This is a genomic window from Streptomyces sp. SAS_270 (assembly GCF_052543295.1).
This window is the reverse complement of record NZ_JBMNDS010000062.1, coordinates 1-57671: the sequence shown is the minus strand read 5'-3', so window position 1 is coordinate 57671 and position 57671 is coordinate 1. Positions and strand designations below refer to the sequence as shown.

Genomic DNA, 57671 nt, shown 5'->3' with positions numbered 1-57671 from the left:
GGCACTTTTGCGGGCAGAGCCGACCAATCAAGATCACTTGCGGGTGGGCGGCGGGCGTGTTGTCAGTGGCAGGTGCGAGGATGCCTTCAGTACTGGCCGACGTGCCCGTGCGCGGTGGGGGAAGTCTGCGGTGGGGGACCGCGCCGAGCTTCGTCCTCGCTTGCGGGTGCCCGTGCGGAAGGGACCGCTGACGGCGATGCAGATCCGGCTGACCGTCGTAGACCCGCTGGGCCCGCTGGGGACTCGCTTCGAGCCACGGGGGCGCGCCGCGGCCTGCGATGTGCTGGTCACCGCGCCCGCCGGGACGGCGCTGGCCGCGGTGGCGTCGGGCCTGGCAGCGGCGGTCGGCGGCGAGGGCGGTGCCGCCCTGCCCGAGCGTGGCCGCGAGCTCGGCGGCGGCCCGGTCGTGCTGTACGCGGGCGCCGAGCGGCTCGACGCGCAGCGCTGCACCCTGGGCGAGCCGCCCCTGACGGACGGTGCCGTGCTGTCGCTGGGCTCCCCGGCGGAGCCGGGACCCGACGTGGACGGCGTGGCGGCACAGCTCCATGTCGTCGCCGGCCCCGACGCGGGCGGGGTCCATCTGCTGCACGACGGCCGGCTCCACATCGGCCGCTCCGCCGACGCGGACGTCCCGCTGGACGACCCCGATGTCTCCCGTCTGCACTGCGAGGTCACCGTCACCCCCGACGGCCGCGTCGCGGTCGCGGACGTGGGCTCCACGAACGGCACGACGCTGGACGGCTCCCGCGTCGACTCCCGCCCGGTCCGCTTCGCGGCGGGTGCGCTCCTGCGCGTCGGCGAGTCCGCCCTGCGACTGGCTCCGCCCGGCACCCCGGAGCCCGTGGGGACGACCCCCGACGGCGAGGGCCACGTCCGGGTGGCCATCGGGACCGAAAACCCGGCGGCCACCTCCGCCACCGCACACAGGAACAGCGACGGAAACGGCCCCCACGCGCGCGTGGGTGCCGCGCCAGGCCCGCACACCCCCTCCGGGGAGACCCACCACGCCTACGGTTCGGCCCCCTGGGCCGCCCCGGCACCGCACACCTCCACGGAACCCGTCGTACCGGGCCAGGGCCGCGCACCAAGGATCGAGAGCAGGGCGACGGCGCCGTCCGACGGCGCCACGCACGGCGGGGCGCGCGGACTGGTCGTACCCGACGGATTCGCCCTCCCGAACCCACGCGGCAGCGAAAGCGAAAGCGACACCGGCACCGGCACCGGCAGGACTGCCGAAGAGGACGCACCGCCGACAGCCACCCCCACCCCCACCCCCGCTCCCGCGACCGCCACGAGGAAGGGCACGCCGCTGCGGGGCACGGAGGCGCCACAGGACGGGTCGCCAGGTGACGGCGGGCGCAAGCGCGGTGGTTTCAGTGCGTGGGCGCGGCGGCTGACCGGAGGACGGGGCGAGCCGGAGGAACCGGGCCCGGAGGCGTACGACGAGGAGGAGCCGGCGGCGGCCGAGCCCGCGGGCGCGGTGGCGCAGGCGCCGGAGAGCTGGCCGGACCCGGCGACGCTGCTGCTCACCGCGCTGGGCCCGGGCCCGCGGCTGTGGGAGCGCGGCTCGGGACACCCGGAGATCCTGACCGTCAGGCTCGGTACGGCCGACCGGGCGGCGCCGGACGGTTCGGGGCTGCTGCCCGCCGTGCCGGTGACCGCCGGTCTGCGGGAGGTCGGCGCCCTGGGCCTGGCGGGGCCTCGCGCACGGCTCGCCGGTCTGGCGCGCTCGGTGGTGGCCCAGCTCGCCGCGCTGCACTCCCCCGACTCCCTCGAAATCGTCCTGATCAGCACGGACCGCTCCCGTACGCCGCAGGAGCGCACCGCCGAGTGGTCCTGGCTCGGCTGGCTCCCCCACCTGCGCCCCACACACGGCCAGGACTGCCGCCTCCTTCTGGCATACGACCGAGAACAGGCGACCGCCCGCACGGACGAACTCCTCCGCCGCCTGGAGGACCACGACCACCTGACGGAGCCGGGCCGGGGCCCCCGCGACCCGGCTGAAGCGCGCCCCGCGCCCGGGGCCGACCACGTCGACGAAGCGGTGCGCGGCGGCGCACGGCGCCCCTCCTGGGCGCGCGACGACGACCCGCAGGAGACCGGAGAGTTCCCGGGGCCGTTCACCGTGGTCGTCGTGGACGGGGACCCGGGAGGCGCCGATGTGCGCGAAGCCGTGGTGCGGCTGGCGCACGAGGGAGCGCGGGCCGGGATCCATGTCGTATGCCTCGCGGAGACGGCGGCGGCGTCGCCCGCTTCGCCGGTGACGGAGACGTACGAGGCGGCGTGCGAGGCGTCGCCGGCGTTCCGGGAGTGCGGGGCCGTGGCGCTGCTCAGCGGGGACGTGGCCACAGCGCTGAGGCTGATGCGGGTCGCCCCCGGCGGCCCGGTGGGCCACGGCACGGTGGCGGCGGTGGACGCGGTGTCGGCGGCGTGGGCCGAGCGGTTCGCGCGGGCGCTCGCCCCGCTGCGTACGGACGGCGCCGGCGGCGACCGGCACACGCGCGTGTCCGCTCCGCTGCCGCAATCGGCGCGGCTGCTGGACGAGTTGGGGCTCGCGCGGGCCACCCCGGCGTCGCTGCTGGCGCGTTGGGCGGACGCGACCGACGACACGGAGGCGCTCGGCGGGCGCGCCTGGGCCGTTCTGGGCGCGGGGCCGCGTGGACCGGTCTGCGTGGACCTCCAGACCGAGGGCCCGCATCTGCTGATCGAGGGCCCGACGGGCAGCGGCCGTACGGAACTGCTGCGGGCCGTCGCCGCGTCGCTCGCGGCGGCGGAGCGGCCCGACCGGCTCGGAATCGTCCTGATAGACGGGCAGGACGGCTCGGGCGGCAAGGACGCGGGGCGGGTCGAGGGGCTCCGGGTGTGCATGGACCTTCCCCATGTCACCACCCATCTCACGGCCAACGACCCGGTGCGCATGAGGGAGTTCGCCCAGTCGCTGAGCGCCGAGCTGAAGCGGCGGAGCGAGCTGCTCGGGCGGCTCGGGTTCGCGGAGTGGCACACGCGGCGGGAGGTGTCGGGGCGGATCGTCGCGCAGCGGTCGTCGGGTACCGGGGCCGGCGCGGCGTCAGGGGCCGGGTCCGGAGCCGCTGATCTGGACCCGCCGTCCAGCTCGACGCTGCGGCTGCGGCCCGGGGCGGCGCGGCAGCGGGAGGAGGCGGGGCCGCCACTCGCGCGGCTGGCGGTGGTCGTGGACGACCTGGACGCGTTGCTGTCGCCCGCGTTGGGGTCGCCGGGGCGGCCGGCCGCGGGGTCCGTCGTACGGGCGCTGGAGGCCGTGGTGCGTGAGGGGGAGCGGCTCGGGGTGCATCTTGTGGCGGCGGCCGGGGTCGGGGGGCGGGCCGCGGAGTCCGACTTCGGCCGGGCCGCGACGCTTCGCATCCTCCTCGACGCTCCCTCGGCGGGGCCGGACGAACCTGCCCCCGGGCGGGGGCGGCTGACCGGTGCGGACGGGCGGCTCACGCCGTTCCAGGCCGGGCGGGTCACGGGGCGCATCCCCCGTACGGCCACCCTCCGTCCCACGGTTGTGCCTCTCGAATGGCACCGTATGGGCGATCCGCCTGCCCGGCGTCCCGTCCGCGAGCTCGGCAACGGTCCGACCGACCTCGCCCTCCTCGCCAGCGCCCTCGACCGAGCCGCCCGCTCAGTCTCCGCCCCCGAGGTCCCCTCCCTCCTGTAACCCCGACGCACCCGGGGTGGGTGGGGAATCCCCGGGTGCCCCTTGCTTCCTTCGCGCCCGGCGTGGCTGCTGGTCGGGGGTGGGTCACGCAACTCGGCGCTTACGAGGCGCCGCTGCGCCCACCCGTGCCGCCCCTAGCGGCACGATTGCCCGCAGTAACGCGGCTTCGCCGGCCCCCCGGCGCCACGCGCGCCCCCGCGCACCCGCGCACCGCAGCCGCGTACGCACGGAAGGGTCCGTGCCGGTACGTCTCTGCCCGTCGCGTAGCCGGCCCCCAGCCAAGTCACGCCGTGCTCGACCCCCGGGCAGTACGCCCACGCGGCGACGGGCAAGACGTACCGGCACGGACCCGACCCACCCACCGACCCCCACGCGAACGGCGCCCACGCCAGCAGACGGCACGGACCCGACCCACAACACACCGCACCGCGCCCCGTAAAAGGCAACCCGCCATCACAACGCGGTCACGATCGCTCACTTGACATCGCAGGCGCTCTTGCCGCCCTCAAGCCCCCGGGCGTAGACCAGATCGAACGGGACAGCCGCTCGGTCGTTCGACGAGGAACGAAGAACGGGGCACTGATGCGCAGCACTCTTCGTACACGCACGCCGTCCAGGAACGAATCCAGGAACCAATCCAAGAACGCAGCCAGGAAAGCCAACAGAGCCACCAAAAGCGCCAAACCCGCCACAACCATCGCGGCAGCCGTCGTAGCCGGCTCCCTCCTCCTCGCCGCATGCGGCGGAAGCGACGACAACAAGAAGGACGGCAACACGGGCGGCAGCGGCAAGGAGAGCGGCGCCACCGTCACCCTCCCCAAGCTGAACGGCGCCACCCTTGAGGTCGCCGCCGTGTGGACCGGCGCCGAGCAGGCCAACTTCAAGAAGGTGCTGGCCGAGTTCGAGAAGCGGACGGGCGCGAAGGTCACGTTCGTCCCCGCGCAGGACCCGATCATCAACTTCCTCGGTTCGAAGATCGCGGGCGGTTCACCGCCGGACATCGCGATGCTTCCGCAGCCCGGCGCCATCAAGCAGGCCGTCGACAAGAAGTGGGCGAAGCCCCTCGGCACCGACGCGGTGAAGGAGCTGCAGAAGAACTACTCGCAGGGCTGGCAGGACATCGGCAAGGTCGGCGGCAAGCAGTACGGCGTCTACTACAAGGCGGCCAACAAGTCCCTGATCTGGTACAACGCCAAGGTCTTCGAGAACGCGGGGGCGAAGGAGCCCAAGACCTGGAGCGAGCTCATGACAACCGCTCAGGCTGTCTACGACTCCGGTGTCACCCCGTTCTCCGTCCCCGGCGCGGACGGCTGGCCGCTGACCGACTGGTTCGAGAACATCTACCTCTCCCAGGCGGGCCCGGAGAAGTACGACCAGCTCGCCCAGCACAAGATCAAGTGGACGGACCCGTCCGTGAAGGCCGCGCTCACCACGCTCGCGCAGGTCTGGGGCAAGAAGGACTTCGTCGCGGGCGGCGCGAAGGGCGCGCTGCAGACGGAGTTCCCCGCTTCGGTGACGCAGACCTTCACCGGCGGCGACCAGCCGAAGGCGGCCATGGTCTTCGAGGGCGACTTCGTGCAGGTCAACATCACGCAGACGAAGGCCAAGGTGGGCACGGACGCGAAGGTGTTCCCGTTCCCGGCGGTCGGTGACCAGGCTCCGGTGGTCAGCGGCGGCGACGCGGCCGTGATCCTCAAGGACTCCAAGGCCGCGCAGGCCCTGGCGACCTTCCTGGCCTCACCGGACGCGGCGACGATCCAGGCGAAGCTCGGCGGCTACCTCTCGCCGAACAAGAACGTGGACAACTCCGCATATCCGAACCCGGTGCAGCAGAAGATCGCCAAGGCGCTGATCGCCGCCGGCGACGACTTCCGCTTCGACATGTCCGACCAGGCCCCGCAGGCCTTCGGCGGTACGCCGGGCAAGGGTGAGTGGAAGGATCTGCAGGACTTCCTGAAGAACCCGAAGGACATCGCGGGGACGCAGGCGAAACTGGAGTCGGACGCGGCCGCGGCGTACGGGAGCTGATCCGGCCATGACATCGGCCACGGCGGGAGGACCCCCCGGGACCCCGGGGGCCCCCGCGGCTCCACCGGCGCCCGAAAGCCGCAACCGCAAGCACAAGAGCGTCACCGGCACCCGCAGAACCGTGGCGGTGCTGTTCCTGCTGCCCGCGCTGGTGCTGCTCGGCGCGCTCGTGATGTACCCGATCGGGTACTCGCTGATCCGCAGCTTCATCAACCAGTCCGGCGACGGTTTCGCCGGAGTGGACAACTACAAGGCCCTGTTCACGGATGACGGCATCCGCACCGCGCTGAAGAACAACATCATCTGGGTGGTGTTCGCGCCGACGGTCTCGACCGCGCTCGGTCTGATCTTCGCGGTGCTGACCGAACGGGTGCGCTGGGGAACGGCGTTCAAGCTGGTCGTCTTCATGCCGATGGCGATCTCCATGCTCGCGGCGGGGATCATCTTCCGTCTGGTGTACGACCAGGACCCGGACAAGGGAATCGCCAACGCGGTGTGGGTGGGCGTGCACGACACGTTCACCGACTCGTCGGCGTTCCCGAAGGCGCACCCGGGCCGCCAGTCGCCACTTCAGGCGTCGGACGGCGGTTTCCTCACCAAGTCCCCGGTCCACACGGGCGAGTCCGTGGCGCTCCCGCTGGTCGGGGTCGCCCCGGACCAGATGCCCGACAGTGCGAAGAAGGCCGTACAGGCGCCGTCGGACCCCGGCAAGGTCACCGGCACGGCGTGGCAGGACTTCACCCGCGGCAAGGGTGTCGGCACGCTCGGCAAGGTGGACGCGAGCGAGCTCGGCTACGCGGGCATGAAGGTCGAGGCGGTCAAGGACGGCAAGGTCGTGGACTCGGCGAAGGTGAGCGGCGACGGCACGTTCACGCTCTCCGCGAAGGCGGACGGCGCTCAACTCCGGTTGCCGGCAAGCAACTTCCGGGAGCCGTACAACGGCGTCGACTGGCTCGGCCCGTCGTTGGTCACCCCGGCCGTGATCGGTGCGTACGTGTGGATGTGGGCGGGCTTCGCGATGGTGCTCATCGCGGCGGGGCTCGCCGGCATGCCGCGCGAACTCCTGGAGGCGGCGCGGGTGGACGGCGCCAGCGAGTGGCAGGTGTTCCGCAGGATCACGGTGCCGCTGCTCGCGCCGGTCCTCGCGGTCGTCGTCGTCACACTGATGATCAACGTACTGAAGGTCTTCGACCTGGTCTTCATCATCCCGCCGGGCTCGTCCCAGGACGACGCGAACGTCCTGGCGCTGGAGCTGTACCGCAAGGGATTCAGCGAGGACAAGCCGGGCGTGGCAAGCGCAATCGCCGTCTTCCTGCTCCTCCTGGTGATCCCGGTGATCTGGTTCAACGTGCGGCGACTGCGGCAGGAGGTACGGCGATGACGACGCGCCCGTCTTTCTGCCGGGGGTCCGGGGGTCGCCCCCCGGGGAAATGCAGCAACGTGCGGCGACTGCGGCAGGAGGTACGGCGATGACAACGCACGCCGGCAGTCCTACGCCGACGACGAGCACGAAGAGTGCACCCGTCGAGTCGGTGAAGGCCAGGCAGTCCCTGGGCTCACGCATCACGGGCCGGGTCGGTGGAGGCGTCCTGCGCGTCTTCCTGCTCCTGGTGGGGCTGTTCTGGCTGGTGCCGACCATCGGCCTGCTGCTCTCCTCGCTGCGCAAGCCGGAGGACATGGGCGCGAGCGGCTGGTGGAAGGTCCTCAGCGAGCCTTCGCAGCTCACCGTGGACAGCTACCAGAAGCTGCTGGAGAACAGTGACATCACCGGCTCCCTGGTGAACACGGTGCTGATCACGGTCCCGGCGACCCTCCTGGTGGTGGTGATCGGCTCCCTGGCGGGCTACGCCTTCGCGTGGATGGAGTTCCCGGGCCGCGACTGGTGGTTCCTGGCCGTGGTCGGCCTGCTGGTCGTCCCCGTACAGGTCGCGCTGATCCCGATCGCCGAGCTCTTCGGAAAGCTCGGCATCTTCGGGACGATCTTCGGAGTGGTCCTCTTCCACACCGGCTTCGGCCTGCCCTTCGCGATCTTCCTGCTGCGCAACTTCTTCGCGGAGATCCCGAGGGAGCTGCTGGAGGCGGCCCGGCTGGACGGCGCGGGTGAACTGCGCCTGTTCGCACGGGTCGTGATGCCGCTCGGCGGGCCCGCGATCGCGAGCCTCGGCATCTTCCAGTTCCTGTGGGTGTGGAACGACATGCTGGTCGCCCTGGTGTTCTCCAACGCGGACAGCCAGCCGATCACCGTCGCGCTGCAGACGCAGGTACGCCAGTTCGGCAACAACATCGACGTGCTGGCGCCGGGCGCCTTCATCTCGATGGTGATCCCGCTGGCCGTCTTCTTCGCGTTCCAGCGGCAGTTCGTGTCCGGCGTGATGGCGGGCGCGGTGAAGTAACCCGTACGACGACCGCATTGAGGGGCGGGCCAAAACCGGCCCGCCCCTCCCCGTGCGCCCCCGTTCACCCGGCATTCCCCCGGATGCCACAACTGGCGTAACCGGATCACCCCTTCGGCCGTTCCCGGGCAGGTATGCCCGCGCCGACCCATGGATGTCCCTTGCCCAGGTTCAGTGTCATCGTCCCCGCGTTCAAGGTTCAGGCGTACCTGCACGCGTGCCTGGAATCGGTTCTCGGGCAGTCGTACCCGGATCTCGAACTGATCGCGGTGGATGACTGCTCGCCCGACGCGTGCGGCGCGATCATCGACGAGTTCGCGGCCCGCGACGCCCGCGTGCGGCCGGTGCACCTGCCGGAGAACGTCGGTCTGGGCCGCGCCCGCAACGCGGGTCTGGAGCATGCGAGCGGCAACTACCTGGTCTTCCTGGACGGCGACGACACCCTCACCCCTGACGCGCTGCGCGCGATCGCCGACCGGCTGAAGGAGACCTCCGAACCGGACGTCCTGGTCTACGACTACGCGCGCACCTACTGGTCGGGCGAGACCCGCCGCAACCAGCTCGCCGGCCAACTGACCGAGCAGGGCCCGGCGCCGTTCCGGCTGGACGACCGCCCGGGGCTGCTCACCGTCCTGATGGTGGTCTGGAACAAGGCGTACCGGCGGGAGTTCGTCGAGCGCGAGGGCTTCGCCTTCCCGCCCGGATATTACGAGGACACGCCGTGGACGTACCCGGTGCTGCTGACCGCGGAGACGGTCGCGACCCTCGACCGGGTGTGCGTGCACTACCGGCAGCGGCGCACGGGCAGCATCCTCGGTACCACCAGCCGCGGGCACTTCGACGTCTTCGACCAGTACGACCGGGTCTTCGCGTTCCTCGACGCGCACCCGGAGCTGGCGCACTGGCGTCCGGTGCTGTTCCGCCGCATGGTCGACCATCTGGCGACGGTGTTCGTCCGGCGCGACCGGCTGCCGCGCGGCTCCCGCACCGAGTTCCTGCGCAAGGCCCGTACGTACTACGCCCGTTACCGCACGCCCGGCACCGGCGCCCGCCCGCGTATTCGGCTGCGGCACACCCTGGTCCGGCTCGGCAGCCACCGCACCTATCGACTGCTGTCGCTCGGCTCCCGTCTGCGCGGACGGACCCGGAAGGTCGGCTCGTCGGTACTGCGCCGGGCGCGCGGCGCGGCCCTCCACCTGCACTACCGCATGCAGCTCCGCCTCCCGTTGCGTGCCGACCGTGCCGTCTTCTCCAGTCACCGGGGCCGCGGCTACGGCTGCAACCCGGGCGCGCTGGAGTCCGCGTTCCGCACGTTCGCGCCGCAGATCCGCACGGCGTGGATCGCGCGCCCCGAGCACCACCACACGCTTCCGGCATCGACGCGCAGGCTACGGCCCGACTCGGCCGCGTACTGGACGGCGCTGGCCCGCTCCAAGTACCTGGTGACCAATGACGGGTTCGACCGCGGGCTGGTCAAGCGGCCGGGTCAGACGGTGATCCAGACACAGCACGGGACGCCGCTCAAGCGCATGGGACTCGATCTGCAGGACCGCCCGGCGGCCGCGCGTGACACGGACTTCGCGGAGCTGCTGCGCGGCGCCGACACCTGGGACTACTGCCTGTCCGGGAACCGCCACTCCACTCTGGTGTGGGAGCGCGTCTTCCCGTCCGGATTCACCACGCTGGAGTACGGACTCCCCCGCAACGACGTGTTCCAGCAGGCGACTTCGGCGGACGTGGCGCGGCTGCGGGAGTCGCTGGGCATCCCCGAGGACGCGGTGGCGATCCTGTACGCGCCGACGTACCGCGACTACCGCCGCTCGCAGCGGCTCACCCTGGACCTGGAACGGGTACTGCGCCAACTCGGCCCGCGCTTCGTCGTGTTGACCCGCGCACACCACTCCTACGATGCGCCTCTGACACGGTCCGCCGGGGGCCGGCTCATCGACGTGTCCGGCCACCCGAGCATCGAATCGCTCTGTCTTGCCTCGGACGCACTCGTCACCGACTACTCGTCGCTGATGTTCGACTACGCCAACCTGGACCGGCCGATCGTGGTCCACGCGGACGACTGGGAGGCGTACGAGGCGGCCCGCGGCACCTACTTCGACGTGCGGGCCTTCCCGCCGGGCGCGGTCGCGCGCAGCGAGGACGAGCTGATCGACATCTTCGCGACCGGCCACTGGCGCGGCTCGCGCTCCGTTCAGTTGCGGACCGCGTTCCGCGAGCGCTTCTGCGCATACGACGACGGGCGCGCCGCCGAGCGGGTCGTACGCCGGGTGGTGCTGGGCGAGACGACGGGGCTTCCGCAGGTCACGCCCCTGGCCGAGCGACACCCCGTGCCGTCGGCCGCCGCGGCCCGGCCGGTGCCGCCCCTCGCCAGCGTGCCGCCGCCCGGCGCCGCCGTCCCCGTCACCGAGAGCCTCTGACCCGGAGTCCGCATGCCCTCCAGTCCCTCGCGGCCCACCCCCAGCCGGCCGGCCACATGGCGTCCGGCCGGGCGCCCCGGCCGCCGGCATCTCGGCTGATCCCGGCTCGGTCCGGCCCTTCCCGACCCACCCAGAGAAAGAGCAGAATGCCCCGCTTCAGCATCATCGTTCCCACTCACGGCGTCGCGGGGCGGCTGTCCCGGGCGCTGGACTCGGTGCTCGCGCAGTCCTTCGGCGACTTCGAGCTGATCCCGGTCTGCGACGCGCCGGACGCCCCGGCGTGGGCCGTCGCCGCCGAGTACGCGGCGCGGGACACCCGGGTCGCCCCGGTCCACTCGCCACCGGCGGACGGGCTGGGTGCGGCGCGCAACGCCGGGCTGGGGGCGGCGAGCGGTACGTTCGTGCTCTTCCTCGACGGCGACGACGAGCTGGTGCCGGGCGCGCTGGGTGCCCTGGAGACGCGGCTGCGGGACGAGGCGCGGCAGGACGTGGACGACGTGGACGTCCTCTACTTCGGGCACGAGCGGGTGCACTGGTGGGAGGGTGAGCCGAGCGAGCCGACGGCGGTGCTCTTCGAGAAGGCGCCCGCCGGATCCTTCACCCCCGACCAGGCCCCGCAGCTGACGGGCGTACGCCTTCCCGCATGGAGCGCCGCCTACCGTCGCGCGTTTCTCGTCGAGCACCACCTCACCTTCCCTGCCGGTCACTTCACCGACCTGGGCTGGGGTGGTCTGGTGACGTTGGCGGCCGGTCGCAAGGCAGTGCTGCGGCAGGTCGTCGTACGGCATCTGCTGCGGCGGCAGGGCAGCAGGCTCAACTCTCCCGGTGCGCACCAGCTCGAACTCCTCGACCAAGTCGACCTGGTGCTCACTCGGGCCGTCGAACAGGGCCTGCCCGCACAGCGGTTGCAGCCGCTGTTCGGGCACCTCTTCACGCTCGTCCTCAAGACGGCGGCCACTCCGCAGCGCCTTCCCGCGGGCAGCCGCCGGGCCTTCTTCCGGCGCGCGGGACGGCTCCACCGGCGCCATCGCCCGGCCGAGTTCCGGCCCCCGGCGGGCAGTCTCGGGGTGCAGCACAGGCTGCTGGCGACCGGTGCGTACAGCGCGTTCCGGGCGCTGCGCGGCGCCAACAAGGCGGCGGCGGGCGCTGCTTCGGTGGTGCCGCGGCCTCGGATGCTGCGGACGCGGGGCATCTACGCGGCCCATCTGCGCCGCGCGCTCGACGAGAACCTCGCCGTGTACTGCGCGTACTGGGGCCGCGGCTACGCCTGCAACCCGGCCGCGATCCACGCCAAGGCCCGCGAACTCGCCCCGCACATCCGCTCGGTGTTCCTCGTCGAACCGGAGGCGGTGGACTCCCTGCCCGAGGGAATCGACCACGCGGTGATCGGCAGCCGCCGCGCATGGGAGGTGCTGGCCCGCGCCAAGTACCTGATCAACAACGCCAACTTCGCGGACACGGTCGTCAAGCGCCCCGGCAGCGTGCACGTGCAGACGCAGCACGGCACCCCGCTGAAGAAGATGGGCGTCGACCAGTCGACGTACCCGGTGGTGGCGGCCGCGACCGGCAGCTTCACCAAGCTGCTGACCCGCGTGGACCGCTGGGACTACAACCTCTCCTCCAACCGGCACTCCACGGAGATGTGGGAGCGCGCCTTCCCGGGCTCGTACGAGGCCCTGGAGTACGGCTATCCGCGCAACGACGTGTACTACACGGCGACCGCCGACGAGGTGGCCCGGGTGCGGCGCTCCCTCGGGGTTCCCGAGGGCAAGCGGGCCCTTCTCTACGCGCCCACGCACCGCGACTACACCACCGGCTTCGACGCCCGGCTCGACCTGGAGGAGTTCTGCGAGGCGGTGGGCGAGGACTTCGTGGTCCTGCTGCGCGCCCACTACTTCTACGACCGGGGCACCCGCAGGAGCAGCGGCCGGATCATCGACGTGACCCGGCACCGCTCCTCGGAGGATGTGTGCCTGGCCGCCGACGCGCTGATCACCGACTACTCCTCCATCATGTTCGACTACGCCAACCTCGACCGCCCGATCGTCGTGTACGCCGACGACTGGGAGGTCTACCGGGAGACGCGGGGCGTCTACTTCGACCTGATGCAGGCGCCGCCGGGCCCGGTCGCGCGCACCCCCGACGAGCTGGCCCGTGTCTTCCGCGACGGCTCCTACGCGGACGCGGAGGCGAGGTCGCTGCGGGCCCGGTTCCGTGAGCGGTTCTGCCAGTTCGACGACGGAAGGGCCGCCGAACGGGTCGTACGGCGGGTGCTGCTGGGCGAGCCACCCGAGGCGATTTCGCCGGTGACGCCCCTGGCCGAGCGGACCCCCGCCCCCGCCGCGACGACCCTCGTAAGGAGCTGACGTGCCCCGCTTCAGCATCATCGTCCCCGTCTTCAAGGTGCAGGGCTTTCTGCGCGAGTGCCTCGACTCGGTCCTGGAGCAGTCGTTCACGGACATCGAGGTGATCGCCGTGAACGACTGCTCGCCGGACGGCTGCGGCGCGATCCTCGACGCGTACGCGGCCCGCGACCCGCGCGTGCGAGTGCTGCACCTGCCGGAGAACGTGGGACTCGGCCGGGCCCGCAACGCCGGAATGCCGTACGCCACCGGGGACTTCCTCTTCTTCCTCGACAGCGACGACACGCTCACGCCCGGCGCCCTGCGCGCGATGGCCGACCGGCTCGCGGAGACCTCCGACCCGGATGTGCTCGTCTTCGACTACGCGCGCACCTACTGGTGGGGCGGCACCCGCAGGAACGTGCTCGCGCGGGTGCTCGCGGAGGCCATCGACGGCACCTTCACCGTGGCCGAACACCCGGAGATCCTTGAGCTGTTGATGGTCGTGTGGAACAAGGTGTACCGCCGCGACTTCGTCCAGCGGCACGGCTTCGCGTTCCCGCCGGGCTACTACGAGGACACGCCCTGGACGTTCCCCGTGATGCTCAGCGCGCAGCGGATCGCCACGCTCGACCGGATCTGCCTGAACTACCGGCAGCGCCGCCAGGGCAACATTCTGTCCACCACCAGCCGTAAGCACTTCGACGTCCACGAGCAGTACGAGCGGGTCTTCGCGTTCGTCGACTCCCGTCCGGAGCTGGCGAGTTGGCGCCCGTACCTGCACCGCAAGATGGGCGAGCACTGCCTCGACATCCTCTCCAAGCCGGACCGGCTGCCCGTCGGCGACAAGGCCGAGTTCTTCCGCCGCACCGCCGAGCTCTTCCGGAAGCACCGGCCGGAGGGTCCCGTGCCCGCCGAACTGCGGGTCCTGACAGGCAGTTACGCCGGATACCGCGCCCTGCGGCAGACGGCCCGGGTCGGCAAGGGGCTCGGGGAGCGGCAGGAGCAGGCGCGCAGGGCGGTCGCCGGGCGGATCAAGCGGGGCTGGTCGAAGCTCGACGAACGCCGGGCGCTGGACCCGGACTTGGCGATGTACTCGGCGTTCTCGCACCGCGGCGTGCTCGGTGATCCCGCGGCCGTGTACGCCAAGGCGCGTGAACTCGCCCCGCACATCCGCGGAGTGTGGGTGGTGCGCGAGGAGCAGGTGCCGCTGCTGCCGCCCGGCGTCGAGCACGTCACCCCGGACTCGCCGCGCTACCGCCAGGTCACCGCCCGGGCCACGTACTTCGTCAACAACGTCAACTGGCCCGGCTCCCTGGTCAAGCGCCCCGGCAGCGTGCACATCCACACCCACCAGGGCACCCCGCTGAAGTACATGGGCGCCGACCTGCTGGACAAGCCGGGCGCACGGCAGGGCTTCGACGTGCCGCAGATGCTGCGCCGCGCCGACCGCTGGGACCACAGCCTGGTCGCCAACCGCCACTCGGAACTGGTCTGGGACCGCGCCTACCCCTGCCACTTCACCTCGCTGCGCACCGGCAGTCCGCGCAACGACGTCCTGGTGCGCGCCACTTCGGACGACGGGCTCGCGGTCCGCGCCCGGCTGGGCATCCCGGCCGGTCACCGGGTGGTGCTGTACGCGCCGACGCGCCGTGACTACATCCGCGGCGGCCACATCGACCGCGTCGACCTCGCCCGGTTCGCCGAGGACCTGGGCGAGGGCACCATCCTCGTCGTACGGCTGCATCCCTCGCTCGCGGACGGGCCGGCGCGCGGTCTCGGCCTGGCCGATCTGCACCGGCGGGGGGTCGTGGTGGACGCGACGGACGAGCCGCGCGTCGAGGATCTGATGCTCGCCTCCGACGTCCTGGTCACGGACTACTCGGCCCTCATGTTCGACTACGCCAACCTGGACCGGCCGATCGTGATCCACGCCGACGACTGGGGTGCGTACGCGGCGAGCCGTGGTGCCTACTTCGACATCACCGCCGACGCGCCCGGTCATGTGTCCCACTCCTACCGGGAGTTGGCGTGGCTGTTCGCGTCCGGGGCCTGGCAGGACGCGGAGTCGGCGCGGTCGCGGGCCGGATTCCGCGAGCGGTTCTGCGCGTTCGACGACGGGCGGGCCGCCGAGCGGGTGGTGCGCACGCTGATGCTCGGCGAGCGCGTCGAGGAGCCGGTCTCCGTCCCGGCGCCCACCCGGCCCGCCGCTCACGACCTCCTCGCCTCCTCGTGAAGCCATTCCGCATGAACCCGCTCCGCATGAACCCGCTCCTCGTGAAATCGCTCCTCGCGAAGCCGACCCTCGTGAAGCCCCGTTCCTGGGTCCTCCTCCTGGCCGCCGTCTTCGCCGTCCTCCAACTCGCCAACGTCACCGGCCGGGACACCCCCGACACCAAGAACTACCTCTCGTACGCGCTGAGTCTGCGCGGCGACAGCAAGCAGGACGCCGCCACCGCCACCATCGACTACGCCTGCGCCGGGAAGGCGTCCATCGCACGCCGCAACCAGAGCGTCGACGTGGTGCGCTTCCACGCGCCGAGCCCGACCCGGCGGGTCTTCGTGGAGTGCCGGGGCTACGAGCACTGGGTGGTCGCGAAACGGCTGCGCGCCGGGCAGACGGGCGGGCACACCGTGCCGTTCATGCCGCCCCGCTTCATGCGGATCTTCGAGGTGCGGCCCGGCTATCCGGTGTTCCTGGTGCCGTTCATCACGGTGCTGGGGGTGACGTGGGGGCTGTGGGCCGCGGGCGTGGCCGTCACGGTCGTGGGCGGCGTCCTCGCGTTCCTGGTCCTGCGCACCCTGCGGGCGTCCCTGCCGCCGGCCCTGACCGGCCAGGCGCTCTTCTACGTCCTGCCGTGCGGGACGACCGCCATGCGGCCGATGACCGAGGGCCTGCTGCTGACGCTGACCCTGGCGGCGTTGTGGGGCTGCGCGCTGGCGCTGGAGGGCCGCACGCGGGCCGGAACGGCGCTGGTCGGCGGGTCGCTGCTCGCGCTCTTCACCGTCAAGCACTCACAGTCGCTGTTCCTCGGGGTGTGCCTGGCGGGGGCGTGCGCCGCGATCGGTGTCCGGCGTGGGGTGCGCGCCGGACTCGTACGACACGAGGGCCCCCTGAAGACGGCCGGGCAGCTGTGGCAGGCGCTCGGGCGGCCGCTGCGGTCCCTCGCGGTGGCGGCGTCCTGCGCGGCCGTGGGCACGGTTCTCGTGGCCGAGGTGCTGCACTACCCGTCCGAGTCGGAGAGCCTCCAGGACCTGCTCACCAACCACTTCGCCCGCCCCGACCGCACCCGCCTGTGGCCGGAGTTCCTCCACCTGGAGTTCGACTTCTGGGTGGAGTGGCTGCGCCGCCGGCTCTGGGACCCGCTGTTCCTGACGGCCGTACTGGCGTCCGCCTGGGGGGCGATCCGGCACCGCCCGGCCTTCGGCGTCCTCCTGCTGGGGGCCGCGTTCACCGGGGTCCTCAACCAGGCCGGGCACCCCGACATCAACATCTACGGGGACCGGCTGATCGTGCTGGTGTGGCTGCTGCCGGTGGTCGGGCTGCCGCTGCTGCTGGGGCATGCCGTACACCCGTGGTCCCGGACGTCGGGCACGGTGCCGGCCCCGCTGCGCAGGGACACCACGGTCGCCCGATGAGGTGACACCCGGCCATGTCGTCGCCGTCGGCGGGAATATACGACGAATGCCTCGAACCGCCGCGTCCCGTCGCCCCGCCCCCTCCCTCCGGTGAGCGTCGGCCTCGTCGTGCGGCGGGCCGTGCGCGGCGCGACTGCGCTGCGCGGTGGCCGGACCTGGCACCCGACGCCGTACCAGGTCTTCGGCTTTCTGTTCTTCCTGGTGATGACGCTGGCGTACTGGCGCGTGCCGCTGTGCTGCGACGCCGGGCAGCACGCCGCGGTCGTCGAACGGCTCAGGGCGAACCTGCTCCATCCGGCCCATCCGACGGCGGACCTGCCGGGTGCGGGCAGCGCGTACTACTCGCCGTACGCCGTCGCGGAGGGCGCCTTCGCCCGGCTGACGGGGCTGACGGGCTGGGCGTTGGTGCGGCTCGCCGGGCCGCTGAACCTGCTGGTGCTGCTGACCGGCCTGGGCTGCCTCGTGCGCGTGCTGACGCCCCGCCCGTGGGCGCCGGTCCTCGCGCTGTTCGCGGTGACGCTCCTGTCGGGCGCCGAGCGGGCCGGGTGGAGCGGCTCCCTCGGGCTGATGGCCCTGACCGGCAACCTCGGCTATCCGTCGACGTGCGCAATCGGTCTGACCTTCTGGGCCTGGGCGCTGACGGGATCGCGGGCGCGCGGCGCGGGGCTGGTGCGGTACGTCGGGCCGAGCGGGCTGCGCAGTGTGGCCGGGTACGCGGGGCTCGGGGCGCTGTACGGGCTGATCCTGCTGATCGACCCGGTCACGGCCGTCGCGGCGGTGCTCGGCGCGGTGGCGTTCGTCGCGGGGTGGCAGCGGGAGTGGCGGGCGGCCGTGACGGGCCGGTGGGCGCTGGCCGGTGCCGTGGCGCTGCTCGTCGCCGCCTGCTGGCCGTACTTCGACGCGTTCGCACCGCCGGCGGGCGACGGCGGGCGGCCCTACGCCTACCAGGGGATGCCCGGGCACGTCTGGCCCGCGCTGGTCGGGCTGCCGGCGCTGTGGGCGCGGGCCCGTCGTGCACGGCGCGATCCGCTGGTGCTGCTGTGCGCGCTGCAGTGCCTGGCGCCGGCGTACGGCTGGGCCTGCGGGCAGGGAGCGTACGGCGGCATCCTGGGGCTGACTCTGGTGGCACCGCAGCTCGCGCTCGCCGTGGAGTTTGCTGCGCCCCGGCCGTGGAGTGCGCCGCGACGGGCGCTGGGCTGGGTGACCGCGGCCGTCGTGTGCGCCGGATTCCTCACGGTGCACGCGGGGGCGGTCGTGCCGCGCGCGCTCGATCCGGTCGGCTTCGGGCAGCCGCCGCGCCGGCCGACGTACGACTGGGCCGCGCGGTACATCAGGCCGGGCGAGGCGGTCGTCGCCGACGGGTACGACGCCGTGCGCCTGATCCCGGGTTACGGCGCGGACCTCGCGGCGCCCGTCCTGCCCGACCGCGCCCTGGACGAGGGCGAGCGGCTGCGACGGCTCGCGGCGGTCCGTGCCTACCTCGACCCGGCGTCCACCCGCGCCCTGCGCACCACCGTCGCCCGCCGGTACCACGTCCGCTGGCTGCTGTTGACGCGCCGGCGGCGGGTGCCCGAGGAGGCGACGGTGGTGGCGTGGAGTCGCGAGACCGGCGAGGTGCTGGCGCGGGTCGGCGACAGCGGGCGCACTACTCGATGACGAGCTCGACCGGGATGTTGCCGCGGGTCGCGTTGGAGTAGGGGCAGACCTGGTGGGCCTGGTCGACGAGCTTGCGGCCCGTCTCGGCGTCGACGGACTCGGGCAGCTCCACACGCAGCGTGACGGCCAGGGCGAAGCCCACGCCCTCCTTGTGGAGGCTGACCTCACCGGTGACCGCGGCGTCGCTGACGTCGACCTTCGCGGCGCGGCCGACGACACCCAGGGCGCTGGCGAAACAGGCGGCGTAACCGGCGGCGAACAGCTGCTCCGGGTTGGTGCCCTGACCGCTGCCGCCGAGCTCCGCCGGCGGTGCCAGCTCGACGTCGAGCTTGCTGTCGGAGCTGTACGCACGGCCGTCACGGCCGTGGGTGGCGGTGGCGACGGCGGTGTAGAGCGCGCTCATGGAAACCATCCCTCTCAAGTCAAGATCCTGTCGGGGCGGCCTGTCCGGACCGCCTCACGAACACAATTAGAGCACGCAATTCAGTTGTGCACAACTAAATGGCGTACCAGGTCTATCCTGGAGGCATGACCGCCACACCCCTCCCGCCCACCGAGGCACCGTCGGCCGAGGACTACCTGCGCCTCGACCAGCAGATCTGCTTCTCCCTGAACGCCGCGTCGCGCGCCTTCAACGGCGTCTACCGCGTCGTCCTCAAGGACCTCGGGCTCACCTATCCCCAGTACCTGGTGATGCTGGTGCTGTGGGAGCACGGCGAGCTGCCCGTCAAGAAGCTGGGCGAGCACCTGCGGCTCGACTCCGGAACGCTGTCACCGCTGCTCAAGCGGCTGGAGACGGCCGGTCTGGTCCGCCGCGAGCGCAGCGCCCACGACGAGCGCTCCGTGCACGTCCACCTCACCGACGAGGGCACGGCGCTGCGTGAACGCGCCCTGCTCGTCCCGCGCCGGATCGCCGCCGCGACAAGCCTGAAGCTCACCGAGATCGAGGAACTGCGGACCCGCCTCGACCGGCTGACCTCGGCGCTGGACTCGGCGGAGCTGGACCCCTCCGCGCCGGAGGACGCGCCGGGCTGCGGTTAGGGCAGCTCCGGGCCGAGGGAGTCGGTGGGTGGGCGGCGTACGAACAGACGCAGCGTCGCGCCCCTGCGGGCGATCTCCTCGCGGGGCACGAACTCCTCGTCGACCACGGCGAGTTTGACCCGCTCGGCGGGGTCCCGGGGATACCAGGCCGGCCGCAGCGCGAACCGCTCGGTGACCACCCACACATGGTCGAGCCGTGCGAGCCGCCGCCGCAGCTCCCGCGGCCCCGCCTCGACGCCGTAGAGCGTCCCGGACTGCGCCGCCGGCACCGCGAGCGCGACGTCCCGCACCCCGCGGAACGCCTCGGGGTACGCCAACGCCGAGCGTCGCCCGATCGACGGCAGGAACAGGACGGGCTCCCCGGGCCGCAGCGTGCGCGCGGCGACGGCGGGGAGCGCCGCGAGGTTGTCGGGGCGGCCCTCGGGGGCGCGGTCCTCGCGCAGGAGGGGGAGCTGCCAGGCGAGGACGAGGGCGACGGCCAGGACGCCGACGGCAGGGGCGAGGGGGGCGGCGAGCCGTCCGGGCGACCGCTCCGCGTCCCGCGGCCCGCACGCCTTCCACAGCCGGGCGGCGGCGCCCGCCAGCCGGTCGGCGCCCGCGGCAGCGAGCAGCGGCGCCCCCGCCAGGGCGTACAGCACGTACCGCTCGTCGTACAGCGGCACGACACGGGACACGGCGAAGAGCGCCGCGGGCGGGAGCATCATCAGCGGCAGGGCGACCGCCGCGAGGGACGGTGTTCCCGGCCGCCGTTCGCGGGACGGGCGCAGCGCCACGGCGATGAGCACCAGGTACGGCACGACGACGGGCTCGGCGGGTCCCGTGAACTCCCGCAGCAGATGCTCCGCGCTGCCCGCCCCCGGCACCGCCAGCCACGCGACCTGCGCCGACTGCGCGTGCGAGACGAGGGCCAGCGGCAGCAGGGCCAGGAGCGCGGCGCCGGCGGCGCAGGCCCATCCGCGCCACACCCGCCAAGGCACCCGCGCCGTCGCCAGGGTCGCCGCGTGCGCGAGGAGCAGCACCACCGCGAGTTCGTGCAGCAGACATGTGACGGCGACGGCTCCGGCGTACGCCCCCCAGCGCGCGGGGCGCGGCGACCGGAGGGTCTCCACCAGGAGCAGCGTCGCCCCTACCGCACCGGCCGCGACCAGCGCGTACGACCGTCCTTCCTGCGCGTAGTACCCGCCGAGCGGCGTCACGGCGTACAGCAGGCCCGCCCACAGCCCGACCCGCGGGCGGCCCAGGCGTACGCCGAGGGCGGCCACGAAACCCGCGGTCGCGGCGGCCCCGCAGACCGAGGGGAGGCGGAGGGCGATCTCGCTCGGGTGCGGGGCGAGTGCGGCGTGCATGAGCAGGTAGTAGAGGCCGTGGACGGCGTCCACGTTGTGCAGCAGGTGCCAGATCTGCGGCACGGAGCGCCGTGCGACCTGGAAGGTGACCGCCTCGTCGCGCCACATGCCGCCGCGGTCGAGGCCCCAGAGGCCGACGCCGAGCATGACGAGCACGGGCACGCAGACGGCGACGAGCGAGGGCAGACGCGCGGCCGCGGAGGCAGCTGCGGGTGCGGCCGTGGCCTCCGGGAGCGTGACATCCGACCGCCGGGCCCGCGTGATCCCCATGAGACTCATCACGGGCCCGATTTTGTGCGATGAGAAAACCTTTGAAGGGTATTGACAGCGTATCGTCCGTTATTCCCCATCCGTGCGGCTTACGATGCGGCGTTGATGAGAGCTTCGACGATCACTTCCGCGCCGCCCGCACTCCCCGCCCCTTCCTCCACCGCCGCTGCACGCAGCCCGCTGCTCCCCCTCACCAGCCTGGCCGTCGGCTGGCTCGCCACCCGCGGCGCGATGCTGTGGCTGCTCGCCCACGACAGCCTCGCCCGGCTCGGCGGCGGCGGGGTGTCGCACGAGGTGAACCGGCTGTACTTCCGCTGGTACGGCGTCCTGTCGCACGGCTCCTATCCGGTGGACGACCGGATGTGGCAGTACCCGCCGGGCGCCGGACCGGTGCTGCTCTCGCCCGCGCTGCTGCCGGGGCTGACGTACTTCCAGGCGTTCGTGGCGCTCACGCTCGTGGCGGACGGTGCGATCGCGATCGCGCTGGCGCGCGCGGGCACCCGCCCCCGGGACGGGAGGCACCCCCAGGCGCGCACGCTCCACGGCGCGCTCCTGTGGGTCGCCGCGCTCCCCCTGCTCCTGCACATCCCGCTGGCCCGCTACGACGTCCAGGTCACCGCCTTCGCCGTCATCTCCCTGTTGATGTCGGCGCGCTCCACGCGCGCGTGCGGCGCGTTCGCGGCGCTGGGCGCCCTGGTGAAGGTCTGGCCGGCACTCGCACTGCTGGGCACGCCGAGAGGGCGTACGACACGGGAGGCGTGGACGTCGGCGGCGGTCACGGCGGCCGCGCTGCTCGTCGCGCTGGCCACGCTGTTCAGCAACCCGTTCGACTTCCTGCGCCAACAGGGCGGCCGGGGCGTGCAGATCGAGTCGCTCGGCGGCACGGCACTGGCCTTCGCCCGGCACGCCGGCTGGCAGGGCACCGTGCGCTACCGGTACGGCGCCATGGAGTTCGTCGGCCCGTACGTCTCGACGGTCGCGGCCGTCTCCCTCACCCTCACCCTCGCCGCCTTCGCGCTCCTGCTGCTGTGGCGGATGCGCGCACGGCGCTGGACGCCCGCGACCCCGTACGACGCCGCACTCGCCGCCGTGCTCCTGTTCACCGTGACGAGCCGGGTGATCAGCCCCCAGTACATGGTGTGGCTGCTCGGTCTGTCCGCCGTGTGCCTGACCTCGCGGCACACCACACAGCGCCCGGTGGCGGCGCTGGTGGTGGCGGCGACGGCGGTCAGCTCCGTGGCGTATCCCGTGCTGTACGGGGAGGTCATGGCCTGCACCTGGACGGGCTGCCTGCTGATGTTCGTCCGCAACGGCCTGCTGGCGTCGGCGGCGGTCCTGGCCTTCGCCCGCCTCTGGCGTTCGGGCCGCGCACCTGCCGCGGGACGCCCGGATGGTGAGGAATGACCGACAGCGCGCGTCGCGCCCCCGCCCGCCTGCTTCACTGATACGCGACCGCCGCAGGCGCGCACGCAGAGACACCGAGAGGGGATCGCCCGACATGACCACCTGGCTGATCACAGGGGGCGCCGGATACATCGGCGCACACGTCGTCCGGGCGATGCGCGAGGCGGGCGAACAGGCCGTGGTCTACGACGACTTGTCCACGGGCATCGCCGAACGGGTCCCCGACGGCGTCCCGCTGGTCGTCGGTTCCACCCTCGACGGCGAGCTGCTGGCCCGGGCCCTGAAGGAGCACGCGGTCACCGGCGTCGTACACCTGGCGGCGAAGAAGCAGGTCGGCGAGTCCGTGGACCTTCCCCTGCACTACTACCGCGAGAACGTGGAGGGCCTGCGGGTGCTGCTGTCCGCCGTGACGGACGCCGGGGTTCCCTCCTTCGTGTTCTCCTCCTCAGCGGCGGTGTACGGGATGCCGGACGTGGATCCGGTGACGGAGGAGACGCCGTGCGCGCCGATGAGCCCGTACGGCGAGACAAAGCTCGTGGGTGAGTGGCTGGTGCGTGCCACGGGCCGGGCGACGGGCCTGTCCACGGCGTCCCTGCGCTACTTCAACGTGGCGGGGGCTGCCGCGCCCGAGCTGGCGGACACCGGCGTCTTCAACCTCGTCCCGATGGTCTTCGAGAAGCTCACCGACGGTGCGGCGCCGCGTGTCTTCGGCGACGACTACGCCACCACCGACGGCACCTGCGTCCGCGACTACATCCACGTGGTGGACCTGGCGGAGGCCCATGTCGCCGCCGCCCGGCGCCTGTCCGCCGCCCCGGGCACGGACATGACCCTCAACATCGGCCGCGGCGAAGGCGTTTCGGTCCGCGAGATGATCGACCGGATCAACGCGATCACCGGCTACGACCTGCCCCCGACGATCACCGCCCGCCGCCCGGGCGACCCGGCCCGGGTCGTCGCCTCGGCCGACCGCATCGCGGCAGAGCTGGGCTGGACGGCGAAGCACGACGTCGAGGACATGATCACGTCGGCCTGGGAGGGCTGGGTGCGGCTGCACCCGGAGGCGGCCCGCGCCTGACTGGCCGTCAGCTATGCGCCTACTGCCACCGGTTCGGGGAACGTGACACCGGTCAGTTCCTCCGAGGCCGTCCACAGGCGCAGCGCCGACACCGGGTCGCTGGCCGCGGCGGAGCGGCCGACAAGGGCCGGGGCGCCGCGCATCTCGCCGAAGCCGTCGGGTCCGACGTAGCTCGCGCCGGGGAGGTCCTGGACGGCGGCGTAGAGCGTGGGCAGGGCGCCCGCCTTGTTGTCCTGGGCGATGAACCGGTTGCCCACCTTCATGAGGACGCGGCGCAGCGCGCTGGCGTCGTGGCCCTGGAGGCCGGTGGAGGCCCAGCCGGGGTGCGCGGCCAGGGCGCGTACGGACGAGCCCGCCTCGGCGAGGCGGCTCTGCAGCTCCAGGGTGAACAGCAGGTTGGCCAGCTTGGACTGGCTGTACGCGGTGATCGGCGCGTACTCGCCGGTGAGGTTCAGGTTGGCGAAGTTGATGCGCGGGCTGCCCGGCATCTTGTGCGCGCCGGACGACACGGTGACCACGCGGTCGGTGATGTGCGGCAGCAGCAGGTTGGTCAGGGCGAAGTGCCCGAGGTGGTTGGTGCCGAACTGCGTCTCGAAGCCGTCCTTGGTGCTCGACTCCGGGACGTTCATGACGCCGGCGTTGTTGACGAGCAGGTCCAGGCGGCCCTGCCAGCCGGCGGCGAACTCGCGCACGGAGGCGAGGTCGGCGAGGTCCAGGCGGCGCACTTCGACGCTGCCCTTGACGGTGGCCGCGGCCGCCTCGCCGCGCCCCACGTCCCGTACGGCGAGCACCACATGGGCGCCCGCGCCGGCCAGCGCCTCGACGGTGGCGATGCCGAGTCCGCTGTTGGCGCCCGTGACGACGGCCGTGCGGCCGGTCTGGTCGGGGATGTCGCTCGCGTTCCACTTCCGGTTGTCTGCCATGCCCGCCAATGTAGGCGTCGCCAACAATGCTGTCAATGCCAACAATGATGTCGGCGCCAACAATGTAGACGGTGACTGCATGACCGATACACTCACGTCATGCAGACTCGTCGCTACCACCACGGAGACCTGCGCGCCGCGCTACTGACCCGCGCCGAGGAGACCCTCCGCGAGAAGGGCCCGGCCGAGCTGTCCCTGCGCGAGCTGGCCCGCGACCTCGGTGTCAGCCACGCCGCGCCGAGCCGTCACTTCAAGGACAAGCAGGCCCTGCTGGACGGGCTGGCCCTGCTCGGCTTCGACCGGCTCGGAGCGACCCTGGGCGCCTCTCAGGAGGGGGTGGGCAGCGCGTTCGCCGACCGGATCGACGCCTTCGCCCGCGCCTACGTCGGCTTCGCCGGCGACAACGCCGAGCTGCTGGACCTCATGTACTCGATCAAGCACGACCCGTCGGCGTCCGAAGACCTCGTCAATGCCTCCCAGCAGCTGGGCATCCTGGCCCTCGCCGTGATCACCGAGGGTCAGCGCGCCGGCGAGGTGCGCGAAGGATCGGTGGAGAGCATCGCCACCCCGATCTTCAGCACCCTCCACGGCTTCGCCAGCCTCGCCGTCAGCGGCTCCCTCCCCGAAGGGGCGGTCGAGTCCGGCCTGAACGACATCACCGCCTACGTCCTGCGCGGCTGCGCCCCGGACGCACGCGGATGAGCACGCCGGATGCCTCCACGGGAGCGATCCTGGGCTCCGCCGTGGGCGACGCCCTCGGCGCACCCTTCGAGTTCGGACCCGAAGGGGCGTTCAGTGCACGCTTCCCGGCGGCGGGACACGGCGGCGAGATGTGCGGAGGCGGCGGCTGGGATCCCGGCGAGGCCACCGACGACACACAGATGGCCGTCCTGGTGGGCGAGTCGCTCCTCGAGTGCGGTGAGCTCCGGCTCCCGGATGTCTTCCGGCGGTTCCAGCGATGGGCGGCGTCGGACCCCAAGGACATCGGTCTGCAGACCGAGGCGGTCCTCGGCAGCGGCGACCCCTGGGACCTCGCCGCCTCCCTGCATTTCCAGGCCGGCCAACGGGCGGCGGGGAACGGGGCGTTGATGCGGGCCGCCACCTCCGCCGTGCACTTCGCGCGGGACGGGCGGGAGGCCACCATGGAGGCCGGGCGCCGCATCGCCGCCCTCACGCACGGAGACCGGGCCGCCTGGGAGGGTACGGCCGTCTTCCACGAGCTGGTCCGCGTCGCGCTGGACGGCGCCGACCCGCTCGCCGCGCTGCCCGAGACGCTCGCGCTCGTCCACCCCGACCACCGCGAGCGGTACGGCGTGGTCCTCGCCCCGGACTGGCACCCCGACCTCGCCACCGAGTTCAACGGCGCCGTCTGGCCGTGCCTGGGCTCCGCCGTCTGGGCCCTGCGGACCACCTCCTCCTACGAGGACGCCGTACGCGCGGCCGTCGACCTCGGCGGCGACACGGACACCGTCGCCGCCGTGACGGGCGGCCTGGCGGGAGCCGTGTACGGGGCGGGCGCCATCCCCCGGCGGTGGACCGAGCCGCTGCACGTGCCGCTGCCGGGATTCGGCGACCGGGTGCTGAGGGCGGCGGAACTGACGGAGCTGGCGCGCAGGTTGGCCGGCTGAGGATTCGGCGGCGCCTGCGATCGTTTTCGTGTTTTGGGGAGAAAACTCCACCGCGCGAGCGGCCCGCGGGCGGCATGGTTGATCCCGGAAGGTCCACCGCACCCCGCTCGGAAGGAAACGCCGCTCATGAGGCCGCTGCTCTGGTTCGTGTTCCTCGTCGCCCTCGGCGCCAACATCGCGAGCAGTAACACGTTCGACGGTACGCAGGAGGTCCTGGCCAGCGTCGCCACCGGCAGCGTCTCGCTCGCGGCCGGCCTCGGTCTGCTCGCGACCCGCCGCCGCCCGGGCGCCTGAGCCCCGGAGGCCTACAGCGCCTTGAGCGCCGCCGCCGTGGCCCGTGCCAGGCTCGGCAGGTATCCCTTCGGCGGCTTCGGTGCGCGCACGACCACCGAACGCCAGTACAGCGGCCCGGAGATGACGTCGAGCGCGAGGTCCGCGTCGATGTCCTCGCGGACCTCGCCGCGCGCGGCCGCGGCCGCCACGATCCCGCTCGCGACCCCCTGCTGCCCCTCGCGCAGCGCCTTCTGCATGGCCTCGGCGATCTCCGGGTTGCGAGCCGCCTCGGCCTGCAGGTCCGGAATGATCTGGCCGGCCACGGGGTGACGCAGGGCGCGTGACATGACCTCGTAGAGCAGCCGCAGGTCCCCTTCGAGGGACCCCGTGTCCGGCGCGGGCAGGCCCTGCACCGCCACCGCCGAGACCAGATCCAGCACCAGGTGCAGCTTGGACCGCCAGCGGCGGTACACCGCCGTCTTGCCGACGCCCGCGCGGCGCGCGATGCCCTCGATGGACATGCGCGCGTACCCGACAGCCGCGAGTTCCTCGAAGACCGCGGCCTGGATGGCCTCGGTCACATCCTCCCGGAGCACGGCCGCCCCCGCGGGGGCCCTGCGGCGCGGCCGCGTCGGGGCGGAGTCGGCGTTGGTCGTCATACGGACCAGCATAGGGCGTTACGACGAAACGGTTGCGTTCCGACGTGGAAACGCCCTACTCTCACGTTGCGACGATACGGTCCCGTCCCGACGTAAGAAGACGGCAAGGACGACGTAAGAAACGTCCCAGGGCGGACCGCGCACCCCACACCCCCCGAGCGAAAGCAGCGGATGTGAGCCAGGTCCTCGACACACCGCCCCCCGCGACCGCGACACCCCCGACGGCCGAGACCGCCGAAGCACTCGCCGCCCGTTACGGCCTGGCCGTCAGCGGCGCCCGCCCGACCCTGCCCGCGTACGTCCGCCAGCTGTGGGCGCGGCGCCACTTCATCACCGCCTTCGCCACCGCCAAGCTCACCGCCCAGTACAGCCAGGCGAAGCTCGGCCAGGTCTGGCAGGTGATGACCCCCCTGCTGAACGCGGCGGTCTACTACTTCATCTTCGGCGTGCTGATGAACACCAAGCGCCATGTGGCGGACTTCGTGCCGTTCCTGGTCACCGGCGTCTTCATCTGGACGTTCACGCAGAGCTCGATCATGACGGGCACCCGGGCCATCGCCGGCAACCTGGGCCTGGTGCGCGCGCTGCACTTCCCGCGCGCCGCGCTGCCCGTCTCCTTCGCCCTCCAGCAGCTCCAGCAGCTGCTGTTCTCGATGGCCGCGCTCGTCGTGATCCTGCTCTGCTTCGGCGTTCCGCTCAGCGCCTCCTGGCTGCTCGCGGTGCCCGTCCTGGTGCTGCAGTTCGTCTTCAACGCGGGCGTCGCGATGATCGTGGCCCGGCTCGGCGCCAAGACACCGGACATCGCGCAGCTGATGCCGTTCGTGCTGCGCACCTGGATGTACGTGTCCGGCGTCATGTGGAGCCTCGACAAGATGCTGGCCGGCCGCTCCCCTCTCCTGAAGGACGCGCTGCAGTGCAACCCGGCCGTCGTCTACATCGACCTGATGCGGTACGCCCTGATCGACAGCTTCCACTCCAGCCAGTTGCCGCCCCACGTGTGGGCGCTGGCGACGGGCTGGGCGCTGCTCGCCGGCGTCGGCGGTTTCATCTACTTCTGGAAGGCTGAGGAGACGTACGGCCGTGGCTGACATCAACAAGGGCATCGACGAGAGCGCCGACAGGGCCGTCGACGAAGGCATGAGCGGCGACTTCACCCCGGGCGCGTCCCCGGGCCCCACCGACGCGAAGATCCCCACCGTCATCGCCGCCGGCGTCGACATCGTCTACCGCGTCAACGGCACGGGCGCGGGCCGCGGCAGCGCCACCGCCGCGCTCAACCGCATGCTGCGCCGCAGGCAGACCGAGCAGGCCTCGGGCGTCCGCAAGGTGCACGCCGTGCGGAACGTGTCCTTCACCGCGTACCGCGGCGAGGCCATCGGTCTGATCGGCACCAACGGCTCCGGAAAGTCGACCCTCCTCAAGGCGGTCGCCGGACTGCTCCCCGTCGAGAACGGCAAGATCTACACCGACGGCCAGCCCTCCCTGCTCGGCGTCAACGCGGCCCTGATGAACGACCTGACCGGCGAGCGGAACGTCTTCCTCGGCGGCCTCGCCATGGGCATGTCCCGCGAGCAGATCAAGGAGCGCTACGAGGACATCGTCGACTTCTCCGGCATCAACGAGAAGGGCGACTTCATCACGCTGCCCATGCGGACGTACTCCTCCGGCATGGCGGCCCGGCTGCGCTTCTCCATCGCCGCTGCCAAGGACCACGACGTCCTGATGATCGACGAGGCCCTCGCCACCGGCGACCGCTCCTTCCAGAAGCGCTCCGAGGCCCGCATCCGCGAACTGCGCAAGCACGCGGGCACGGTCTTCCTGGTCAGCCACAACAACAAGTCGATCCGCGACACCTGCGACCGCGTCCTGTGGCTGGAGCGCGGCGAACTGCGCATGGACGGCCCCACGGAGGACGTCCTCAAGGAGTACGAGGCGTTCACCGGCGGAAGCGACAAGCCGGCGAAGAGCGCGAAGCCGGCCCCGAAGGCAGTGGCCGTCGCCTGAGGCGTGCCAGGGACGGCGGCCGTCGCCCGGACCCGTCAGGGGCGGCGGCCGTCGTGCTGGAACACCCACGTCCGGTAGACCAGGAAGCGGAACGCCGAGGCGAGGACGATGGAGACGGCCTTGGCGATGTTCGAGCCGTACGGGCCGTCCATGCCCAGGCCGTGGTAACCGGCGTAGAAGAGCACGGTCTCCATCGCGACGCCGAGGCCGCTGAAGACGAAGAACAGCACGATCTGGCGGCGGGTTCGCGAGGCCCGGTCGCGGTAGGCGAAGAAGCGGAAGCCGACGTAGTTGGTGGCCATGGCGACGCAGCTGGCGAGCACCGTGGCGGGCGTCGGCCACCACTTCAGGCCGTGCAGCAGAAGGTTGAAGACGAGGAAGTTGACCGCGACTCCGCTGCCGCCGACGACGCCGAACCTCGCGACTTCGAGGACGAGCCGACGCGCCCGCGCCAGGCCCCCGGGGCGGGCGGCGGCGGGCGGGTCCGCAGGCGGGTCTGCGGGCGGGGCGCTCTCGGGGACACGGCGGCCGGTGGCGGCCCGCCCCTCGGAGAGGTTCACAGTCACGGGTCCGAGCCTCCACACGATCCGTCTGACAATCGGGCCAACCTTAGCTGAAATATCCCTTTTAGCAGTAAAAGGTAAGTTCCGAGCTTGAATTCCCCAAGGCGCGAACAAGAGAATCAGGCAGGCCGAAGGGGCCGAAGAGACGGGGGGCCGAGCCATGCAGAGCGCGCTGCCGAAGCCGTTGCGGCCGGAGGATCCACGGGAGATCGCCGGGTACCCGCTGCGCGCCCGGATCGGCGAGGGCGGCATGGGCACCGTCTACCTCTCGCACACCCGCGGCGGCCAGCCGGTCGCCCTGAAACTGGTGCGCCGCGAGTACGCGGACAGCCCCGAGTTCCGGGAGCGCTTCGCCCGTGAGGTGGCCGCCACCCGCCGGGTCTCCGGCTACCACCTGGTCCCCGTCGTCGACCACGACGCCTCCGGCGAACGGCCCTGGCTCGCCACCCGGTACGTCCCGGGCGTGCCCCTCGACGAGGCCCTGCGGGCGCACGGCCCGCTCCCGGTCCCCGCCGTGCTGCAACTGCTCGCCTGCACCGCGTACGCGCTCGACTCCGTCCACACGGCCGGAGTGATCCACCGCGACATGAAGCCGGGCAACCTGCTGCTCGCGGCGGACGGCCCCTGGCTGCTCGACTTCGGCATCGCGCGGGCCGCCGGTGCCGCGACGCTCACCACCGCGGGCCGGCTGGTGGGCACCCCGCGCTACATGTCCCCCGAGCACGCCCTCGGGCGCCCGGTGACCTCCGCGGCCGACGTCTTCGCGCTCGGACTGCTCGCCGCCGAGGCCTCCACCGGACAGCATCCCTTCGGCCGCGGCAACGGCCTCGCGATCGCCGCGCGCATCGCGGGCACCGAACAGCAGCCACCCGCCCTCGACGGCATGCAGCGCCCCCTCCTCGACGTCGTACGCCGCTGCCTGGCCGCCGATCCGGCCGCCCGGCCCTCCGCCGCCGAACTCGCCGAGCACTGCGCGGGCGCCGCCCGCCGGGACGTACGGGACTTCACCGGCTGGCTGCCCGGCCCGGTCGCGACGCACGTGAACACCATCGAGGCCTCGCTGCGCACCCTCGACCTCGCCGAGGCCCCGACCGTGCGGGCCGTGCCGCCGACGGCCCCGCTGACCGTGCGGGACGCGGAGTGGCAGCGGCGGGTGCGCCGGGAACCGTAGCGGACGGGTGAAGCGGGGAACCGAACGCGCCCACGGGATGTCGTAGGCGGCGTATAAGCTCTGAGCGCTCAAGTGTCAGGAGCGGCACAGGAGTCAGGCAGCGCACGGGGGAGGCTCCCATCACTACCAGCACAGGCGACATCCTCAGTCCCCTGGGGCCGCAGGACCCGAGAGAGACCGCCGGGTACCACCTGCTGGCGCGGATCGGCGAGGGCGGTATGGGCACCGTCTACCTCTCGCGCACCCGCGGCGGGCAGCCGGTCGCCCTGAAGGTGATCCGCCGCGAGTACGGCCAGGATCACGACTTCCGGCGCCGTTTCGAGCAGGAGGTGCAGGCGGCCCGCCGTGTGCAGGGCTACCACATCGTGCCGGTCGTCGACCATGACACGAGCGGTGAACTGCCCTGGCTGGCCTCGGCGTTCATCCCCGGCATCCCGCTGCACGACGCGCTGACGCAGTTCGGCCCGCTGCCGCCCGCCGCCGTCTTCCAACTGGTCGGCACCACGGCCCGCGCGCTCTCCGCGATCCATGCGGCGGGGGTCGTCCACCGCGACCTCAAGCCCAGCAACATCCTGCTGGGCGCGGGCGGCCCGTACGTCATCGACTTCGGCATCGCCCGCGCCGCCGACGCCACCCAGCTCACCCAGTCCGGCGGTCTGATCGGCACCCCGCAGTACATGTCGCCCGAGCACGCCCTCGGCGAGCGGGTCGGACCGGCGACGGACGTGTTCTCGCTCGGCCTGATCGCCGCCGTCGCGGCCACCGGACGCCACCCCTACGGCGACGGCGGCGCCATCACCATCGCCGCACAGATCGCCAACACCGCGCACCGGCCTCCTCAACTGGCCTCGTACGACCCCGCGTTGCGGTCCCTGCTCGAACGCTGTCTCACCGCGGATCCCGCCGAGCGCATCGGCACCGAGGAACTCGCCGCGCTGTGCCAGGAGTTGGCCGGCCGCGGGCTGAGCGACTTCCAGGGCTGGCTGCCCGCCCCGCTCGGCGCGGAGATCGCCCGCCGTGAGCAGGTCGCCCAGAACCCGCCCCCGCCGACGGCTCCGCAGATGCCGGCCGCGCCTCCGGCCGCACCCCCGGCCGCACCCCCGACGGCGCCTCCGACGGCACCTCCGGCCGGGCCCCCGACCGCGCCCCCGACTCCGGTCGCCGGCTTCGGACCCGCCCCGGCCTACGACTCCCGGACCTACAACCTCTCCCCTGCGCCGGCTCCCACGGCGACATCGGCCGCACCAAAGCGCCGCCGGGGCGCCCGTATGGCGGTCATCGCGACCGTCGTCGTCCTCGCCGTCGCGGCGGGCGCGGGCACGGCGGTGTGGATACTGGGCAAGGACAAGGACAAGGACAGCAAGGCGAACGGCTCCAAGGGCTCGGCAGGTCAGGCGAGTTCGTCTCCGAGCCCGTCCAGGGAGCAGCAGGCGGGCGGCAGTTCACCGACGCCTTCGGGCTCCTCGGGCTCGTCGAGCCAGGCGACCGCGAACGCCACGTACAGCAAGCTCTTCGAAGGCAAGGCGCTGACGCTGCGCGCACCCGCGGGAGGGCTCGACTCGACGTACGTCGATCTCGACGCGCCGAAGGTCGACCCGACCAACTACATGGACAGCGACACCGCCGACTTCTCCGCCGACAACTCCCAGCTCACGTTCACCCGCCCCATGGGCAAGGCGTCGGGCACCACGCCCCAGGAATGCCGGGCGGGGGCCGAGCAGAATCCGTACACCGAGACGCTGAGCGCCCAGTCCATCAACAAGGAGAAGGCGATCGCCGAGGGCGACCACCTCTGCATGGTCACCGGCGACGGCAACCTCGCCATGTGGACGATCACGTCGGTCGACCGTCCGGCGGACTCCGACTACCTGCCCAACTTCTCGGGCACCGTCACCGTCTGGAACATCGCGAACTGAGAACGCAAGGACGCCAGGACGGGGGCGCCCCGAGCCGTGATCGGCCCGGGGCGCCCCCGTCGGCGTAGCAGCTGCGAAGGCCGGAGAACGGCCGCAGCACCTACGAATGCGTGCGCAGCAGCGTTCGCATGGTCCGCATGGCGACCGAGAGGTTGGCAAGGTCGAAGGAGTCCGAGCTCTGGATCTCCTCCAGGGTGGTGCGGGCCCGGCCGAGGATCGCCGCGTTCTTCTCCTCCCACGCCTTGAAGCGCTGCTCGGGCGTGGACGTGCCGTTGCCGACGGCCAGTACGTCCGAGGTGAGCGCCGCGTGGGCCGCGTACAGGTCCTCACGGATCGACGCGCGGGCCATGGACTGCCAGCGGTCGGAGCGCGGGAGTTCGATGATGCGGTCCATCAGCTGGGTGATCCGCAGACGGTCGGCGAGGTCGTAGTAGACCTCGGCCACGGCCATCGGTTCCTTGTCCACGCGGTCGGCGACCGCGACGATGTCCAGCGTCGGGAAGGCGGAGGAGAACCCGGCCACGCGCGTGGCGAGTTCGTCCGGGACGCCGGCGCCCGTCAGCTCGTCGTAGATCTGCTGGTACCACTCCAGGTCCGCGCCGCGCAGCAGCTTGGGCAGCTCGGCCCAGACCTGCTCGACCCGGTCCTTGAAGAACGTGATCGTCCCGCTCAGCTCCAGCGGCTGCGGCCGGTTGTTGAGCAGCCAGCGCGTGCCGCGCTCGACGAGACGGCGCGAGTGCAGCCGGATGCGGGTCTGCACGGCCGCGTCCACCACGTTGTCGAGCGCCTCGACGGCGTCCCACACCGCACTGGAGTTGAAGATCGCGCGGGCCGCGGTCTGCGCCCGGACGATCTCCTCCAGGGACGCCCCCGTCTCCTCGCGCAGCCGGTGCAGGAAGCTCGTACCGCCCGTGTTGACCGTGTCGTTGACCAGGACGGTCGTGACGATCTCACGGCGCAGCGCGTGCGCGTCGACCTGCTCGCGGAGCCTGTCGCGCACCGCCGTCGGGAAGTACGCGTGCAGCAGGCCCTGGAGGTAGGGGTCGTCGGGCAGTGACGTGGCGAGCAGCTCGTCGGCGACCGTGATCTTCGTGTACGCGAGGAGGACGGCCGTCTCCGGACCGGTCAGGCCCTGGCCCGAGTTGAGCCGCTCGCGGATCTGCCGGTCGGTGGGCAGGAACTCCAGGGCCCGGTCGAGGTGGCCCTCCCTGACCAGGTGGCGCATGAAGCGCTGCTGGGCGTGGAGCATGCTGCCGGACTGGGCCAGCGCGTTGGCGATCGCCACGTTCTGCGCGTAGTTGTTGCGCAGGACCAGGCCGCCGACCTCGTCGGTCATCTCGGCGAGCACCTTGTTGCGCTGCTTGACGGTCATGTCACCGTCCGCGACGACCGCGTTGAGCAGGATCTTGATGTTCACCTCGTGGTCGGAGGTGTCCACGCCCGCGCTGTTGTCGATGGCGTCGGTGTTGATCTTGCCGCCCTGCATCGCGAACTCGATGCGGCCGAGCTGGGTGAGGCCGAGGTTGCCGCCCTCGCCCACGACCTTGACCCCGAGGTCGGCGCCGTCGACGCGGATGGCGTCGTTGGCCTTGTCGCCGACGTCCGCGTGCGTCTCGGTGGACGCCTTCACGTACGTACCGATGCCGCCGTTCCACAGCAGGTCGACCGGCGCCTTGAGGATCGCCTTCATCAGGTCGGCCGGGGTCATCTTGACGATGCCCGACTCGATGCCGAGGGCCTCGCGGATGTGGGCGTTGATCTGGATCGCCTTGGCGGTACGCGGGAAGATGCCGCCGCCGGACGAGATCAGCGAGGCGTCGTAGTCGGCCCACGAGGAGCGCGGCAGCTCGAAGAGGCGGCGGCGCTCGGCGTACGACGTCTCCGCGACCGGGGTCGGGTCGATGAAGATGTGCCGGTGGTCGAAGGCGGCGATCAGCCTGATGTGCTCGGAGAGCAGCATGCCGTTGCCGAACACGTCACCGGACATGTCACCGACGCCGACGACCGTGAAGTCCTCGGACTGGGTGTCCACGCCCAGCTCCCGGAAGTGCCGCTTCACCGACTCCCAGGCGCCGCGGGCGGTGATGCCCATGCCCTTGTGGTCGTAACCGGCGGAGCCGCCGGAGGCGAAGGCGTCGCCGAGCCAGAAGTTGTACGACTCGGCGACCTCGTTGGCGATGTCCGAGAACGTCGCGGTGCCCTTGTCGGCGGCGACGACGAGGTAGGTGTCGTCCTCGTCGTGCCGTACGACGTCGGCGGGCGGCACGACCTCGCCGGCGACCAGGTTGTCGGTGATGTCGAGCAGCGCCGAGATGAAGGTCCGGTAGCTGCGGATGCCCTCGGCGAGCCACGCGTCGCGGTCCACGGACGGGTCCGGCAGCTGCTTGGCGACGAAGCCGCCCTTCGCGCCGACCGGCACGATGACCGTGTTCTTGACCATCTGCGCCTTGACCAGGCCGAGGACCTCCGTCCGGAAATCCTCCCTCCGGTCGGACCAGCGCAGACCACCGCGGGCGACCTTGCCGAATCGCAGGTGGACGCCTTCGACGCGCGGCGAGTACACCCAGATCTCGTACGCGGGCCGGGGTGCCGGAAGCTCCGGGATGGCCTGCGGGTCGAACTTCATGGAGACGTACTCGTGCGGCTGTCCGCCGAGCGCCTCCTGGAAGAAGTTCGTGCGCAGGGTCGCCTTGATGACGGTCAGGAAGGACCGCAGGATCCGGTCCTCGTCCAGGCTCGCGACCTGGTCGAGAGCGGCGTCCAGCTCCTCCATGAGGGCGTCGGTCAGTTCCGTGCCGGCCCGCTGGCGGTCCGGCGACATCCGCGCCTCGAAGAGGGAGACGAGCAGCCGGGTGGTGTGGACGTTGTTGCGGAGGGTGTCCTCCATGTAGTCCTGGCTGAACGTCGAACCGGCCTGGCGCAGGTACTTGGCGTACGCGCGCAGCACCATCGCCTGGCGCCAGCTGAGCCCGGCGCTGAGCACGAGGGCGTTGAAGCCGTCGTTCTCGGCATGCCCGGTCCAGGTCGCGGAGAAGGCCTGCTGGAAGCGCTCGCGGGCGTCGTCGGCGAGGTAGTCGCCGTTGCCGTTCTGGAGCCTGGGCAGCCGCAGACCGAAGTCGTAGATCCAGGCGATCGTGCTGTCCGAGCAGCGCAGTTCGTACGGCCGCTCGTCGGTGACCTCGACGCCGAGCCGCTGGAGCACCGGCAGGACGGCGGACAGGGAGACGGACTCGCCCCTGCGGTAGATCTTGAAGCGGCGCTCGCCGGGAGCGGCGCCGACGGGCTCGTAGAGGCTGAGCGCGAAGGCCTGGGTGCCACTCGTGTCGCCCTTGCCGCCGGTGAGCTTTTCGAGGTGGACGAGGTCGGCGACCGCGGCGCGCGGGGTGTGGTCGGCCTTGTAGCCCTCGGGGATGGCGTTGCCGTAGCGGCGCAGCAGTTCGGCGGCGCGCTCCTCGCCGCACTCGGCGTTCAGCGCCTCCGCGAAGCCGTCGGCCCAGGAGCGGGCGGCCTCGACGAGCCGCGCCTCGATGCGCTCCTTGTCGGCGTCGGACAGCTCGGGCAGCTCGGTGCCCTGCGGGACGCGGACCACGAAGTGCAGCCGGGAGAGGATCGACTCGGTGTTCCAGGCGGTGAAGTCGACGCTGATGCCGTCGAGCTCCTCCTTGAGGATGTCGATGATCCTGAGGCGTACGCCGGTGGTGTAGCGGTCGCGCGGCAGGTAGACGAGGGCCGAGTAGTAGCGCCCGTACTCGTCCTGGCGCAGGTAGAGCCGCAGTCGGCGGCGCTCCTGGAGGTAGAGCACGGAGGTGACGATGGAGCGCAGTTCGTCGGCGGGCGTCTGGAACAGCTCGTCGCGGGGGTAGGTCTCCAGGATCTGGAGCAGGTCGCGTCCGTCGTGGCTGTTGGGTGAGAACCCGGCGCCGCGGAGGACTTCCTCGACCTTGCGGCGGACGACGGGCACCCGGCGCACGGACTCGGTGTAGGCCGCGGAGGAGAAGAGCCCGAGGAAGCGCCGCTCGCCGACGACGTTGCCGTTCGCGTCGAACTTCTTGACGCCGACGTAGTCGAGGTAGCTCGGCCGGTGCACGGTGGCCCGGCTGTTGGCCTTCGTCAGGACGAGGAGCTTGTGCTCGCGGGCCTTGGCGCGGGCGTCGGCGGGCAGCCGCTCGAAGGAGGGGCTGACGGGGTGGCTGTCCTCGCCGGCGTGCTGCGGGTCGGCGCGCAGGATGCCGAGCCCGGTGCCCGGGACGGCGGTCAGCGAGTCGTCGTCGCGCAGCTCGTACTCGCGGTAGCCGAGGAACGTGAAGTGGTCGTCCGACAGCCAGCGCAGCAGCTCACGGGCCTCTTCGACATCCTGGTCGCGCAGGTCGTCCGCGGTCGGCTCGGTGGGCAGCTCCTCGGCGATGCGCAGCGCGGCGTCGCGCATCTTCTCCCAGTCCTCGACGGCCTCACGGGCGTCGGAGAGCACGCGCAGCAGATCGGCGGTGATCTGCTTGAGGTCGGCGCGGTCGGTCTCGCGGTCGATCTCGACGTGGATCCAGGACTCGACATGGGCGTCGTGCGGAAGATCACCGGGGGTCGGCCGGGCCTCCAGGACCTCGATCAGCTTGCCGGTGAGGTCACGCCGTACGACGAACTGCGGATGGATGACGACATGAATGCCGCGCCCCTGCCGGGACAGCTCGTTGGTGACGGAGTCGACCAGGAAGGGCATGTCGTCCGTCACGACCTCGACGACGGAGTGGCTGCACGTCCAGCCGTTCTCTTCCACGGTCGGCGTGTGGACCCGCACATTGGCCGTGCCTTGCGGGCGGATCTCGGCCAGCCGGTAGTGGGAGAAGGCGGCTCCGAAGACGTCGACCGGGTCGCGGTCGGTCAGGTCCTCCGGGGCGGTGTGCAGGTAGTAGCGCTGGAGGAACGCGAGCACGGTGTCCCGGTCGGGGGTGCCCTCGCCCGTCGTCCCAGTCGGTAGGTGCCCCCCGACCGGGCTGTTCTCAGCTACCCGGGCGGCCCTCTCGAGCAGCTCGGCCTTTGCTTCGTCCAGCTTGGTCTGCATTGTCCTCTGGCTCCTGTCGCGCGCCGTTGCGTGACGTAGAAGGAAGTTCGGTCTCTTCCCTGATGACATGGGCATTGACGTCACGCCGAGACGCGGGGTGTCCGGTCTGGTTCGACGCTATGCCGCAGGGAGAGATGAGCGGGGGGTTATCGGCCATTCTCGGCGTCCACGAAGACTGTGACGCTGCTCTCGGCGACGCCGGTACGCACCGCACGTCCCACCCGCGAAGACCAGCGACCGCCCGGTCACGGATGTCGTCCGTGCTCACCGGGCGCAGGGCAGGGGCGACGATGCCCCCGCGAGATATCGCGCTGATCACGCCACCCAGGCTATCGCTCCTCACCCGGCCCTCGTCATGAGCCGTATGTGTACAAAAGAGGGGGTGGAACTTTGACGTTCTGCACAGGGGCGAATGGGGGCAGGACGTGCCGTGGGGGAGATTTGGGGGCGGCCGGGGGCGGCGGAGCCGGTCGACCGCGGGCCGTCGTGCCGCCCCGTGAGCGCCGGGCTGCGCGACCCGTCGCGCAGACCCCCTTGGCAAGACCTCCCCGCCGAGGCACGTTGCCCATGACGCCCACCGGAGGCGCACCCCCGTCCGAGCGGAGCGCAGCGACATGGCAGCGAAGATCCTGATCGTCACCGGCGACGCAGCGGAATCCCTCGAAGTCCTGTACCCGTACCAACGCCTGCGCGAGGAGGGCTACGACGTCCATATCGCCGCCCCCACCCGCAAGACGCTGCGGTTCGTCGTCCACGACTTCGAACCCGGCTTCGACACGTACACCGAAAAGCCCGGCTACACCTGGCCCGCGGACCTCGCGTTCGCGGACGTCGAGCCCGGCCAGTACGCCGCCCTCGTCATCCCCGGCGGCCGCGCCCCCGAGTACCTCCGCAACGACCCCGAACTCCGCAAGATCCTCAAGGCCTTCTTCGACACGGACAAGCCGATCGCCCAGATCTGCCACGGCCCGCTCCTGACGGCGGCCGTCGACGGGCTGCGCGGGCGCCGCGTCACGGCGTACCCGGCGCTGGAGCCGGACATGCTGGCCGCGGGCGCGTCGTTCCAGGACGCCGAGGCGGTGGTCGACGGCACGCTCGTCTCGTCCCGGGCCTGGCCGGACCACTCCCACTGGATGCGCGAGTTCCTGACGGTGCTGCGCGCGAAGGCACCGGTGAACTGACCCCCGCAGCGGAGGACGGACCTACCTACGGCCGACGAAACACCCGCCGACCCCACCCGGCAGCCCCGCCGACGAGGACAGCCGCACGCTCCCTCGCGCCTGTCACCCCACCGTCACGTCACGCCGCCTTCATGCCGCCAACCGCTCCGCCTCCTCGACGGCCTCCTCCAGGCTGTCGACCACGGGTACGCCCACTCCTTCGAGGCTGGCACGGCTGTGGGAGCCACCGGTGTAGAGCACCGCCTGCGCGCCCACGTGCAGGGCGGCCACCGCGTCGTCGGCCGCGTCACCTATGACGACCACCCGGGCCGGCTCCACAACGCCGCCGAGCGCGCCCACGTGCCGCACCATGTGCTCGGCCTTGCTCCCGCCGGAGGGCCCGGTCCGCCCGTCGACCCGCAGGAAATGCGGCTCGATGCCGAAGCCCCGCACCAGCGGCACCAGCTCGTCGTGCACGTACATGCTGAGGATCGACTGGCTGCGGCCCGCCGAGGCCCACTCGGCGAGCAGCGTCGGCACCCCCGCCGTGAGCCCGCACGTCGCGCGGTGCTGCGCGTAGTACCGGTGGAAGGTCTCGTCCATGACCTCCCACTCGTCATCGGTCGGCAGCCGGCCTATCAGCCGCTCGTAGAACTTCGGCACCGGTACGCAGTACAACGCCCGGTACCGCTCCAGCGTGATCGGCTCAAGGCCCAGCTCGGCGAACGCCGCGTTCGTCGCTCCGATGATCGCGGCGTTGTCGTGGAACAGAGTCCCGTTCCAGTCCCACACAATGTGCGCTGCTCCGTGCTTCCCCATGACAAGAAAGTACCCGCCCGCACTGACAACCCAGTCGCCGCAACCGTCATGGCTTCCGTGACCATCACGGCTGTCACGGTCGTCCCGGCCTCGGTCGTCGCACCTGTCGCCGTCCCGGTCGTGGGCAGGCGCCCCGCCGGGGCGAACGCTCAGCCCCCCAGCCCGACCAGGTTGGGAATCTCCTGCGTGGCGAACCACAGCAGCTCGTGGTCCTCGGCCCCGTCCACGACGAACTGCGCGTCGTCGTCCCCGTGGTCCGCCGCGCCCAGCGCCGCCACGGCCGCGGCGACATCCGTCTCGGCGTCGTCCGCGTCCACGTGCACGGCGGCCGCCTTCGCGAGCGGCACGGGGTCGGCGACCCGCACCTCACCGAGCGCCCCGGGGTCGAGCCCCCGGTCGGGGTCGGCGACCGCGGCCCGGTCCGGCACGTCGACCGCGACGACGACGCGCCGTCGCACGGCCCCCGGCTCGCCCGCGAGCAGCCGCAGCGAGGCCAGGGCGGCCCGGTTCAGCGCCGCGTACTCGAGTTCCTCGATGTCGTCGGAGACGTACCACTCGCGCAGCGCGGGCGTCACGGCGTACGCGACGAGCGGTGCCGCCCCCAGCTCCCCCGTCTTGTACGCCTCGGCGAGACCGGAGAGGGTCAGGGGGACGTAGACGCGCATGGCTGGCCGCTTTCGTAGTCGGAAGGCTCCGCGGAGGACTCCGAGGAGGGCGTTCGGCGCCTCCCGGGAGGGCCTTCAGGATACGTGCGGGAGTCCCCTTTCGGGTCCCGGGCCCTACCCCCGCACGGCGTCCACCCCGGTCCCGGAACTCACCCGGTACGCCCCTGTCACGCCAAGGCCCGCGCGACGCCCGGCCACCCTGATAGGTGAACCTCCCGGCCGCCGCGACGCCCGGCCGACGTCCTTGCACAGGCCCGCTCACGCCTCGTACAAGATCCCCAACACAAAGTTACTGCCCGGTATCGGTCCGGGCCGCACAGAGCGGGGACGACGCATGAACAAGGTGATGACGAGGACGGCCAACCGCCACCCGGGCATCCGCCCGCCGGGCCGCCGCGACACCCGCCGCCCCGGCAGCACCCCTCCCCGCGCACCGGGCGCCGGCGCCCCGCGTACGACACCGGGAGGCAGCCCGCCGTCCACACCCCCGGGCGACACCGCACGGCGTACGGCGCCTGGGGCACCGGGAAGTCCTGAAAGCCCCGGAGCGCCGAGCGCGGCGGCGTCGCGGAACCGGCCCGCCGCACGGACCGCGCAGAACGCACGGAACACACAGAACGCGCCGAGCGCGCCGAGCGCGCCGCACAGTGCCGTCGCCCTTTCCGCGCCCGTGGAAGCCCCTCTCAGGCCCGTGCAGCCCCGCCCCACCGATCTCTTCGCCGACCGTCTCCTCGCCGTGCTGAGCGGTCAGCGCCCCGTCCACTGCATGCTCCGCCACACCGCGGGCCGCGCCTACGACGAACTGGCCTGGCTCGCCGAACGCGGCCCCCTGCGCACCCGCGGCACCCGCCCGGTCGTCCGCGACATCGGTTACTTCGTCCCCCGCCCGGGCGCGATCGAGGCGTTCGCCCGCATCGGCGCCGGCAAGCAGCTCCGCGCCATGGCCTTCCGCCTGGAGCAGGGCCTCGACCATCGCTGGCGGTGCACGGCGGTGGAGCTGGGCGGCCCTCGCATGCCGCACGGGGACGACGACTGAGCCCGCCGTCTCCGGCCCCCCGGCCGTCCGCACGCACGCAAAGGGCCGGACACCCGAAGGTGCCCGGCCCTCAACCGGTCGGCTGCCGCTGATGCGCGGCGCGCGTCACTTCTTGCGGCGGCGCGTGCCCTTCTGCTGCTTGCGGCGCTCCGCGCGCGTGAGGCCGTCCGCCTCGGAGCGCACGGGCTCCTCGTCGCTGGTGAAGTCGCCCTCGACGATGCCGCCCTCGCCGTCCACGGTCGGCGCGGAGAAGTGCAGACGGTCGGGCCGCTGCGGGGCGTCGAGGCCCTTGGCGCGGATCTCGGGACGTCCGCCCGCGACATTGGCTGCGGCGGGGGCGTCCTCCTTGTCCAGCGAAGGCGCGGTGTCCTCGACAGGGACCTCCTCGACCTGCTGCTCGACCTGGACCTCCAGGTTGAACAGGTAGCCGACGGACTCCTCCTTGATGCCGTCCATCATGGCGCCGAACATGTCGAAGCCCTCGCGCTGGTACTCGACCAGCGGGTCCTTCTGCGCCATCGCGCGCAGGCCGATGCCCTCCTGGAGGTAGTCCATCTCGTAGAGGTGCTCGCGCCACTTGCGGTCCAGGACCGACAGCACGACCCGGCGCTCCAGCTCACGCATGATCTCGGAGCCGAGCTGCTCCTCACGGCTCGCGTACTGGTCGTGGATGTCGTCCTTGATGGACTCGGAGATGAACTCGGCGGTCAGACCGGCGCGGTCGCCGGCCGCCTCCTCCAGCTCGTCGACGGTGACCTTCACCGGGTAGAGCTGCTTGAAGGCACCCCACAGCCGGTCCAGGTCCCACTCCTCGGCGAAGCCCTCGGCGGTCTCCGCAGCGATGTAGGCGTCGATCGTGTCGTCCATGAAGTGCTGGATCTGCTCCTGCAGGTCCTCACCCTCCAGGACGCGGCGGCGCTCGCCGTAGATGACCTCGCGCTGCCGGTTGAGGACCTCGTCGTACTTGAGGACGTTCTTGCGGGTCTCGAAGTTCTGCGTCTCGACCTGCGACTGGGCCGACGCGATCGCGCGCGTGACCATCTTGTTCTCGATGGGGACGTCGTCGGGGACGTTCGCCATCGACATGACGCGCTCGACCATCTGGGCCTTGAACAGACGCATCAGGTCATCGCCCAGCGACAGGTAGAAGCGGGACTCACCCGGGTCGCCCTGACGGCCGGAACGACCGCGCAGCTGGTTGTCGATACGCCGGGACTCGTGGCGCTCGGTGCCGAGGACGTAGAGCCCGCCGAGCTCCTTGACCTCCTCGAACTCCGCCTTGACCGCCTTCTCGGCCCGCTCCAGGGCGGCCGGCAGTGCGGCGGCCCACTCCTCGATGTGCTCCTCGGGGTCGAGGCCGCGCTGACGCAGCTCCGCCTCGGCGAGGTCGTCGGGGTTGCCGCCGAGCTTGATGTCGGTACCACGGCCGGCCATGTTGGTGGCGACCGTCACGGCGCCCTTGCGGCCGGCCTGGGCGACGATCGTCGCCTCACGGTCGTGCTGCTTGGCGTTGAGCACTTCGTGCTGGATGCCGCGCTTGGAGAGCTGCTGCGAGAGGTACTCGGACTTCTCGACCGACGTCGTACCGACGAGGATCGGCTGGCCCTTCTCGTGCTTCTCGGCGATGTCGTCGACGACCGCCTCGAACTTCGCGACCTCGGTGCGGTAGATCAGGTCCGACTGGTCCATGCGGACCATCGGCCGGTTGGTCGGGATCGGGACGACGCCGAGCTTGTAGATCTGGTGGAACTCGGCGGCCTCGGTCATCGCCGTACCGGTCATGCCGGAGAGGCCGGGCAGTTCCTTGCCCTCGCGGTCGTGGCGCTTGTAGAGGCGGAAGAAGTTCTGCAGGGTGATCGTGGCGAGCGTCTGGTTCTCGTCCTTGATGTCCACCCCTTCCTTCGCCTCGATCGCCTGGTGCATGCCCTCGTTGTAGCGGCGGCCGGCGAGGATACGGCCGGTGTGCTCGTCGACGATCATGACTTCGCCGTCGATGACGACGTAGTCCTTGTCCTTCTTGAAGAGTTCCTTGGCCTTGATGGCGTTGTTCAGGTAGCCGACGAGAGGCGTGTTGACCGACTCGTAGAGGTTGTCGATGCCGAGCCAGTCCTCGACCTTGGCGACACCGGGCTCGTGGATGGCGACGGTGCGCTTCTTCTCGTCGACCTCGTAGTCGCCGGTCTCCTCGATGCCCTTCAGGGTGTTGCCCGCCTCGCCCTTCTTCAGGCGCGTGACGAGCTTGGCGAAGTCGCCGTACCACTTGGTGGCCTGGTCGGCCGGGCCGGAGATGATCAGCGGGGTGCGGGCCTCGTCGACGAGGATCGAGTCGACCTCGTCGACGATCGCGAAGTTGTGGCCGCGCTGCACCAGTTCGTCCTGCGCCCACGCCATGTTGTCGCGCAGGTAGTCGAAGCCGAACTCGTTGTTCGTGCCGTACGTGATGTCGCACGCGTACTGCTCGCGGCGCTGGGCCGGCGTCATGTTGGCGAGGATGCAGCCGACTTCCAGGCCCAGGAACTTGTGGACGCGGCCCATCATCTCGGAGTCGCGCTCGGCCAGGTAGTCGTTGACCGTGATGAGGTGGACGCCTTCTCCGGAGAGGGCGTTCAGATACGCGGGCAGGGTGCCGACGAGTGTCTTGCCCTCACCGGTCTTCATCTCGGCGACGTAGCCGAGGTGGAGCGCGGCGCCGCCCATCATCTGCACGTCGTAGTGGCGCTGGCCAAGGACGCGCTTGGCCGCCTCGCGGACGGTGGCGAACGCTTCGGGCAGCAGGTCGTCGAGGCTTTCGCCGTCGGCGTACCGCTGCTTGTACTCATCGGTGAGGGCCCGCAGCTCGGCGTCGGAGAGGTCGACGAAGTCCTCTTCGATGGAGGCGACCTGGTCCGCGATGCGGTGCAGCTTGCGCAGGATCTTGCCTTCGCCTGCACGCATGATCTTCGAGAGGACGGACACGGGGGTTTGTCTCCTTGCCGGTCGGGCCTGGGACGGTCGGGTTTCAATGACAGTTTCAAAACACAGCTTGAGCAACGGCCATCGTAAGCGAGGACCCCACCGCGCCGGGAGGTCTGCCAGTGACAGCCACTAGGACAACGGGCAGGGGTTGCGGAAGGTGCCGCGTTGTCACTGCGAAAAGTAATCACACCCTCACGCACAGACAGGAAACGGCGCCCTCCGCAAAGGGATGGCGCCCTTCCGCTCTCCCGAGCAGAATCGCCCGATGGACCCCGTCACCCTGACCACCGACCGTCTTCTGCTGCGCACGGTGGGCCCGCACGACACCGACGCCGTGTACGACGCCGCCCAGGACCCCGACATCCAGCGCTGGACCACGATTCCCTCGCCGTATCTGCGCGAGCACGCCCAGGGGTTCACCGAGCAGCTGGTGCCCGACGGCTGGGCGGACGGCTCGGCGTTCACGTTCGGCGTCTTTCTCCCCGAAGGGGAGTTGGCGGGCGTGCTCAGCATCACCATGCGCGCCCTCGGCGTCGGCGAGATCGGTTTCTGGGCCACCAAGGAGCACCGCGGCAACGGCTACATCACCGAAGCCGCCGTCGCCGCCTCCCGCTGGGCGTTCACGGCCTTGTCCGTCGACCGCGTCGAATGGCGGGCCGAAGTCGGCAACACCGGCTCCCGGTCCGTCGCCGAACACGCCGGCTTCACCATCGAGGGCACCCTCCGCTCCGCCGTCAACAACAAGGGCGTCCGCAGAGACGCCTGGGTAGGCTCCCTGCTCCCTTCGGACTTGGGCCTGCCGTCCACGGCGCCCTACCTGCCGGCGCGAGATCCCAGCCCGTCCGGCGTTTGAGGACAAGGCCGTCCAGGCCGAAGGGGGGTCTGGGGGGCGCAGCCCCCAGGAACGGGACGGGGAGGGGCGGAGGGGGCGAGAAAACCCGGCGTGCACACCCCCACCGCCCACCAAGTCCCAAAGGGCGCCCCGGCCCACCCCCACTGTCAGTGCCACCGCCTATCGTGCGGAACATGACGAGCCTCCCCCGCCCCGCCACCGAGCTCTCCGCAGACGAAGCCCGCCGCATCGCCCTGCGCGCCCAGGGCTTCCTCGGCGCCCCGGACCGCAGGTCCGGCGTACGCGGAGTCCTCCGGCATCTCGGCGCGGTCCAGCTCGACACGATCTCGGTCCTCGCCCGCTCGCACGAGCTCATTCCGTACGCCCGCCTGGGAGCGGTGGGCCGCAAAACGGTGGACAGCGCGTACTGGACCCCGACCGCCCCCGCCGACGGCACGCCCCCCGCGACGCGCCCGCATGCCTTCGAGTACTGGTCCCACGCCGCCTGCATCCTCCCCATCGAGGAGTGGCCCCACTTCGCCTTCCGCCGCCGCGCCTACCGCGCCCGCCCGCACTGGAACCACGCCCTGCCGGACGGCGTGTACGACCAGGTCATCAAGCAGCTGCGCGCCGAAGGCCCGCTCACGGCCACGGACTTGGGCGGCGCGAAGAAGACCAGCGAGTGGTGGGACTGGTCGGGCACGAAGGTCGCCGTCGAACGCGCGCTGATGTACGGCGAGGTCGTGTGCACCGAGCGCCGCAGCTGGAATCGGGTGTACGACCTCGCCGAGCGCGCCGTCCCCGAGTCCCTGCTCCACGACGAGCTGGACGACGCCGAGTGCCTGCGCCGTCTCGTCCGCCTCGCGGGCCAGTCCCTGGGCGTCGGCACGCGCGCGGACATCGCCGACTACCACCGCCTCAAGGGCGAGCAGGTCGACGCGGTGATCGCCGACTCGGGGCTGGTCCCGGTGACGGTCGAGGGCTGGGGCAAGCCCGCCTGGGCCGACCCGGCAGCCCTGGAGACAGCCCCGCGCGGCCGCCACCGCACGACACTCCTCTCCCCGTTCGACTCGCTCGTCTGGGAGCGGGCGAGGACGGAGCGGATCTTCGGCTTCACCCATCGCCTGGAGGCGTACGTCCCGAAGCCGAAGCGGGTGTACGGCTACTTCGCGATGCCGGTGCTCGCCGGAGGCCACCTCGTCGGCCGGGTGGACCCGGCCCGTGAGGGACGCACCCTGGTGGCCAAACAGGTGACCCTGGACGGCCTCAAGGCCGTTCCCGCCGTCGCCCAGGCCCTGGTGGAGGCCGCGAGCTGGGTGGACTGCACGGACGTACGGGTGGAACGGGTGGACGCCCCGGAGCTGCGCGAGCCGCTGACGGCGGAACTGGCCCGCGCGCTGGCGTGATCACACCCTGCCGGACCGGCGGCTAGCGGATCTCGAGGATCTTCTCCCGCATCGCGTACACCACGGCCTCCATGCGGGAGTGCAGCTGAAGCTTCTCCAGAATGTTGCGCACGTGGTTCTTCACGGTGTTCTCGGAGATGAACAGCTCTTTGGCGATATCCCGGTTGTTCATCCCGGTGGCGACGAGTTTGAGGACCTCCAGCTCACGGTCCGTGAGCCGCGGCGCGGGCACCAGACGGCGTTCGTCCGTCCGCTGGATCATCGACTTGAACTCGGTGAGCAGTTTCGACGCCATGGAGGGGCTGATCTGCGACTGCCCGTCGGCCACCGCGCGAATGGCCGTGGCCACCTCGTCGGTGGAGATCTCCTTGAGGAGATAACCGGTCGCGCCCGCCTTGATCGCGTCGTAGAGATCGGCTTCCTCGTCACTGATCGTCAACATGATGATCTTCGCGCTCGGAGCCACCTCCTTGATGGACGTGCACGCCTCGATACCGCCCCGCTTCGGCATCCGGACGTCCATCAGCACGATGTCCGGCAGCAGGTCGGCGGCCTTGTCGACCGCCTCGGCGCCGTCGCCCGCCTCGCCGACGACCTGGATGTCCTCCTCGGCCGCGAGCACGATCTCCAGTCCGCGGCGGAAGAGGGCGTGATCGTCCACGACAAGGACCCGGATGGGCTCCTTGCGTGGAGAGCCCGCATCCGGGCCCATGGCGACGACGCCGTCGTCGGCGTCCTCGTCACGCATCGGTCCGAAGCTGTCCGCCATCGTTCCTCCCCCTGAAGGCCGTGGCCTGTGTTTCCGTGCCATGCCAACCCAAGGCAACGGCCCACCGGTTGGGCCGGTGCGGCCATGATTTCATGCCCGGACGTCCGTGCGGTGACAGAGCGGGCGCGAAGTGGGTCGCACACCGGTGCCCCTGGGGGCGCACGCGCGCTCCAGGGGCACCGGTTCAGCTGTCACCGGGGAGGTCAGCCGCCGAGCGCGCCGCCCGCGGCACCGGTCGCCGCCTGGGCGACCATCGGGTCCGTGCTGAGGTGGATGACGCCGTAGTCGTACGCGTGCCGCCGGTAGACGACGCTCGGTTCCTTGGTCTCGGAGTCGACGAACAGGTAGAAGTCGTGCCCGACCAGTTCCATCTCGTAGAGGGCCTGGTCGAGTGACATCGGGGACGCGACGTGGGTCTTCTCGCGAACGATGAGGGGGCCTTCGCCCTTGACCTCCAGCGAACCGATCTTCTTGGTCGGAATGCCCTCCGGCTCGTCCTCGTGGACGACGCTGCCGTTCCCGTTCAGCGTCGCTGCGCCGGGGACAGTGTCGGCGACGTCCGCGGCGGAGAGCCTGCCCGCGCCGCGGCGGGTGTAGCGCTTGTCGTGCTGCTTGCGCAGCCGGGCCTCGAGCTTGTCCGCCGCCAGGTCGAGTGCCGCGTACGGATCGCTTGCCGCCGCCTCCGCCCGGATCACCGGACCGCGGGAGCGAAGCGTGATCTCCACTCGGTCGCAACGGTCGGCCTGACGAGGGTTGGGCTCCTTGGACACCTCGACGTCGAGGCTGATCACCTTGCCATCGAGCTTCTGGATCTTCTCCAGCTTCAGCTTCTCGGCCACGTGCTTGCGGAACCGCTCGGGCACCTCTGTCTTGCGGCCCTTGACGACGATGTCCACGCAGAACTCCGTTCCCGGATCGCTCCGCTCCACTGGCGGAGCATCTCCCTTTTGCACCAGGCTCCGGTGTGTCCCGGAACCTCGGACTCGGTGACTTTCACCTCCTCCTCCCCCGCGGACAAGATCTCCACCCCACCGGTACGGGTGATTGCAGAAAACCCGCAGCACGGCATTCGGATATGCGAGGTGCGGCCTGCGCCATTGCCTCACAACCGAACATATCTCGCCCGGACGTATGTCGTCACCCTCTACCGAGGCGTACCTCCGTTCAGGTGAATTGGCCCTCTCATTACCTGCAACGATGGAAGTTCTCAGTCAGTTCCGGTTTATTTCGAAAGAGTCGGGCGGCGCAGCGACCACTGCCGCGCAGATCAGGTCACCGACCGCGCTCATACCCAGCATTCCCCGGACCGCTTGTGTCCGGATGGACCCTGTCGCCGTCGCTTCCGCGGTCGTTTCCGGCATCCGTTCCCCTGCCCTCCGTACCTCTGCCGCTTCCCAAGTCGCTGCGGCGTATGCGTCCGTCATCGCGGCCCGTACGGCGCGTGCCGCCTCCGCCAGCGAGGCACCCGTCGTCATCAGGTCGTCCACCACCACGACCCTGCCACCACCGGCGAGAAACCGCGCGCCACCGGCGGCCACCTCCAGGGCCCCCGCGAGATTGCCCAGCCGCTGCCTGGAGTTGAGCCCCGACTGGTCGGCCACAGTCCGCCGCTGGCGCAGCACGCCGAGCACCCGGGCCGATGTTCCCGTGCGTCGCAGCTCACCAGCCGCGGCGAGCGCGATCCGCCGCGCCGGGTCGTGGCCCCGCGCCCGTACCGCCCGCCGTGAGGACGGCACGGGAACCAGCAGTACGGCGCCATCGGTCATCGCCCGGCCGCTCTCGGGCCCCAGCTGCCTGTTCCCGGGCCTCAGCCGCCCGTCCAGGCGTGCCGGACGTCCACCCGGACCCTTTTCCTGCCGGCACGCCAGCGCCGCTCTTACGGCCCCTGCCAGGGCCGTTCCCAGCGGCGCGGCGAGTGTCAGGACGCCCCGTTCCTTGTGGGCGAGAAGCGCCGCGCGCACCTCGTCCTCGTACGGGGCCGCAGCGTGCACCACGGGCAGCCCCCTCGGCTCCGGCACCGGTAGCACCCGGCTCGGCGCGGCCCCGCTCAAGGCCGCACGGCACTCCGGGCAGAGCACCGCGCGAGGCCTCCCGCAGCCTCCGCACTCGGCCGGCAGCACCAGATCGGTGAGGTCCTGCCACCACCCCCGCATGCCCACCACTGTGCCAACGCACGCGCCGCCCTGCCACCCCTGTGGATAACTCCGGGCCAACTCCCTGTGGACAACACGCCCGCGGCGGTCGTCGTACGGGCGACGCATGAGCCGGTCACTCCGGATGGGCCGAACAAACCGGCCACCCGGGACAGACCGACTACCCGGGATAGACCGGCGCCGTCCCTTCCTTGACCACCTTCTGCCACTGCGCCCCGGACGACAGCCGCACTATCCCGTCCTCCGCCGTGTACCCCACCAGCGGCAGACGCTCGTCCTCGGACGCGGCGATCTCCTTCACGCCCGTCAGCGCGGCGGGCGTCGGGCCCACCGGCGTGGAGCCGTCGACCTGGACGTAGCGCATCTGCTGCACGCCACCGTGCTCGTGCCCGACCACCACGAGCCGGCTGTCCCCGGCCCACGACATGGCTGTGACGTCCTCCAACTGCGGTGTCACCGAATGCGGTTCGAGGACCGAGACGGACGGCTGCTCACCGGACGCGATGTTGCGGACGATGCGACCGATCTGCAGCGACCGCTTGCCGTCCTTCTCGACGATCAGTGCGATCCGCACGCCATCGGCAGCCACGCGCACCGCTTCGACACGCCCGTCGACACCCGGTGTCTCGACCGTCAGCGGCGCGCCCGTGCCCTTCTCCAACAGCAGCAGCCGCGGATCCTTCGGATCACGGTCGGCCACCCACAGGTCTCCCCGGCCGTCCCAACTGGGCGTCGTCAGCCTGTCGTTCGTCGTCTTGCCCGCACTGTGGAAGACCGGATCGCCGACCGAGCCGCCCGACAGCAGCGACCCGACGTACAGCGAGTGCCCGTCGGCCGACACACCAGCCGCCCTGTCCTCGTCCCGCGACACCGCGGCGGACCGCAGCTTCTTGTCGCCCAGGCCGAGGCCACCGGGCACCGCGTCGGGTTCCTTGTCACTGTTGCCGCTGGGCATCCGCACCAGCCGCTGCTTGCCGTCGATGAAGTACTGGTACTCGGGACGCTTGCCCGTGCCGTGCACGGCGTTCGTCTCCGCCTGGTTCTCGTTGAGGACACACAGCTGTGTGCCGTCCGACCGCTGAAGCTCCACTTCGTCCACCGCCGTCGGCGACAGATCCTGGAGTGTGAAAAGGAGTTGGGCCGCCATCCGTGTGCACTGGGGCCGCCCGACACGGTCGGCCTTTCCGTTCAACGGCACCGTGATCTTGTTCTGGTCGTCGGGCGTCAGCGACTTGACGCCCTTCTTCAGCGCCGTGCCGGTCGGGAAACTCGACGTCACCACCGGGCGGAGCCAGCGCGTCGGACCGTCCAGCAGTGTCCGGATCATCTGCGTCACCGGATCGACCTTGCTGCGCACATAGACGGGATCGGCGACGGTCCCGGGCTGCCCGACCGTCCCGGCGGGCACGTTCGAGGCGAAGTAGTACTTGTTGACGGACACGTAGTTGCGCTGGAAGTCGGACTTGCCCATCACCACGCCCTCCGGCAGCCCGTCGATGCGCCACTGCTTGGTGTCCTTCTGCCGCACGAGATGCACGGTCCCGCTGTACGAGCCCGAGTCCGGCACGTACGCGTGCTGCCCGTCCACCTTGGCGACCTTGGCGCCGGACAGGTTGTACGAGTACTCGTCCGTGCCCTCCCTCGTCCCGGACTGCCCCGCCGCGGCGTTCGGCCCGTTCTCCAGCACGGTCGTGGACCGGTAGGGGTCCCACTTCTTGCGGGCCTGCGCCGTCAGATACTTGCTCGCCGTCTCGTACTGCGGATCGTCGCTGGTCAGCGCCTCCAGGAAGCCCTGCACGATGTCCGGGGGCCGGGCGTCCGGACGCGGCGGCATCGCGAAGACCCGGACCTGAGAGTCCTCCCGGGGCGTGGAATCCACTCCCTGCAGGTCCCCGCTGTCCGGCATCGAGGCACACCCGGCCAGCAGCAGCGCACCGCAGCCGATGTACGCCCCCACGCGCGCGGGACGCCGACGGCCGCTCCCCTCGCGGTCAGCGCCCACGAAAACCCTCCCCTTGTCCGAGCCCGTCCGGCTTGCCCCGGCCGACCTGCTTGCCCCGGCCGACTTCCTCCGGCTCGCCGGCGTCCCGGCCGCGCTTCTCCTCACCGGCCCGCTCCCCGCCCGGAGCGGACGGGGCGTCCTGCTGCCGTACGGCCCCCGTGGGACGTGGCACCACGCGCGCACCGTTGCCCGGCAGCGCCGTCGGGTCCGCCGTGGGCGCCGCTCCGCTCAGCCGGGGCACTATCGGCGCCCGCGTCGGCATGGGAGGCGGCGCACTCCCGCCCGCGGGCTGCAACGGCACGGTGGCGAGCTTGCCACTGCCGTCGAGCGGCAGACCGGCATCATTAAGTCCACGATTACGCCGTGAGTCCTTGGGTTCCAGGGGTATCGGGGAGCCCCGCAGCGGCTCGTCGGCGGTCCGCGGCAGCGTCAGCCGGAACTGCGAGCCGCCGCCCGGCTCGCCCCACGCCTGGAGCCAGCCGCCGTGCAACCGCGCGTCCTCCAGGGCGATGGACAGCCCGAGTCCCGTTCCACCGGTGGTACGCGCGCGTGCCGGGTCGGCCCGCCAGAAGCGGCTGAAGACCCGGGTCGCCTCGCCGGGCTTGAGCCCCACTCCGTAGTCGCGCACCGCGACCGCGACCGCCCCGCCCGCCGCAGCGAGCTTGACCACCACGTCCTTGCCCTCGCCGTGCTCCACGGCGTTGACGACGAGGTTGCGCAGCACGCGCTCCACCCGCCGGGCGTCGGCCTCGGCGACAACGGGCTGCTGGTCGCCGACCACCCGTACCCGCGAGCCCTTGCGCTCGGCGAGCGGCTCCGCACCGCTCACGACGCGCCGTACGACTTCCCTCAGGTCTATCGGCTCGGCCTCCAGCGCCGCCGCGCCCGCGTCGAACCGGCTGATCTCCAGCAGATCCGCGAGGAGCGTCTCGAACCGGTCCAGCTGATCGGCGAGCAGCTCGGCCGACCGGGCGGTCATCGGATCGAAGTCCACGCGCGCGTCGTGGATGACATCGGCCGCCATCCGCACGGTCGTCAGCGGTGTCCGCAGCTCGTGCGACACGTCGGAGACGAACCGCCGCTGCATCCGCGACAGGTCCTCCAGCTGCTGGATCTTCAGTTGAAGGTTCTGGGCCATCTTGTTGAAGGCCTCGCCGAGCCGCGCGATGTCGTCCTCGCCGGTGACCTTCATACGTTCCTGCAGGCGCCCGGCGGACAGCCGCTCGGCAATGCCCGCCGCCATCCGCACCGGCGTGACGACCTGGCGCACCACCAGCCAGGCGATGGCCCCGAGGAGCACCACGACGAACAGCCCGGCCGTCGCAAGCGTCCCCTTGACCAGGCTCAGCGACTTCTCCTCCTGCGTCAGCGGGAAGAGGAAGTAGAGCTGGTACGGGTCACCGTTGAGGTCGTTGACCTGCTTGCCGATGACCAGCGCGGGCTGGGACGCCTGGCCGTTGGTGTAAATGATGCGGGTGTAGCTCTGGGCCGCGCCGGTACCCTCGTCCACGCGTTGGCGCAGGTTGTCGGGCACGCTGAGGGTCGGCTGCACCTTCCCCGAGGCGCGCGGCCCGGGTCCTCTGTCGTCGTCCGAACCGGTCGTGCCGAGCGTCACCACGTCGAACGCACCCTGACCACCGCTGGACAGGGAGGCCACGAGGTCGCTCATCCACTGGATGGGGTTCTGCGACGAGCGGCCGCCCGTGCCGGACCCGTCGTCGCCCCCCGAGATCGCGGCCGCGTCCGCCTTCTGCTTGGCCGACGTGAAACCGCCGGCCGCCTGGCTCTGCGACGCCTTCACCTTGGCGTCCAGCAGCCCGTTGCGCACCTGGCCGATGACGACGAAGCCGAGCAGCAGCACCACGCCCAGCGACATCAGCAGGGTCGTGACGACGATCTTGAGCTGGATGTTGCGCCGCCACAGCCGCATGACGGGCAGCAGCGGGCGGCGCACCCAGCGCATGAAAAGCCGAAGGACCGGGCTGCCCTGGACCCCGCCCTGCAGCAGCCCGCCCTCTATGAACTGTCCCCAGCGGGACCCCGCCGTCTTCCGGCCGACAGGCCGCCCCGCGCGGTTCCCCGGCTGACCGGGCGCCGAAGCGGCACTGTCCCGGGACATGTCAGCTCGGTCCGGCCTTGTAACCGACGCCACGGACGGTCACCACGATCTCCGGCCGCTCCGGGTCCTTCTCGACCTTGGAGCGCAGCCGCTGCACATGCACGTTGACCAGCCGGGTGTCCGCCGCATGCCGGTAGCCCCACACCTGCTCCAGCAGCACCTCACGCGTGAACACCTGCCACGGCTTGCGCGCCAGCGCCACCAGCAGATCGAACTCCAGCGGCGTCAGCGCTATCGACTGCCCCTCCCGCTTCACAGAGTGACCGGCGACGTCGATGACAAGGTCACCGATCGCCAGCTGTTCCGGCGCCGGCTCCTCCGAACGCCGCAGTCGCGCCCGGATCCGCGCCACCAGCTCCTTCGGCTTGAACGGCTTCACGATGTAGTCGTCGGCGCCCGACTCGAGGCCGACCACGACATCGACGGTGTCGCTCTTCGCCGTGAGCATCACGATCGGCACCCCGGACTCCGCCCTGATCAGGCGGCACACCTCGATGCCGTCCCGGCCGGGAAGCATCAGGTCCAGGAGCACCAGATCGGGCTTGGTCTCGCGGAAAGCGGCCAGCGCCTTGTCGCCGTCGGCTACGAAAGACGGCTCAAAACCTTCACCACGCAACACAATGCCGAGCATCTCGGCCAGTGCGGTGTCGTCATCGACGACAAGGACTCGTCCCTTCATAAACGACATCATCCCATTAACTAAATCGTTACCTGGCGTGACCTGCCACACAGCTCTGCAAGCGCCTCTGCCGTCACGGGCGACACAACGCCCTCTTCGGTGACGATCGCCGTCACCAACTCGGGTGGCGTCACGTCGAACGCCGGGTTGTACGCCTGTGTCCCCAGGGGCGCCACCGGTATCCCGCCTCCCGCTTCCACTCCCGCCACCGGCACCTGGGGTGCTGTGACCTCGGTCACTTCATGGCCGGCACGCTGCTCGACTTCGATGGATGCTCCGTCCGGGGTGTCCGGATCCACCGTCGTCACCGGCGCCACCACGATGAACGGCACATGGTGGTACCGGGCCAGCACCGCGAGCGGATAGCTCCCCACCTTGTTCGCCACCGAACCGTCGGCCGCGATGCGATCGGCCCCGATCAGCACCGCGTCCACCTCCCCTGCCGCGAACAGCGAGCCCGCCGCGTTGTCCGTGAGCAAGGTGTACGCCATCCCGTTGCGCGCCGCCTCGTATGCGGTCAACCGCGCACCCTGCATCAGCGGCCGCGTCTCGTCCACCCACAGCCTGCGCAGCCGCCCCACCCGGTGCGCCGCCAGGGCCACCGCGAACGCCGTGCCCTCACCGCCGGACACCAGCGCCCCGGTGTTGCAGTGCGTCAGGACGCGGTGCCCACCGCCCGGCAGCAACTCGTCGAGCAGCGTGAGGCCGTGCCGGGCCATGCGCACGCTGGCCTCGGCATCCTCCCGGTGCAACGCCCGCGCGGCCGCGAGCGCCGCCCCGGCGGCCTGCTTCTGGTCACCACCGCCCCCGAGCGCCGCGCGGTAAGCCGCATGTGCCCGGCGCACACCGACGGCCAGGTTCACAGCCGTGGGCCGGGCACCGGCCAGCGCGTTCGCCGCCTCGTCCACGTCGAAGCCACGGGCGGCGGCGAGCGCGACGCCGTAAGCCCCGGCGATACCGAGCAGCGGCGCCCCGCGCACGGCGAGCGTGCGGATCGCCTCCACCAGCGCCGGTGCGTCGGTGCACACCCGTTCGACCTCCTCGGCCGGCAGCCTCGTCTGGTCGAGGAGGGCCAGCACCGGGCCCTCCGGTGGCTCGTCCCAGCGGATCGCCCGTATTGCCGTCGGCCCGCTGTCGTCGCGGGATTGCGCGTACTGATCAGCCATCCGCCCAGTCTGCCCCGTACCCGGCGGACAATTGAAGGTGTCCAGCCCATACGGCAGCCGGTCCCTTGCCCCGCACCCCGTGGCACGATGGCTGCCAACCTGCCGCCGCGACCGCGGACGGGCATCGTGAAGGAGCGACGATGAAAGACACTCCGGGCTGGGCCTCGCCCGGATCTGCCCCCTCCGACGGGCAGGAGCCGGACCAGACCGGCCCTGCGCAGCCCGCTGACGAGAGCGGCGCGGATCAGCCCGGCCCGCCGTCGAAGTGGTCCAAGGAGCAGCCCCCGGCCGGCCAGTGGTCCGCGCCCAGCCCCCAGGACACCCCGCAGGCCCCACCGCCACCGCCACCGCCCGGCCCCGGCTGGGGAGGCGGGCACCCCGGCGGTCCCGGCCCGGGCTACGGAGCCCCCGGCGGATACGGCGGCTGGGGAGGCAACTGGGGCGGCCCGCCACCCGCGGCCAAGCCCGGCGTGATCCCGCTCCGCCCGCTCGGCGTCGGTGAGATCCTCGACGGCGCCGTCTCCACGATGCGGACGTACTGGCGCACGGTCCTGGGCATCTCGCTGACCGTCGCCGTCTTCACGGAGATCATCGTCGTCCTCCTGCAGGGCTTCGTCCTGGACGACAGCGCGAGCACGGACACCCTCAACGACCCCAGCGCCACCGTCGGCGAGCTGGGCCGCGCCCTGGGCGACACCATGCTGAACTCCGGCGTCGTCCTGCTCATCACCCTGCTCGGCACCATCGTCGCGACGGCCCTGCTCACGTCCGTGACCAGCCGCGCGGTGCTCGGCAAATCGGTGACCACCGCCGAGGCCTGGCAGGACGCCCGCCCTCAGCTTCCGAAGCTGTTCGGCCTGACCTTCCTGCTCCCGCTCATCGCCGCCGCGGTCGCCGCCGCAGGAACCCTGCCGGGCATCCTCGCCACGGTCGCCGGCGCCGGCGACGCGGGCATCACGCTCACCGTCCTCGGAGGTCTCGGCGGCACCGTCGTCGCGATCTGGCTGATGATCCGCTTCTCGCTCTCCTCGCCCGCCCTGATGCTGGAGAAGCAGGGCATCCTGAAGGCGATGAGCCGCTCCACGAAGCTCGTCCGCGGCTCCTGGTGGCGGGTCTTCGGCATCCAGCTGCTCGCCACGATCATCGCCAACATCGTCGCCTCGATCGTCGTGATCCCGTTCGCCTTCCTGGCCGCTGCTCTCAGCGGCGACGGCGTCACCGGCTTCCTCAACAGCGGCAGCGGCAACCTCGGCTGGACGTTCCTCATCATCAGCGGGGTCGGCTCGGTGATCGGATCCATGCTCACGTTCCCGATCACCGCGGGCGTCACCGTGCTCCTCTACATCGACCAGCGCATCCGCCGCGAAGCCCTCGACCTCGACCTGGCCCGCGCCGCCGGTGTCCAGGACTACGGCTCCCACGCGCCCGGCACCACTCCGGGGAGCTGATGCCGTGAGCCCGGCGGGGGGAGTTCTCACAGCTCTGCTGACGCTGTCGCGCACCGGCGACGAACCTCCGGTGACGACCCCGCGCGACCCCGCGCGGGAGGCGGCCAGGCGTGAACTGTCCAAGCGGATGTACCACGAGAACGAACCCGGCCTGATCCAGCGCGCCTTGAACGCCTTCTGGGAATGGGTCGACAAGCTGTTCGGCGCCGCCTCCACCGCGACCCCCGGAGGCACTCTCGGGCTTGTCGTCATCGTCCTGGCGGTGCTGGCCGTCCTCGGTGCGCTGTGGTGGCGCCTGGGCACCCCCCACCGCGCCGCCACCTCGTCCGCCACGCTCTTCGACGACCGCCCCCGCAGCGCCGCAGAGCACCGCGCGGCCGCGGAGGCACACGCCGCCCAGGGCCACTGGAACCAAGCCGTCCAGGAACGCATGCGCGCCGTCGTCCGCTCCCTGGAGGAACGCGCCCTCCTCGACCCGCGCCCCGGTCGCACCGCGGACGAGGCAGCCGCCGAAGCCGGCCACGCCCTGCCTTCCCACGCGGACCGACTCCGCGCCGCCGCCCGGGACTTCGACGACGTGACGTACGGCGGACGAGCCGCCGGCTCCAGCGCGTACCACCGGCTCTCCGAGCTCGACCACGACCTGGAACGCACCAAGCCCGTGCTCGCGAGCAGCAGCAGTGCCCAGAGCACACCCCACGGCACCCGCCGGGAGGGCGCCCGATGACCGAGGCGACTCTCGCGCCTTCCTCCACCTCGGCCTCGCCCACCAAGCGTCAGGTATGGACCCGCACACGCGGCATCGTTCTCGCCGTCGTGGTCCTGTTGATCGCCGCCGTCGCGATCGCCGCGCTCCGCTCCGGTGCCGAGCACGGCCGCCTCGACCCGCGCTCCGCCGACTCCCACGGCAGCCGCGCCGTCGCCGAACTCCTCGACGACCGGGGCGGGGGGGGGGGGGGGGGGG

General features: G+C 71.5%; 41 protein-coding genes and 1 pseudogene. 26 read left to right on the top strand and 16 right to left on the bottom strand.

From position 1 onward, the window contains the following. Window positions 1-196: 196 nt before the first annotated feature. The 9 genes from ACN6LB_RS32325 (at window position 197) to ACN6LB_RS32285 (ending at window position 18166) form a co-directional block, all read left to right on the top strand. Window positions 197-3679: an FHA domain-containing protein gene (locus ACN6LB_RS32325; protein WP_445028942.1), complete on the top strand. Its 3483-nt coding sequence runs from the start codon at window positions 197-199 to the stop codon at window positions 3677-3679. Window positions 3680-4261: 582 nt separating this feature from the next. After that, window positions 4262-5707, top strand: coding sequence for an ABC transporter substrate-binding protein (locus ACN6LB_RS32320; protein ID WP_445028937.1), 1446 nt, complete (start codon window positions 4262-4264; stop codon window positions 5705-5707). 7 nt (window positions 5708-5714) lie between these two features. Then, window positions 5715-7088 (top strand): carbohydrate ABC transporter permease, encoded by a 1374-nt coding sequence (locus tag ACN6LB_RS32315; RefSeq protein ID WP_356137794.1) that lies wholly within the window; start codon window positions 5715-5717, stop codon window positions 7086-7088. Between the two features lie 88 nt (window positions 7089-7176). Continuing rightward, window positions 7177-8100 carry a carbohydrate ABC transporter permease gene (locus tag ACN6LB_RS32310; protein ID WP_445028936.1) on the top strand — a complete coding sequence of 308 codons (924 nt, stop codon included), beginning with the start codon at window positions 7177-7179 and terminating at the stop codon, window positions 8098-8100. Between the two features lie 161 nt (window positions 8101-8261). Continuing rightward, the gene (locus ACN6LB_RS32305) at window positions 8262-10529 is read left to right on the top strand and encodes a bifunctional glycosyltransferase/CDP-glycerol:glycerophosphate glycerophosphotransferase (protein WP_445028935.1); all 2268 of its coding nucleotides are present in this window, start codon (window positions 8262-8264) and stop codon (window positions 10527-10529) included. 146 nt (window positions 10530-10675) lie between these two features. After that, window positions 10676-12895 (top strand): bifunctional glycosyltransferase/CDP-glycerol:glycerophosphate glycerophosphotransferase, encoded by a 2220-nt coding sequence (locus ACN6LB_RS32300; RefSeq protein WP_445028934.1) that lies wholly within the window; start codon window positions 10676-10678, stop codon window positions 12893-12895. Window position 12896: 1 nt separating this feature from the next. Next, window positions 12897-15107 (top strand): bifunctional glycosyltransferase/CDP-glycerol:glycerophosphate glycerophosphotransferase, encoded by a 2211-nt coding sequence (locus tag ACN6LB_RS32295; protein ID WP_445028933.1) that lies wholly within the window; start codon window positions 12897-12899, stop codon window positions 15105-15107. Between the two features lie 71 nt (window positions 15108-15178). Further along, the gene (locus ACN6LB_RS32290) at window positions 15179-16510 is read left to right on the top strand and encodes a hypothetical protein (RefSeq protein WP_445028941.1); all 1332 of its coding nucleotides are present in this window, start codon (window positions 15179-15181) and stop codon (window positions 16508-16510) included. Between the two features lie 90 nt (window positions 16511-16600). Continuing rightward, window positions 16601-18166: a hypothetical protein gene (locus ACN6LB_RS32285; protein ID WP_445028932.1), complete on the top strand. Its 1566-nt coding sequence runs from the start codon at window positions 16601-16603 to the stop codon at window positions 18164-18166. On the opposite strand, the gene ACN6LB_RS32280 is transcribed toward ACN6LB_RS32285, so the two are convergent. Next, window positions 18156-18569 carry an organic hydroperoxide resistance protein gene (locus ACN6LB_RS32280; RefSeq protein WP_356137782.1) on the bottom strand — a complete coding sequence of 138 codons (414 nt, stop codon included), beginning with the start codon at window positions 18567-18569 and terminating at the stop codon, window positions 18156-18158. The genes ACN6LB_RS32285 and ACN6LB_RS32280 overlap by 11 nt on opposite strands. A gap of 125 nt (window positions 18570-18694) precedes the next feature. Here ACN6LB_RS32280 and ACN6LB_RS32275 point away from each other — a divergent pair, with 125 nt between their 5' ends. Continuing rightward, window positions 18695-19207 (top strand): MarR family winged helix-turn-helix transcriptional regulator, encoded by a 513-nt coding sequence (locus ACN6LB_RS32275; RefSeq protein ID WP_445028931.1) that lies wholly within the window; start codon window positions 18695-18697, stop codon window positions 19205-19207. Here ACN6LB_RS32275 and ACN6LB_RS32270 read toward each other — a convergent pair. Next, window positions 19204-20823: a glycosyltransferase family 39 protein gene (locus tag ACN6LB_RS32270; RefSeq protein WP_445028930.1), complete on the bottom strand. Its 1620-nt coding sequence runs from the start codon at window positions 20821-20823 to the stop codon at window positions 19204-19206. The two genes, ACN6LB_RS32275 and ACN6LB_RS32270, sit on opposite strands and share 4 nt — an antisense overlap. Before the next feature lie 105 nt (window positions 20824-20928). Between ACN6LB_RS32270 and ACN6LB_RS32265 the strand changes: the two genes are divergently transcribed. Together ACN6LB_RS32265 and galE are read left to right on the top strand one after the other, a co-directional pair. Further along, a complete protein-coding gene (locus ACN6LB_RS32265; RefSeq protein WP_445028929.1) occupies window positions 20929-22227 on the top strand; it encodes a glycosyltransferase 87 family protein in 1299 nt (432 codons plus the stop codon). A 94-nt stretch (window positions 22228-22321) separates the two neighbouring features. Then, on the top strand, window positions 22322-23305 hold the full coding sequence (galE, locus tag ACN6LB_RS32260) for a UDP-glucose 4-epimerase GalE (protein WP_445028928.1): 984 nt from the start codon (window positions 22322-22324) through the stop codon (window positions 23303-23305). Window positions 23306-23316: 11 nt separating this feature from the next. Here galE and ACN6LB_RS32255 read toward each other — a convergent pair whose 3' ends face one another. Next, window positions 23317-24228 carry an oxidoreductase gene (locus ACN6LB_RS32255; protein WP_445028927.1) on the bottom strand — a complete coding sequence of 304 codons (912 nt, stop codon included), beginning with the start codon at window positions 24226-24228 and terminating at the stop codon, window positions 23317-23319. 99 nt (window positions 24229-24327) lie between these two features. Here ACN6LB_RS32255 and ACN6LB_RS32250 point away from each other — a divergent pair, with 99 nt between their 5' ends. The 3 genes from ACN6LB_RS32250 to ACN6LB_RS32240 all read left to right on the top strand — a co-directional run bounded on the left by ACN6LB_RS32250 (window position 24328) and on the right by ACN6LB_RS32240 (window position 26150). Continuing rightward, the gene (locus ACN6LB_RS32250) at window positions 24328-24930 is read left to right on the top strand and encodes a TetR/AcrR family transcriptional regulator (protein ID WP_445028926.1); all 603 of its coding nucleotides are present in this window, start codon (window positions 24328-24330) and stop codon (window positions 24928-24930) included. Further along, the gene (locus ACN6LB_RS32245) at window positions 24927-25856 is read left to right on the top strand and encodes an ADP-ribosylglycohydrolase family protein (protein WP_445028925.1); all 930 of its coding nucleotides are present in this window, start codon (window positions 24927-24929) and stop codon (window positions 25854-25856) included. Before ACN6LB_RS32250 ends, ACN6LB_RS32245 begins: the two co-directional genes overlap by 4 nt. 126 nt (window positions 25857-25982) lie before the next feature. Further along, the gene (locus ACN6LB_RS32240; RefSeq protein WP_356137768.1) at window positions 25983-26150 is read left to right on the top strand and encodes a hypothetical protein; all 168 of its coding nucleotides are present in this window, start codon (window positions 25983-25985) and stop codon (window positions 26148-26150) included. Between the two features lie 11 nt (window positions 26151-26161). Here ACN6LB_RS32240 and ACN6LB_RS32235 read toward each other — a convergent pair whose 3' ends face one another. Then, window positions 26162-26788, bottom strand: a complete 627-nt coding sequence (locus ACN6LB_RS32235) for a TetR/AcrR family transcriptional regulator (protein WP_356137766.1) — start codon at window positions 26786-26788, stop codon at window positions 26162-26164. 173 nt (window positions 26789-26961) lie between these two features. Here ACN6LB_RS32235 and ACN6LB_RS32230 point away from each other — a divergent pair, with 173 nt between their 5' ends. Together ACN6LB_RS32230 and ACN6LB_RS32225 are read left to right on the top strand one after the other, a co-directional pair. After that, entirely contained in the window at window positions 26962-27876 is a 915-nt protein-coding gene (locus tag ACN6LB_RS32230; RefSeq protein ID WP_445028924.1) for an ABC transporter permease, read from the top strand. A gap of 49 nt (window positions 27877-27925) precedes the next feature. Beyond that, window positions 27926-28792: an ABC transporter ATP-binding protein gene (locus ACN6LB_RS32225; RefSeq protein WP_445028940.1), complete on the top strand. Its 867-nt coding sequence runs from the start codon at window positions 27926-27928 to the stop codon at window positions 28790-28792. Window positions 28793-28827: 35 nt separating this feature from the next. On the opposite strand, the gene ACN6LB_RS32220 is transcribed toward ACN6LB_RS32225, so the two are convergent. Continuing rightward, window positions 28828-29358, bottom strand: a complete 531-nt coding sequence (locus tag ACN6LB_RS32220) for a GtrA family protein (RefSeq protein ID WP_445028923.1) — start codon at window positions 29356-29358, stop codon at window positions 28828-28830. A gap of 157 nt (window positions 29359-29515) precedes the next feature. Here ACN6LB_RS32220 and ACN6LB_RS32215 point away from each other — a divergent pair, with 157 nt between their 5' ends. Both ACN6LB_RS32215 and ACN6LB_RS32210 read left to right on the top strand, forming a co-directional pair. Further along, a complete protein-coding gene (locus ACN6LB_RS32215) occupies window positions 29516-30526 on the top strand; it encodes a serine/threonine-protein kinase (RefSeq protein ID WP_445028922.1) in 1011 nt (336 codons plus the stop codon). 194 nt (window positions 30527-30720) lie between these two features. Further along, the gene (locus tag ACN6LB_RS32210; protein WP_445028939.1) at window positions 30721-32442 is read left to right on the top strand and encodes a serine/threonine-protein kinase; all 1722 of its coding nucleotides are present in this window, start codon (window positions 30721-30723) and stop codon (window positions 32440-32442) included. A 100-nt stretch (window positions 32443-32542) separates the two neighbouring features. On the opposite strand, the gene ACN6LB_RS32205 is transcribed toward ACN6LB_RS32210, so the two are convergent. Next, window positions 32543-37498 (bottom strand): NAD-glutamate dehydrogenase, encoded by a 4956-nt coding sequence (locus ACN6LB_RS32205; RefSeq protein ID WP_445028921.1) that lies wholly within the window; start codon window positions 37496-37498, stop codon window positions 32543-32545. 614 nt (window positions 37499-38112) lie between these two features. On the opposite strand from ACN6LB_RS32205, the gene ACN6LB_RS32200 reads away from it, so the two are divergent. Next, complete coding sequence (locus ACN6LB_RS32200) at window positions 38113-38679, top strand: DJ-1/PfpI family protein (RefSeq protein WP_356137756.1); 567 nt, start codon at window positions 38113-38115, stop codon at window positions 38677-38679. A gap of 129 nt (window positions 38680-38808) precedes the next feature. Here ACN6LB_RS32200 and ACN6LB_RS32195 read toward each other — a convergent pair whose 3' ends face one another. Together ACN6LB_RS32195 and ACN6LB_RS32190 are read right to left on the bottom strand one after the other, a co-directional pair. Continuing rightward, window positions 38809-39477 carry an HAD family hydrolase gene (locus ACN6LB_RS32195; protein WP_445028920.1) on the bottom strand — a complete coding sequence of 223 codons (669 nt, stop codon included), beginning with the start codon at window positions 39475-39477 and terminating at the stop codon, window positions 38809-38811. Window positions 39478-39626: 149 nt separating this feature from the next. Beyond that, window positions 39627-40142: a DUF6912 family protein gene (locus ACN6LB_RS32190; protein WP_356137752.1), complete on the bottom strand. Its 516-nt coding sequence runs from the start codon at window positions 40140-40142 to the stop codon at window positions 39627-39629. 334 nt (window positions 40143-40476) lie between these two features. On the opposite strand from ACN6LB_RS32190, the gene ACN6LB_RS32185 reads away from it, so the two are divergent. After that, the gene (locus ACN6LB_RS32185) at window positions 40477-41178 is read left to right on the top strand and encodes an Rv3235 family protein (RefSeq protein WP_445028919.1); all 702 of its coding nucleotides are present in this window, start codon (window positions 40477-40479) and stop codon (window positions 41176-41178) included. A 105-nt stretch (window positions 41179-41283) separates the two neighbouring features. Here ACN6LB_RS32185 and secA read toward each other — a convergent pair whose 3' ends face one another. Then, window positions 41284-44133: a preprotein translocase subunit SecA gene (gene secA, locus ACN6LB_RS32180; RefSeq protein WP_445028918.1), complete on the bottom strand. Its 2850-nt coding sequence runs from the start codon at window positions 44131-44133 to the stop codon at window positions 41284-41286. A gap of 265 nt (window positions 44134-44398) precedes the next feature. Between secA and ACN6LB_RS32175 the strand changes: the two genes are divergently transcribed. Continuing rightward, on the top strand, window positions 44399-44986 hold the full coding sequence (locus tag ACN6LB_RS32175; protein ID WP_356137745.1) for a GNAT family N-acetyltransferase: 588 nt from the start codon (window positions 44399-44401) through the stop codon (window positions 44984-44986). A gap of 173 nt (window positions 44987-45159) precedes the next feature. Beyond that, window positions 45160-46371, top strand: a complete 1212-nt coding sequence (locus ACN6LB_RS32170) for a winged helix-turn-helix domain-containing protein (protein WP_445028917.1) — start codon at window positions 45160-45162, stop codon at window positions 46369-46371. Window positions 46372-46393: 22 nt separating this feature from the next. Here ACN6LB_RS32170 and ACN6LB_RS32165 read toward each other — a convergent pair whose 3' ends face one another. The 7 genes from ACN6LB_RS32165 to mtnA form a co-directional block, all read right to left on the bottom strand. Beyond that, window positions 46394-47140 (bottom strand): response regulator transcription factor, encoded by a 747-nt coding sequence (locus ACN6LB_RS32165; RefSeq protein ID WP_356137741.1) that lies wholly within the window; start codon window positions 47138-47140, stop codon window positions 46394-46396. A 203-nt stretch (window positions 47141-47343) separates the two neighbouring features. Next, window positions 47344-48036: a ribosome hibernation-promoting factor, HPF/YfiA family gene (gene hpf / locus ACN6LB_RS32160; RefSeq protein WP_445028916.1), complete on the bottom strand. Its 693-nt coding sequence runs from the start codon at window positions 48034-48036 to the stop codon at window positions 47344-47346. A 315-nt stretch (window positions 48037-48351) separates the two neighbouring features. Continuing rightward, window positions 48352-49293, bottom strand: a complete 942-nt coding sequence (locus ACN6LB_RS32155) for a ComF family protein (RefSeq protein ID WP_445028915.1) — start codon at window positions 49291-49293, stop codon at window positions 48352-48354. Between the two features lie 160 nt (window positions 49294-49453). Further along, window positions 49454-51295 (bottom strand): LpqB family beta-propeller domain-containing protein, encoded by a 1842-nt coding sequence (locus tag ACN6LB_RS32150; RefSeq protein WP_445028914.1) that lies wholly within the window; start codon window positions 51293-51295, stop codon window positions 49454-49456. Beyond that, window positions 51285-53414 carry an MtrAB system histidine kinase MtrB gene (gene mtrB / locus ACN6LB_RS32145; RefSeq protein WP_445028913.1) on the bottom strand — a complete coding sequence of 710 codons (2130 nt, stop codon included), beginning with the start codon at window positions 53412-53414 and terminating at the stop codon, window positions 51285-51287. Before mtrB ends, ACN6LB_RS32150 begins: the two co-directional genes overlap by 11 nt. 1 nt (window position 53415) lies before the next feature. Beyond that, window positions 53416-54105: a two-component system response regulator MtrA gene (mtrA, locus tag ACN6LB_RS32140; protein ID WP_150136091.1), complete on the bottom strand. Its 690-nt coding sequence runs from the start codon at window positions 54103-54105 to the stop codon at window positions 53416-53418. A gap of 8 nt (window positions 54106-54113) precedes the next feature. Then, window positions 54114-55259, bottom strand: coding sequence for an S-methyl-5-thioribose-1-phosphate isomerase (gene mtnA, locus ACN6LB_RS32135; RefSeq protein ID WP_445028912.1), 1146 nt, complete (start codon window positions 55257-55259; stop codon window positions 54114-54116). Window positions 55260-55399: 140 nt separating this feature from the next. On the opposite strand from mtnA, the gene ACN6LB_RS32130 reads away from it, so the two are divergent. The 3 genes and pseudogenes from ACN6LB_RS32130 to ACN6LB_RS32120 form a co-directional block, all read left to right on the top strand. Beyond that, window positions 55400-56707 carry a hypothetical protein gene (locus ACN6LB_RS32130; protein ID WP_356137729.1) on the top strand — a complete coding sequence of 436 codons (1308 nt, stop codon included), beginning with the start codon at window positions 55400-55402 and terminating at the stop codon, window positions 56705-56707. 4 nt (window positions 56708-56711) lie between these two features. Beyond that, window positions 56712-57434 carry a DUF4129 domain-containing protein gene (locus ACN6LB_RS32125; RefSeq protein ID WP_445028911.1) on the top strand — a complete coding sequence of 241 codons (723 nt, stop codon included), beginning with the start codon at window positions 56712-56714 and terminating at the stop codon, window positions 57432-57434. Beyond that, a pseudogene (locus tag ACN6LB_RS32120) lies at window positions 57431-57671 on the top strand (hypothetical protein); the annotation flags it as partial. The gene ACN6LB_RS32125 and the pseudogene ACN6LB_RS32120, both read left to right, overlap by 4 nt.

Coding starts and splice junctions, on each gene's coding strand:
- ACN6LB_RS32325 (WP_445028942.1), top strand. CDS start 197: ATGCAGATCCGGCTGACCGTCGTAGACCCGCTGGGCCCGCTGGGGACT.
- ACN6LB_RS32320 (WP_445028937.1), top strand. CDS start 4,262: ATGCGCAGCACTCTTCGTACACGCACGCCGTCCAGGAACGAATCCAGG.
- ACN6LB_RS32315 (WP_356137794.1), top strand. CDS start 5,715: ATGACATCGGCCACGGCGGGAGGACCCCCCGGGACCCCGGGGGCCCCC.
- ACN6LB_RS32310 (WP_445028936.1), top strand. CDS start 7,177: ATGACAACGCACGCCGGCAGTCCTACGCCGACGACGAGCACGAAGAGT.
- ACN6LB_RS32300 (WP_445028934.1), top strand. CDS start 10,676: ATGCCCCGCTTCAGCATCATCGTTCCCACTCACGGCGTCGCGGGGCGG.
- ACN6LB_RS32280 (WP_356137782.1), bottom strand. CDS start 18,569: ATGAGCGCGCTCTACACCGCCGTCGCCACCGCCACCCACGGCCGTGAC.
- ACN6LB_RS32275 (WP_445028931.1), top strand. CDS start 18,695: ATGACCGCCACACCCCTCCCGCCCACCGAGGCACCGTCGGCCGAGGAC.
- ACN6LB_RS32270 (WP_445028930.1), bottom strand. CDS start 20,823: ATGGGGATCACGCGGGCCCGGCGGTCGGATGTCACGCTCCCGGAGGCC.
- ACN6LB_RS32265 (WP_445028929.1), top strand. CDS start 20,929: ATGAGAGCTTCGACGATCACTTCCGCGCCGCCCGCACTCCCCGCCCCT.
- galE (WP_445028928.1), top strand. CDS start 22,322: ATGACCACCTGGCTGATCACAGGGGGCGCCGGATACATCGGCGCACAC.
- ACN6LB_RS32255 (WP_445028927.1), bottom strand. CDS start 24,228: ATGGCAGACAACCGGAAGTGGAACGCGAGCGACATCCCCGACCAGACC.
- ACN6LB_RS32250 (WP_445028926.1), top strand. CDS start 24,328: ATGCAGACTCGTCGCTACCACCACGGAGACCTGCGCGCCGCGCTACTG.
- ACN6LB_RS32245 (WP_445028925.1), top strand. CDS start 24,927: ATGAGCACGCCGGATGCCTCCACGGGAGCGATCCTGGGCTCCGCCGTG.
- ACN6LB_RS32240 (WP_356137768.1), top strand. CDS start 25,983: ATGAGGCCGCTGCTCTGGTTCGTGTTCCTCGTCGCCCTCGGCGCCAAC.
- ACN6LB_RS32235 (WP_356137766.1), bottom strand. CDS start 26,788: ATGACGACCAACGCCGACTCCGCCCCGACGCGGCCGCGCCGCAGGGCC.
- ACN6LB_RS32225 (WP_445028940.1), top strand. CDS start 27,926: ATGAGCGGCGACTTCACCCCGGGCGCGTCCCCGGGCCCCACCGACGCG.
- ACN6LB_RS32215 (WP_445028922.1), top strand. CDS start 29,516: ATGCAGAGCGCGCTGCCGAAGCCGTTGCGGCCGGAGGATCCACGGGAG.
- ACN6LB_RS32205 (WP_445028921.1), bottom strand. CDS start 37,498: ATGCAGACCAAGCTGGACGAAGCAAAGGCCGAGCTGCTCGAGAGGGCC.
- ACN6LB_RS32200 (WP_356137756.1), top strand. CDS start 38,113: ATGGCAGCGAAGATCCTGATCGTCACCGGCGACGCAGCGGAATCCCTC.
- ACN6LB_RS32195 (WP_445028920.1), bottom strand. CDS start 39,477: ATGGGGAAGCACGGAGCAGCGCACATTGTGTGGGACTGGAACGGGACT.
- ACN6LB_RS32190 (WP_356137752.1), bottom strand. CDS start 40,142: ATGCGCGTCTACGTCCCCCTGACCCTCTCCGGTCTCGCCGAGGCGTAC.
- ACN6LB_RS32185 (WP_445028919.1), top strand. CDS start 40,477: ATGAACAAGGTGATGACGAGGACGGCCAACCGCCACCCGGGCATCCGC.
- ACN6LB_RS32175 (WP_356137745.1), top strand. CDS start 44,399: ATGGACCCCGTCACCCTGACCACCGACCGTCTTCTGCTGCGCACGGTG.
- ACN6LB_RS32170 (WP_445028917.1), top strand. CDS start 45,160: ATGACGAGCCTCCCCCGCCCCGCCACCGAGCTCTCCGCAGACGAAGCC.
- ACN6LB_RS32165 (WP_356137741.1), bottom strand. CDS start 47,140: ATGGCGGACAGCTTCGGACCGATGCGTGACGAGGACGCCGACGACGGC.
- ACN6LB_RS32155 (WP_445028915.1), bottom strand. CDS start 49,293: ATGCGGGGGTGGTGGCAGGACCTCACCGATCTGGTGCTGCCGGCCGAG.
- mtrB (WP_445028913.1), bottom strand. CDS start 53,414: ATGTCCCGGGACAGTGCCGCTTCGGCGCCCGGTCAGCCGGGGAACCGC.
- mtrA (WP_150136091.1), bottom strand. CDS start 54,105: ATGATGTCGTTTATGAAGGGACGAGTCCTTGTCGTCGATGACGACACC.
- mtnA (WP_445028912.1), bottom strand. CDS start 55,259: ATGGCTGATCAGTACGCGCAATCCCGCGACGACAGCGGGCCGACGGCA.
- ACN6LB_RS32130 (WP_356137729.1), top strand. CDS start 55,400: ATGAAAGACACTCCGGGCTGGGCCTCGCCCGGATCTGCCCCCTCCGAC.